The 55,403-nt window shown below is 72.7% G+C and carries 53 protein-coding genes (2 of these 53 running past the window's edge); 29 read left to right on the top strand and 24 right to left on the bottom strand.

Annotation, left to right across the window (positions count from 1 at the left end):
• On the top strand, positions 1-478 hold the 3' portion of the coding sequence (locus tag HUT19_RS03990) for a PaaX family transcriptional regulator C-terminal domain-containing protein (RefSeq protein WP_176179093.1). It extends 263 nt beyond the left edge of the window; only the last 478 of its 741 coding nucleotides appear in the window; its start codon lies beyond the left edge, outside the window; it ends in the stop codon at positions 476-478.
• A gap of 123 nt (positions 479-601) precedes the next feature.
• On the opposite strand, the gene HUT19_RS03985 is transcribed toward HUT19_RS03990, so the two are convergent.
• The 3 genes from HUT19_RS03985 to HUT19_RS03975 form a co-directional block, all read right to left on the bottom strand.
• Positions 602-1,606: a LacI family DNA-binding transcriptional regulator gene (locus HUT19_RS03985; protein WP_176179092.1), complete on the bottom strand. Its 1,005-nt coding sequence runs from the start codon at positions 1,604-1,606 to the stop codon at positions 602-604.
• Between the two features lie 137 nt (positions 1,607-1,743).
• On the bottom strand, positions 1,744-2,760 hold the full coding sequence (locus tag HUT19_RS03980; protein ID WP_176179091.1) for an acyl-CoA dehydrogenase: 1,017 nt from the start codon (positions 2,758-2,760) through the stop codon (positions 1,744-1,746).
• Positions 2,761-2,875: 115 nt separating this feature from the next.
• Positions 2,876-4,105 (bottom strand): acyl-CoA dehydrogenase family protein, encoded by a 1,230-nt coding sequence (locus HUT19_RS03975; RefSeq protein WP_176186451.1) that lies wholly within the window; start codon positions 4,103-4,105, stop codon positions 2,876-2,878.
• Positions 4,106-4,171: 66 nt separating this feature from the next.
• On the opposite strand from HUT19_RS03975, the gene HUT19_RS03970 reads away from it, so the two are divergent.
• From HUT19_RS03970 to HUT19_RS03945, 6 genes are all read left to right on the top strand, one after another.
• Complete coding sequence (locus HUT19_RS03970) at positions 4,172-4,957, top strand: SDR family oxidoreductase (RefSeq protein ID WP_176186449.1); 786 nt, start codon at positions 4,172-4,174, stop codon at positions 4,955-4,957.
• 54 nt (positions 4,958-5,011) lie between these two features.
• Positions 5,012-5,599, top strand: a complete 588-nt coding sequence (locus HUT19_RS03965) for a TetR/AcrR family transcriptional regulator (RefSeq protein WP_176186448.1) — start codon at positions 5,012-5,014, stop codon at positions 5,597-5,599.
• 41 nt (positions 5,600-5,640) lie between these two features.
• Entirely contained in the window at positions 5,641-6,798 is a 1,158-nt protein-coding gene (locus tag HUT19_RS03960) for an acetyl-CoA C-acetyltransferase (RefSeq protein WP_176179090.1), read from the top strand.
• An 80-nt stretch (positions 6,799-6,878) separates the two neighbouring features.
• Complete coding sequence (locus HUT19_RS03955; RefSeq protein WP_176179089.1) at positions 6,879-7,301, top strand: septal ring lytic transglycosylase RlpA family protein; 423 nt, start codon at positions 6,879-6,881, stop codon at positions 7,299-7,301.
• Positions 7,302-7,312: 11 nt separating this feature from the next.
• Entirely contained in the window at positions 7,313-7,963 is a 651-nt protein-coding gene (locus tag HUT19_RS03950) for a cell wall protein (protein ID WP_176179088.1), read from the top strand.
• Positions 7,960-8,823, top strand: a complete 864-nt coding sequence (locus HUT19_RS03945) for a MauE/DoxX family redox-associated membrane protein (RefSeq protein ID WP_254885427.1) — start codon at positions 7,960-7,962, stop codon at positions 8,821-8,823. The genes HUT19_RS03950 and HUT19_RS03945 overlap by 4 nt, the downstream gene beginning before the upstream one ends.
• Positions 8,824-8,865: 42 nt before the next feature.
• Here the strand turns inward: HUT19_RS03945 and HUT19_RS03940 are convergent, their stop codons facing one another.
• A complete protein-coding gene (locus HUT19_RS03940; protein ID WP_254885426.1) occupies positions 8,866-9,837 on the bottom strand; it encodes an antibiotic biosynthesis monooxygenase in 972 nt (323 codons plus the stop codon).
• A 94-nt stretch (positions 9,838-9,931) separates the two neighbouring features.
• Here HUT19_RS03940 and HUT19_RS03935 point away from each other — a divergent pair, with 94 nt between their 5' ends.
• The 4 genes from HUT19_RS03935 to HUT19_RS03920 all read left to right on the top strand — a co-directional run bounded on the left by HUT19_RS03935 (position 9,932) and on the right by HUT19_RS03920 (position 14,482).
• On the top strand, positions 9,932-10,498 hold the full coding sequence (locus HUT19_RS03935) for a nucleoside deaminase (protein WP_176179087.1): 567 nt from the start codon (positions 9,932-9,934) through the stop codon (positions 10,496-10,498).
• Positions 10,499-10,581: 83 nt separating this feature from the next.
• On the top strand, positions 10,582-11,505 hold the full coding sequence (locus HUT19_RS03930; protein ID WP_254885425.1) for a ribonuclease BN: 924 nt from the start codon (positions 10,582-10,584) through the stop codon (positions 11,503-11,505).
• Positions 11,506-11,718: 213 nt separating this feature from the next.
• A complete protein-coding gene (locus tag HUT19_RS03925; RefSeq protein ID WP_176179086.1) occupies positions 11,719-13,356 on the top strand; it encodes an FAD-dependent monooxygenase in 1,638 nt (545 codons plus the stop codon).
• A gap of 49 nt (positions 13,357-13,405) precedes the next feature.
• Positions 13,406-14,482, top strand: a complete 1,077-nt coding sequence (locus HUT19_RS03920; protein ID WP_176179085.1) for an amidohydrolase family protein — start codon at positions 13,406-13,408, stop codon at positions 14,480-14,482.
• Here the strand turns inward: HUT19_RS03920 and HUT19_RS03915 are convergent.
• Positions 14,460-14,732 (bottom strand): DUF3817 domain-containing protein, encoded by a 273-nt coding sequence (locus HUT19_RS03915; RefSeq protein ID WP_176179084.1) that lies wholly within the window; start codon positions 14,730-14,732, stop codon positions 14,460-14,462. The genes HUT19_RS03920 and HUT19_RS03915 overlap by 23 nt on opposite strands.
• A complete protein-coding gene (locus HUT19_RS03910; protein ID WP_176179083.1) occupies positions 14,729-15,238 on the bottom strand; it encodes a protease in 510 nt (169 codons plus the stop codon). The genes HUT19_RS03915 and HUT19_RS03910 overlap by 4 nt, the downstream gene beginning before the upstream one ends.
• Before the next feature lie 213 nt (positions 15,239-15,451).
• On the opposite strand from HUT19_RS03910, the gene HUT19_RS03905 reads away from it, so the two are divergent.
• Genes HUT19_RS03905 through HUT19_RS03890 form a run of 4 tightly spaced genes read left to right on the top strand, consistent with a single transcriptional unit; the run spans position 15,452 to position 19,049 of the window.
• On the top strand, positions 15,452-16,210 hold the full coding sequence (locus tag HUT19_RS03905; RefSeq protein WP_176179082.1) for a Mut7-C RNAse domain-containing protein: 759 nt from the start codon (positions 15,452-15,454) through the stop codon (positions 16,208-16,210).
• Complete coding sequence (locus HUT19_RS03900; protein ID WP_176179081.1) at positions 16,210-16,887, top strand: hypothetical protein; 678 nt, start codon at positions 16,210-16,212, stop codon at positions 16,885-16,887. The genes HUT19_RS03905 and HUT19_RS03900 overlap by 1 nt, the downstream gene beginning before the upstream one ends.
• Positions 16,884-18,203, top strand: coding sequence for a nucleotidyl transferase AbiEii/AbiGii toxin family protein (locus HUT19_RS03895; RefSeq protein WP_254885424.1), 1,320 nt, complete (start codon positions 16,884-16,886; stop codon positions 18,201-18,203). The genes HUT19_RS03900 and HUT19_RS03895 overlap by 4 nt, the downstream gene beginning before the upstream one ends.
• A gap of 57 nt (positions 18,204-18,260) precedes the next feature.
• Complete coding sequence (locus tag HUT19_RS03890) at positions 18,261-19,049, top strand: Fpg/Nei family DNA glycosylase (RefSeq protein WP_176179080.1); 789 nt, start codon at positions 18,261-18,263, stop codon at positions 19,047-19,049.
• A 34-nt stretch (positions 19,050-19,083) separates the two neighbouring features.
• Here the strand turns inward: HUT19_RS03890 and HUT19_RS03885 are convergent, their stop codons facing one another.
• The gene (locus HUT19_RS03885) at positions 19,084-20,070 is read right to left on the bottom strand and encodes a CU044_5270 family protein (RefSeq protein ID WP_176179079.1); all 987 of its coding nucleotides are present in this window, start codon (positions 20,068-20,070) and stop codon (positions 19,084-19,086) included.
• A complete protein-coding gene (locus HUT19_RS03880; protein ID WP_176179078.1) occupies positions 20,067-20,642 on the bottom strand; it encodes an RNA polymerase sigma factor in 576 nt (191 codons plus the stop codon). The genes HUT19_RS03885 and HUT19_RS03880 overlap by 4 nt, the downstream gene beginning before the upstream one ends.
• Before the next feature lie 104 nt (positions 20,643-20,746).
• Here HUT19_RS03880 and ctaD point away from each other — a divergent pair, with 104 nt between their 5' ends.
• Together ctaD and HUT19_RS03870 are read left to right on the top strand one after the other, a co-directional pair.
• On the top strand, positions 20,747-22,411 hold the full coding sequence (gene ctaD / locus HUT19_RS03875) for a cytochrome c oxidase subunit I (RefSeq protein ID WP_176179077.1): 1,665 nt from the start codon (positions 20,747-20,749) through the stop codon (positions 22,409-22,411).
• Complete coding sequence (locus HUT19_RS03870) at positions 22,408-22,758, top strand: hypothetical protein (protein ID WP_176179076.1); 351 nt, start codon at positions 22,408-22,410, stop codon at positions 22,756-22,758. The genes ctaD and HUT19_RS03870 overlap by 4 nt, the downstream gene beginning before the upstream one ends.
• Here HUT19_RS03870 and HUT19_RS03865 read toward each other — a convergent pair.
• From HUT19_RS03865 to HUT19_RS42775, 6 genes are all read right to left on the bottom strand, one after another.
• Entirely contained in the window at positions 22,705-24,642 is a 1,938-nt protein-coding gene (locus HUT19_RS03865) for a transglycosylase domain-containing protein (protein WP_176179075.1), read from the bottom strand. The two genes, HUT19_RS03870 and HUT19_RS03865, sit on opposite strands and share 54 nt — an antisense overlap.
• 139 nt (positions 24,643-24,781) lie before the next feature.
• Positions 24,782-26,056 carry a HAMP domain-containing sensor histidine kinase gene (locus HUT19_RS03860; RefSeq protein WP_176179074.1) on the bottom strand — a complete coding sequence of 425 codons (1,275 nt, stop codon included), beginning with the start codon at positions 26,054-26,056 and terminating at the stop codon, positions 24,782-24,784.
• Positions 26,057-26,058: 2 nt separating this feature from the next.
• The gene (gene cseB / locus HUT19_RS03855; protein WP_176179073.1) at positions 26,059-26,823 is read right to left on the bottom strand and encodes a two-component system response regulator CseB; all 765 of its coding nucleotides are present in this window, start codon (positions 26,821-26,823) and stop codon (positions 26,059-26,061) included.
• Entirely contained in the window at positions 26,820-27,611 is a 792-nt protein-coding gene (locus HUT19_RS03850) for a hypothetical protein (protein ID WP_176179072.1), read from the bottom strand. Before HUT19_RS03850 ends, cseB begins: the two co-directional genes overlap by 4 nt.
• Positions 27,612-27,693: 82 nt before the next feature.
• A complete protein-coding gene (locus tag HUT19_RS03845) occupies positions 27,694-28,266 on the bottom strand; it encodes a LuxR C-terminal-related transcriptional regulator (protein WP_176179071.1) in 573 nt (190 codons plus the stop codon).
• A gap of 290 nt (positions 28,267-28,556) precedes the next feature.
• Complete coding sequence (locus HUT19_RS42775) at positions 28,557-29,216, bottom strand: hypothetical protein (protein ID WP_254885423.1); 660 nt, start codon at positions 29,214-29,216, stop codon at positions 28,557-28,559.
• A 100-nt stretch (positions 29,217-29,316) separates the two neighbouring features.
• Between HUT19_RS42775 and HUT19_RS43900 the strand changes: the two genes are divergently transcribed.
• The gene (locus tag HUT19_RS43900; protein ID WP_176179070.1) at positions 29,317-33,762 is read left to right on the top strand and encodes a cation-transporting P-type ATPase; all 4,446 of its coding nucleotides are present in this window, start codon (positions 29,317-29,319) and stop codon (positions 33,760-33,762) included.
• Between the two features lie 33 nt (positions 33,763-33,795).
• On the opposite strand, the gene HUT19_RS03830 is transcribed toward HUT19_RS43900, so the two are convergent.
• Positions 33,796-35,175, bottom strand: a complete 1,380-nt coding sequence (locus HUT19_RS03830) for an FAD-binding oxidoreductase (protein WP_176179069.1) — start codon at positions 35,173-35,175, stop codon at positions 33,796-33,798.
• Between the two features lie 243 nt (positions 35,176-35,418).
• Here HUT19_RS03830 and HUT19_RS03825 point away from each other — a divergent pair, with 243 nt between their 5' ends.
• Together HUT19_RS03825 and HUT19_RS03820 are read left to right on the top strand one after the other, a co-directional pair.
• The gene (locus tag HUT19_RS03825) at positions 35,419-35,667 is read left to right on the top strand and encodes a DUF6296 family protein (RefSeq protein WP_176179068.1); all 249 of its coding nucleotides are present in this window, start codon (positions 35,419-35,421) and stop codon (positions 35,665-35,667) included.
• 187 nt (positions 35,668-35,854) lie between these two features.
• Positions 35,855-36,844, top strand: a complete 990-nt coding sequence (locus HUT19_RS03820) for a sigma-70 family RNA polymerase sigma factor (protein ID WP_176179067.1) — start codon at positions 35,855-35,857, stop codon at positions 36,842-36,844.
• Here HUT19_RS03820 and HUT19_RS03815 read toward each other — a convergent pair.
• Entirely contained in the window at positions 36,755-37,246 is a 492-nt protein-coding gene (locus tag HUT19_RS03815; RefSeq protein ID WP_176179066.1) for an STAS domain-containing protein, read from the bottom strand. The two genes, HUT19_RS03820 and HUT19_RS03815, sit on opposite strands and share 90 nt — an antisense overlap.
• Positions 37,247-37,297: 51 nt before the next feature.
• Positions 37,298-38,257 carry a LysR family transcriptional regulator gene (locus tag HUT19_RS03810; RefSeq protein ID WP_176179065.1) on the bottom strand — a complete coding sequence of 320 codons (960 nt, stop codon included), beginning with the start codon at positions 38,255-38,257 and terminating at the stop codon, positions 37,298-37,300.
• A 127-nt stretch (positions 38,258-38,384) separates the two neighbouring features.
• On the opposite strand from HUT19_RS03810, the gene HUT19_RS03805 reads away from it, so the two are divergent.
• Positions 38,385-39,875 (top strand): MFS transporter, encoded by a 1,491-nt coding sequence (locus HUT19_RS03805; RefSeq protein ID WP_254885422.1) that lies wholly within the window; start codon positions 38,385-38,387, stop codon positions 39,873-39,875.
• Complete coding sequence (locus tag HUT19_RS03800) at positions 39,872-40,549, top strand: siderophore-interacting protein (RefSeq protein WP_176179064.1); 678 nt, start codon at positions 39,872-39,874, stop codon at positions 40,547-40,549. The genes HUT19_RS03805 and HUT19_RS03800 overlap by 4 nt, the downstream gene beginning before the upstream one ends.
• A 45-nt stretch (positions 40,550-40,594) precedes the next feature.
• Here the strand turns inward: HUT19_RS03800 and HUT19_RS03795 are convergent, their stop codons facing one another.
• Positions 40,595-41,434, bottom strand: coding sequence for a class II fructose-bisphosphate aldolase (locus tag HUT19_RS03795; RefSeq protein WP_176179063.1), 840 nt, complete (start codon positions 41,432-41,434; stop codon positions 40,595-40,597).
• A gap of 84 nt (positions 41,435-41,518) precedes the next feature.
• A complete protein-coding gene (locus HUT19_RS03790; protein ID WP_176179062.1) occupies positions 41,519-42,412 on the bottom strand; it encodes an SIS domain-containing protein in 894 nt (297 codons plus the stop codon).
• A 206-nt stretch (positions 42,413-42,618) separates the two neighbouring features.
• Here HUT19_RS03790 and HUT19_RS03785 point away from each other — a divergent pair, with 206 nt between their 5' ends.
• Positions 42,619-43,404, top strand: coding sequence for a DeoR/GlpR family DNA-binding transcription regulator (locus tag HUT19_RS03785; RefSeq protein ID WP_176179061.1), 786 nt, complete (start codon positions 42,619-42,621; stop codon positions 43,402-43,404).
• Positions 43,405-43,443: 39 nt separating this feature from the next.
• Here HUT19_RS03785 and aroQ read toward each other — a convergent pair whose 3' ends face one another.
• Both aroQ and HUT19_RS03775 read right to left on the bottom strand, forming a co-directional pair.
• On the bottom strand, positions 43,444-43,917 hold the full coding sequence (gene aroQ / locus HUT19_RS03780) for a type II 3-dehydroquinate dehydratase (protein WP_176179060.1): 474 nt from the start codon (positions 43,915-43,917) through the stop codon (positions 43,444-43,446).
• A gap of 147 nt (positions 43,918-44,064) precedes the next feature.
• Positions 44,065-45,501, bottom strand: coding sequence for a Gfo/Idh/MocA family protein (locus HUT19_RS03775; RefSeq protein WP_176179059.1), 1,437 nt, complete (start codon positions 45,499-45,501; stop codon positions 44,065-44,067).
• 269 nt (positions 45,502-45,770) lie between these two features.
• Between HUT19_RS03775 and HUT19_RS03770 the strand changes: the two genes are divergently transcribed.
• A complete protein-coding gene (locus HUT19_RS03770; protein ID WP_176179058.1) occupies positions 45,771-46,298 on the top strand; it encodes an L-rhamnose mutarotase in 528 nt (175 codons plus the stop codon).
• A gap of 131 nt (positions 46,299-46,429) precedes the next feature.
• Positions 46,430-48,001: a S1 family peptidase gene (locus HUT19_RS03765; protein ID WP_254885421.1), complete on the top strand. Its 1,572-nt coding sequence runs from the start codon at positions 46,430-46,432 to the stop codon at positions 47,999-48,001.
• Between the two features lie 105 nt (positions 48,002-48,106).
• Here HUT19_RS03765 and HUT19_RS03760 read toward each other — a convergent pair whose 3' ends face one another.
• Positions 48,107-48,892 (bottom strand): uracil-DNA glycosylase, encoded by a 786-nt coding sequence (locus HUT19_RS03760; protein ID WP_176179056.1) that lies wholly within the window; start codon positions 48,890-48,892, stop codon positions 48,107-48,109.
• 126 nt (positions 48,893-49,018) lie between these two features.
• Between HUT19_RS03760 and HUT19_RS03755 the strand changes: the two genes are divergently transcribed.
• Positions 49,019-49,399, top strand: a complete 381-nt coding sequence (locus HUT19_RS03755; RefSeq protein WP_176179055.1) for a hypothetical protein — start codon at positions 49,019-49,021, stop codon at positions 49,397-49,399.
• A gap of 24 nt (positions 49,400-49,423) precedes the next feature.
• Here the strand turns inward: HUT19_RS03755 and polX are convergent, their stop codons facing one another.
• Positions 49,424-51,166, bottom strand: a complete 1,743-nt coding sequence (polX, locus tag HUT19_RS03750) for a DNA polymerase/3'-5' exonuclease PolX (RefSeq protein WP_176179054.1) — start codon at positions 51,164-51,166, stop codon at positions 49,424-49,426.
• 130 nt (positions 51,167-51,296) lie between these two features.
• On the opposite strand from polX, the gene HUT19_RS03745 reads away from it, so the two are divergent.
• A complete protein-coding gene (locus HUT19_RS03745) occupies positions 51,297-52,445 on the top strand; it encodes a Vms1/Ankzf1 family peptidyl-tRNA hydrolase (protein ID WP_176179053.1) in 1,149 nt (382 codons plus the stop codon).
• Positions 52,446-52,871: 426 nt separating this feature from the next.
• On the opposite strand, the gene HUT19_RS03740 is transcribed toward HUT19_RS03745, so the two are convergent.
• On the bottom strand, positions 52,872-53,687 hold the full coding sequence (locus HUT19_RS03740) for a DMT family transporter (protein ID WP_254886115.1): 816 nt from the start codon (positions 53,685-53,687) through the stop codon (positions 52,872-52,874).
• A 212-nt stretch (positions 53,688-53,899) separates the two neighbouring features.
• Here HUT19_RS03740 and HUT19_RS03735 point away from each other — a divergent pair, with 212 nt between their 5' ends.
• Positions 53,900-54,757 (top strand): LysR family transcriptional regulator, encoded by an 858-nt coding sequence (locus HUT19_RS03735; RefSeq protein ID WP_176179051.1) that lies wholly within the window; start codon positions 53,900-53,902, stop codon positions 54,755-54,757.
• A 134-nt stretch (positions 54,758-54,891) separates the two neighbouring features.
• A protein-coding gene (gene gcl / locus HUT19_RS03730; protein ID WP_176179050.1) for a glyoxylate carboligase crosses the window boundary here: on the top strand, positions 54,892-55,403 show its 5' portion. It continues 1,342 nt past the right edge of the window; only the first 512 of its 1,854 coding nucleotides appear in the window; it begins with the start codon at positions 54,892-54,894; its stop codon lies off the right edge, out of view.

Below are 55,403 nucleotides of genomic sequence, written 5' to 3'. Positions count from 1 at the left end.
CCGCACCCGGCGCTGGGACGGCAGCTGGGAGATCGCCGTCGTCACCTCCGACCGGCGTGCCGCGGCCGAGCGCACCGCGCTGCGCCAGGCGATGGCCACCCTGCGGCTGGCCGAACTCCGCGAGGGCACGTGGCTGCGCCCCGCCAATCTGGTCCGCTCCCGTCCGGCCGTGGCCGCCGGGCAGTGCGGCTGGTTCACCGGCGCACCGGAGGACGATCCGGCCGAGCTCGCGGCGCGGCTGTGGGACCTGGACGGCTGGGCCCGCCAGGCCCGGCTGCTGGGGGACGCGCTGGACCGCGCGGCGAGCCCCGCCGACCGCTTCACCGTCGCCGCCGCCGCGCTGCGGCATCTGCTCGCCGACCCCGTCCTGCCCGCCCGGCTGCTGCCCGAGGACTGGCCGGGCGCGGGGCTGCGGCGCCGCTACGACGCGTTCGAGCGCGAGATCCGGGCCCTGCTCTCGCAGCACACCGGCGGCTGAGCCCGGCCCGGGGTGCGCTGCCCGCCGCGTCGGCCCGGACGGGAATCCCGGTGGTCCGACGCTGCCGTACGGCGGAGTCGACAACACGGCGGGCGCGGCGCTCGCCGTCCGGCTGCCGCCCGGTCACCCCGAGTCGCGGACGACCAGCTCGGTGGGCAGGACGAGCGCGGGCTCGATGCTCTCCCCGGCCGCCAGCCGCAGCAGCTGACCCGCCAGTCTGCGGCCGATCTCGGCGATCGGCTGGCGCACCGTGGTCAGCGGCGGCTCGGTGTAACGGGCGGGCTCGATGTCGTCGAAACCCACCACGGCCACGTCGTCCGGCACCCGCCGCCCGGCCTGCCGCAGCGCCCGCAGCACCCCGATGGCCATCAGGTCCGACGCGGCGAACACCGCGTCCAGCCCCGGCTGCCGCTCCAGCAGCTCCCGCATCGCCACCGCGCCCGACTCCTGGGTGAAGTCGCCGACCGCCACCGACGGCTTCAGGCCCGCCTCCCGCAGCGCCGCGCGACAGCCCGCCAGCCGGTCGATCCCGGCCACCATGTCCTGCGGCCCCGCCACGGTGCCGATCCGGGTGCGTCCGGAAGCGGTCAGATGCCGGACGGCGAGCGCCGCGCCCGCCGCGTTGTCGACCCCGACGTACGGCAGCATCGTCGCGCCCAGCGCCCGTTCGTTGCAGACCACCGGGATCCCCATCCGGGCCAGTGCGGCGGGCAGCGGGTCGGTGCCGTGCATGGACGCCACCATGACCCCGTCGACATGGCGGGACAGCGCGAACCGCTCGATCCGGTCCCGGCTGGCGGGGGACCGGGCCATCATCAGCACCAGCTGCTTGTCGGCCGCCTCCAGCTCCTGGCTCACCCCGCGCACCACTCCCGGGAAGAACTGGTCGTCGGAGAAGATCCGGCCCGGCTCCTCCGGCAGCACCAGCGCGAAGGAGTCCGTGCGCTGGGTGACCAGGCTGCGTGCCGCCTGATTGGGGATGTAGCCGAGCTCCTGGATGGCCCGCAGCACCGCCTCCCGGCTGTCCTCGGCGACCGAGGGGGAGCCGTTGACGACACGGGACACGGTCGCGCGCGAGACACCCGCGTGCCGCGCCACGCTCTCCAGGGTGGGCCGGGGTCGGTGCATCTGTGGCATCCCTCGCTGTTCACTGGGTCCGCTCGCCGGTGGTCGCACCAGCATGGATCAAGAACGTGAGCGGGGAACACTCTTCGGCGCGGTTGGGCTCCATGGGCTGCTGTGCGCCGTGCCGTCCGCCATCTGCTTCAGCCCGCCAGCACGCGGGCGCGGCAGACGGACGGCGTGCCCCAGGCGGAGCGCAGCGCGCCGGCCCTGCGGATCCACAGCGACAGGTCGGACTCGTCCGTGTAGCCGATCGCGCCGTGCAGTTGCAGTGCGGCCCGGGCCGCCGCGTAACCGGCCTCGCCCGCGGCGACCTTGGCGGCGGCCACCTCGGCACGGGCGCCGGGGCCGGCCGACGCGAGCGCCACCGCCGCCCCGTACAGCAGCGGCCGGGCGAACTCCAGCCCGATGAGTACGTCCGCCAGCCGGTGCTTCACCGCCTGGAACGAACCGACCGCCCGGCCGAACTGCCGCCGCCCCTTCACATACGCCACCGTCCGTTCCAGGAGCGCCAGTCCGGTGCCGAGGGACTGCGCGGCCGTCACGAACGCCGCCCAGTCCGCGGCCCGTCCGGCGGCCTCGGCCACCGCCGGGCCCCTGGCCAGCAGCTCCCCACCGGGCAGCGGCCGGGCGAGCCGCCGGGCCGGGTCGATCGAGGGCTGTACGCGCCCGTGTCCCGGCGCGAGCCACAACTCCTCGCCCCCGGCGCCCTCGACGGTGAACACGGCGTCGGCGGCGTCCGCGTCCAGCGCGTACGGCCCGCCGTCGGCCGCCGCCAGGGTGACCAGGGTCCGCCCCGAGGCGATCCGGGGCAGCCAGTGCCGGGCGGCCGGGTCGACCTGGGCGGCGTCACCCCCGGCCAGCGCGGCCAGCAGCACCGCCACCGCGGCGGTCTCGGCCAGCGGACCCGGGACCGCGTGCCGCCCCGACTCCACGGAGGCCACGGCCAGTTCCACCGGCAGCGGCCCGACCCCCTCGTGCGTCTCCGGGACGGCCAGCGCGGTCACCCCGATCCCGCCGAGCCGCTCCCACAGCGTCCGCCCCGGCCCGTGATCTCCGCGCGCCCACGCCCGAACCACCTGCGCGGTATGTGCCCCGCCGAGCATCCGGTCCACGGTACGGCCGAACTCGCCCTGCGCCCGGTCCAGCAGGAATTCCATCCCCGTTCCCCTCTCCGAAAACCCTGGCCGTCCCCTCAGCCGCCGCCCGTGAACCGCTCGGCCACACCGTGCGAACCGGCACCCGGGGCCGCCGGAGGGCGGGGTGGGGGAGGAGTCAGCGCCGTTCCCTCGGCAGACCCAGCAGCCGTTCGGCGATCAGATCGCGCTGGATCTCGTTGGTGCCCGCGTAGATCGGCCCGGCCAGGGCGAAGGTGTAGCCGTCCGCCCAGCCGCCGCCCCCGGCCGCGTCGGTCGCGTCATCGGCCAGTTCGCCGACCGGGCCGAGCAGGTCCAGGGCCGTTTCGTGCAGGGCGATGTCCAGCTCGGACCAGAAGACCTTGTTGAGGCTCGACTCCGCCCCGGTGGCGGCCCCCGCCGCGCTCCCCGCCTCCGGCCGCGACGCACGCGCGTACGCGAACAGCTCGTACGCGCGGGCGCCGATCACCGCGTCGGCGACCCGGTCCCGCAGCCCGTCGGCGGCGCTCGCACCGCGATCGCCCGCCCCGCATGCACCGCCCGGACCGGAATTCCCCGCGCGCTCGCGCCACAGCGCCACCAGCCGCCGCGCCGACGCCGTGAACCGGCCCGGGCTGCGCAGGGTCAGCCCGCGCTCGTCGCCCGCCGTGCTCATCGCCACCCGCCAGCCCTGCCCCGGCTCGCCGATGACGTCCTCGTCGGGTACGAACACCTCGTCGAGGAAGAGCTCGGCGAAGGCGGGCTTGCCGTCGAGGCGGCCGATCGGGCGGACGGTCACGCCCGGTGCGCGAAGCGGGAACATCAGATACGTCAGCCCGCGGTGCGGCGGTGCGCCCTCCTCCCGGTGACCGCGGAAGAGCCCGAACGCGCGGTCGGCGAAGGCCGCCCGGGACGACCAGGTCTTCTGGCCGCTGAGCAGCCAGCCGCCCGCGGTGCGGCGGGCCGTGGAGCGCAGCGAGGCGAGGTCCGAGCCGGACTCGGGCTCGGACCACGCCTGGGCCCAGATCACCTCGCCACGCGCCATCGGCGGCAGGATCCGGGCGCGCTGCGCGGCGGTGCCGTGTGCGAAGAGGGTGGGAGCCAGCAGGCTGATCCCGTTCTGGCTCACCCGGCCCGGTGCGCCCGCCGCGTAGTACTCCTCCTCGAACAGCAGCCACTCCACCAGCGACGCCCCCCGGCCGCCGTACTCCTCGGGCCAGGTCACCGCCGACCAGCGGCCCGCGGCGAGCGTCCGCTCCCAGGCGCGGTGGGCGGTGAAGCCCCCGGCGGTCTCCAGGGAGGGCAGCGGGGCGGCGGGCACATGTGCCGCGAGCCAGCTCCGGGCCCCGGCACGGAACGCCCGCTGCCGTTCGGTGAGTTCGAGGTCCACCCGCGCCGCCTCCGTTCGCGCCACGCGTTCCCTAACAAGTGTTTGGTAGGTTACCGTGGCAGGGTGATGGACAACAAGGCGCCGTATGTCCCCGGCCACGGCCTGCTCACCGGCCGCACGGCCGTCATCACCGCCGCCGCGGGCTCCGGGATCGGCGGGGCCACCGCCCGCCGTTTCCTCGAGGAGGGCGCGCGGATCGTCATCGGCGACGCCCATGCGCGCAGGCTCGAGGAGACGGCCGCCGCGCTCGCCGCCGAGTTCGGCACGGACCGCGTCGCCGGGCTGGTCTGCGACGTGACCGACGAGGACCAGGTGGCGGCGCTCCACGACCTCGCCGAGGAGCGCCACGGACGGCTGGACGCGGCGGTCAACAACGCCGGTCTCGGTGGCACCGCCCTGCTGACCGAGATGACCGACGCCCAGTGGGACCGGGTCATCGACGTCACGCTGAACGGCACCTTCCGCTGCACCCGCGCCGCCCTGCGCCGGATGAAGGCGGACGGACACGGCGGAGTCGTCGTCAACAACGCGTCGGTCGTCGGCTGGCGCGCCCAGGCCGGACAGGCCCACTACGCGGCGGCCAAGGCGGGCGTCATGGCACTCACCCGCTGCGCCGCCGTCGAGGCCGCCGGGTACGGGGTGCGGGTGAACGCGGTCTCGCCGAGTCTGGCCATGCATCCGCACCTGGTGAAGGTGACCACCCCCGAGCTGCTGGCCGAGCTGACCGAGCGGGAGGCGTTCGGCCGGTACGCCGAGCCCTGGGAGGTGGCCAACGTGATCGTCTTCCTGGCCAGCGGCTACTCCTCGTACATGACCGGGGAGACGGTGTCCGTCAGCGGCCAGCACCCGTGAGGCGACAATGACCCCGTGCCGAACTCCAGCAGGAACAGCGAGAAGAAGACGACCGTGAGCCCGTCCCCCGAACGACGCCGCGAACTGCTCACCACGGCGGCGGAGGTGTTCGCCGCCCAGGGGTACAACGCGACCACCGTCCGCCGGATCGCGGACGAGGCGGGAATGCTCGCGGGCAGCCTGTACTACCACTTCGACTCCAAGGAGTCGATGATCGACGAGATCCTCTCCACCTTCCTCGACGAGCTGTGGGCCGGGTACGAGGAGGTGCTCGGCGCCGGGCTCGGCCCGAGGGAGACCGTCGAGGCGCTCGTCACCGAGTCCTTCCGGGAGATCGACCGGCACCACGCCGCCGTGGCGATCTACCAGAAGGAGTCCCGGCACCTGGCCGCCCAGCCCCGCTTCGGCTATCTCGCCGAGTCGCGGCGGAAGTTCGAACGGGCCTGGCTGGGCACCCTGGAGCGCGGGGTGGCCGAGGGGGTCTTCCGCGCCGACGTGGACATCCGGCTGGCGTACCGCTTCCTGCGCGACACCGTGTGGGTCGCCGCGTCGTGGTACCGGCCGGGCGGACACCACAGCCCCGAGGAGATCGCCCGCCAGTATCTGTCGATGGTCCTGGACGGCATCACCCCGCGGGAATGACAACAGCCGATTGACCACCAGCCGAAGGAGCGACACCGGTCATGGCCGAGGCATACATCGTCGAAGCGGTACGCACCCCCGTCGGCCGGCGCGGGGGCGGACTCGCGTCCGTCCACCCGGCCGACCTCGGCGCCCATGTCCTGCGGGCGCTGATGGAGCGCTCGGGCGCCGACCCGGCCGCCGTCGAGGACGTGGTCCTCGGCTGTCTGGACACCGTGGGACCGCAAGCCGGGGACATTGCGCGCACCTGCTGGCTGGCCGCCGGGCTGCCGGAGGAGGTGCCGGGGGTGACGGTCGACCGGCAGTGCGGATCCTCCCAGCAGGCCGTGCACTTCGCCGCGCAGGCGGTGCTCTCCGGCACCCAGGACCTGGTGGTCGCGGGCGGGGTGCAGATCATGTCGCAGGTGCCGATCGCCTACGCCAGCCGCCAGGCGGCCGTGCCGCTCGGGCTGACCGACGGCCCCTTCGCGGGCTCCGAGGGCTGGCGGAAGCGGTACGGCGACCGGCCGGTCAGCCAGTTCCACGGCGCCGAGATGATCGCCGAGAAGTGGGCCATCACCCGCGAGGCCATGGAGGAGTTCGCGCTGCGCTCCCACCGCCGCGCGGTGCGCGCCATCGACGAGGGCCGCTTCGACCGCGAACTGGTCCCCTACGGCGAGGTCACCGTGGACGAGGGGCCGCGCCGGGAGACCAGCCTGGAGAAGATGGCCGCCCTCACCCCGCTGGTCGAGGGCGGGCGGCTGACCGCCGCGCTGTCCTCCCAGGTCTCCGACGGTGCCTCCGCGCTGCTGATCGCCTCCGAACGGGCCGTACGGGAGCACGGGCTGACTCCGCGCGCCCGGATCCACCATCTGTCGGTGCGCGGCGAGGACCCCATCCGGATGCTGTCCGCGCCCATCCCCGCGACCGCGCACGCCCTGAAGAAGACCGGTATGACCATCGCCGGCATCGACCTGGTGGAGATCAACGAGGCCTTCGCGCCCGTGGTGCTCGCCTGGCTGAAGGAGACCGGCGCCGATCCGGAGCGGGTCAATGTCAATGGCGGAGCCATCGCGCTCGGCCACCCCCTCGGCGCCACCGGCACCAAGCTGATGACCACCCTGCTGCACGAACTGGAGCGCACCGGCGGCCGTTACGGCCTCCAGACCATGTGCGAGGGCGGCGGCCAGGCCAACGTCACCATCGTCGAACGCCTCTGACGGCACCCGGCTCCGGGGGCCACCGCCGGATCGGACGCCTCCGCCTGGCGGGTGCCCGCGACCCCGCGCATGATGACCACATGGCGTGCGGATCGACGAGTCTCTGGAACGGCGAGGCCACCTGGTTCTGTTGTGGCAACGCCTGGGGCCCGTGCGCGAGCGCGGGCGGCGGGGCCTGTGGCACCTGCAAGTCCAGCAAGCTCCACGCCGCCTGGCCCAACGCCTCCAAGGCGTGCTGGGACATCACCCGGCCGGATCTGTGCGGGGAGAAGCTGCCCCGGCGCGGCTGCGGCTCCGTGATGAAGGTACGTCACCAGTGCTCCGGCGCCAGTGTGTGCGTCACGGTCAGCGACTGCGGTCCGCGCACCCGCAGCTTCTGCTCCGAGTCCACCTGCTGCGACGGCACCTGCCGCACCAACCGGGTCATCGACCTCACCCCGGCCGCCTTCTCCGCGATCGGCAGTCTGAGCTCCGGCATGCTGCCGGTGGTCATCTTCGAATGAGGCGGACGGACATGAGCGCGTACCCGACCGGCGACCCCCTGGCCCGCCGTCGCTTCCTCACCGCCGCCGCCCTCCGCGGCGCAACCGTCATCGGCACCGGTGTCATCGGGGCGACCGCCCTGGGCGCCGTGGACGCCGACGCCGCCTTCGCCGAACCCCTGCGCGCCCTCGACCCCGCGGCCGCCGACAGCACCTTCGTGGAGGGGCGGATCACCTGGATCGACGGCGGGCTGCTGGAGGTCGCGGGCTCCTGGGGCGAGTACGCCCGGGTCCGGGTCACCGGCGCCACCAGCGTCTGGAAGGTGCGCGCCACCACGGCCGCGGCCATCGAGACCGGGGACGGCCTCTACGCCCGGGGTGTTCCGATGCCCGACGGCACCCTCGCCGCCGACGCGGTGTGGGTCAACATCGTCAACCTCCACACCACCCTCCGCGGGATCGAGAAGGACCGGCTGCACCTCGCCCACGGCTCCCACGAGATCGTCGGCCATGTGCTGGCGGACACCACCAGCGTCTCCTACTCCGGCGCCGCCCCCACCGTCGATCTCTCCCGGCTGCGCATCGGGCAGGACGCCCAGGTGCTCGGCGCCTGGCGGCCGTCCGACGACTCCGTGGAGCTGGTGCGGGTCGCGGTCGGACCGGGCGCGGGACACCGCCGGTGAGCCCCGCCACCCTCGCCGTGGACCTGGCCGCACCGCTGCTCGCCGGGGTGCTGGGGACGGCCGGTGCGGGCAAACTCTTCGGCCGGAGCGCCCCGCGGCCGGCCTCCCGGACCGCGCTGGCCCGGCTGCTGCGCGGCGGCGCCCGGGCGGCCCGCGCCCTGCGCTGGCTCGGCGCCCTCGAACTGCTGCTGTGCGCGGCGCTGCTGGCGCTGCCGCCGTCGGTTTCGGTGGCCGCGGGAGGGGCTGCCGCCGCCCTCGGCGTCGGTTTCCTCGGCTATCTCGGCTACGCCCGGCGCGCCGCGCCCGGGTCCTCCTGCGGGTGCACGGCCGGGGACGACGGACCGGTCGGGGTCCGCGCCTTCGTCCGCGCCGCCGCGGTCCTGGCGGGCGGGGTGGCCGTCACTCTCGCCGAACACCCCTGGTGGACCACGGCCCCGCACCGGCCGGCCGCCACCGCGGGCGCTGTCCTCGTGGCCGTGGCCGGGGCGGTGGTGCTCGCCCCCGACCGCTGGCGGCTGCTGTGGCGCAGACTGCGGCTGCGGCTGACCGGGCATCCGCTCGACGGGACGCGCGCGGTGACACGGGTGCCGGTGACCGCCACGGTCGAACTGCTGGAACACTCGCTGGCCTGGCAGACCGCCTCGGCCCTGGTGCGGTCGGCGCTGCTGGACCACTGGGACGACGGCGGCTGGCGCATCCTCCAGTACGCCGGGGTCCACGGGGGAGGCGGAGCCGCACGGCCGGTGGTGGTGCTCTTCGCCCTCGACGCGGCGGCCAGCCGCGACGCGGTGCGTGAGCCCGCGGTGCGGGTGAGCGTCCTGGACGCCGACACCGGTGAGGCGGTGGCGCTGACCGCGTAGCACCGGTGAGACCGTGGCGGCGCGTGGCCGGCGGGCGGGCCCTCAGGCGGCGAATCCGAAGATGACGATCAGCAGCCCGTAGCACAGGGCGACCAGCGCGGCACCCGCCACATGGACCCGCAGGGTGTGCGCCCGGCTCGGCACCAGCCAGAAGGCGAGCGCCCGGTTCACCAGGGGCATCAGCAGCCAGGTCAGGATGCTGACGCTCAGCACGTTGCCGATGAACAGGCCGGCATGGGCCGGTACCCCCGCGTCGTCCAAGGCGCTGCCCACCGTCAGATTGAGGACCATCACCGTCGGATAGAGCGCCAGCACCACGGACATGGCCTGTTTCCAGTTCGGCGGAACTCCCTCGTCCGCCCCCTCCCCGAAACGGAACCAGCCGCTGAACGGTGAGCTGATCTTCCGTACGTCGTAGTGCGTGAAGTACTTCGCGCCCTCGCTGAGCAGCTTCTCCCGGACGTCGGACTCCAGCCACCCGTCGAGGTGTTCACGGGAATCGAAGCGGAAGACCACGACCCAGTGCTCCTGGATCCCCGGTACCGGCCGGAAGAGCTCCGATCCCATGAAACCGGGGAACTTCTCCTGGGCCTTGAGCGCCTTGTCCTGCCAGCGCAGGAACGGCTGTTCGTATCCGGGGCGCACCTCGTGCGAGATGACCGCCGTGACGACCTCCGGTTCCTCCGCGGGCGTTCCGCCGCTGAGCACCTCCTGGGTGGGCGGTGCCTCGAACAGCGGGCGTCCCTCGTCCAGGAGCTCCTGACGGACACTCGACCGCAGCCAGGTGGTCAGCTGGTCGATCCGGGAGAACCGGAAGACCACCACCCATTCGTTGTCCTGGCCGGGGCCCGGCGGATACAGCTCGGTGCCCTCGAAGCCGTCGAAACCGCGCGCCGCGCGGTTGGTCTTCTCCTGCCAGCGCTGGTAGGCGTCGTCCTGTCCTGGGCGGACCTTCTGGGAGGTCACCACCGTTGCCCCGGCTCCGCTGGAGCCGTGGGTTGCACGGGCATCCATGCCGAGTAGTCTAGATCAAAAGGAATTTATGAGACAAACCGAGCGTTCCGCAGAGGTGCTGACACCGGCACGGAAAGCCGAGCGGAGGTTCGACATGGCGAAGCAGGAGTTCCTGGCCGAAGCGGTGCGGCTGGCCACCGAATCCGTGGAAAACGGCTGGGGCGGGCCGTTCGGCGCCGTGATCAGCCTCAACGGCGACATCATCGCCCGTGGGCAGAACCGTGTGCTCCTGACCGGCGATCCCACCGCCCACGCGGAGATGGAGACGATCAGCAAGGCGATCCAGGTGCTCAACCCCGAAGCCCCCACGATCGACGGGAAGCATGTGAACGAGAGCACGCTCGAACTCGTGCCCCGTCCCGAGGGATCCCCCGACCCGGTGCCGGAACGCGCGCGGATGCTCCAGGGATGCGCGATCTACATCAGCGGCGCACCGTGCCCGATGTGCATGAGCGCCATCTACTGGTCGCGCATCGACGCCGTCTACTTCAGCTGTGACCTGGCCGCCACCGCCAGGATCGGCTTCGACGACGCCTATCAGTACGAGGACTTCCAGAGGCCGATGGACCAGCGCAGGATCCTGATCGAGCAGATCCACCCCGAGCTCGGCGCCGAGGCGTACAAGGTATGGATGGACAAGGCCGACCGACACCCGTACTGAGGGGGGCTCGTGGTGCGCGCGCCATCCGGCGCGCGTTTCCGCGCGCCCGGGTCCGGGACCTCGGCGCGGGTAGTGGAGTGGCGATGTCCGAGAATTCTTCCGGCACCCCGGGGCACGGACACCAGCACGGTCATGAGGGCGGGTCCGGGCAGGAGCCCGGACCCAAGGCCGGTCATGAGCACGGGCACCGGCACGGCACCCGGTTCCAGCGGCTGCACCATGTGTTCCACCGCTCCCCGGTCGGCCGCGGATGGCGGCGGGGCAGCGAGTTCGAGCTGCTGCACAGGGCGTTGGGCTTCGCCGCGCTCGGCTTCCTCACCCTGGTGCCGCTGCTCATCGTGGTCGCCGCCGCCGACCCGGTGAACCGTCATGGCTTCGCCCAGTGGCTGGCCGAGGGACTCGGGGTGTCCACCTCCTCGCGGGACGAGGTGAAGCAGCTGTTCGCCCCGCCGAAGCGGGCACTGGAGACCACCACGGCGTTCGGTCTGGCGACCCTGGCCATCTTCGGGCTGAGCTTCGGCGCGGCGGTGCAGACCGGTTACGAGAAGGTGTGGGAACTGCCCGCCGGGCGCTGGCACAACGTCTGGCGCCATCTGGTGTGGCTGGTGGTGCTCATCGGCTATCTGCTGCTGTCCTCGCATCTGGGCCCCGGGGTCAGCCGGTTGCTCATCGCCGTGGTGGGCACCGTGCTGTTCATCTGGTGGTCGCAGCGGCTGCTGCTGGGCGGGCGGATCAGCTGGGGCGCCCTGCTGCCCGGCGCGCTGGCGACCGGCGTCGGACTGGTCGGGCTGCGGGTCTTCTCCCAGCTGGTGTTCTCCCCGCTGATCGCCTCCAGTGCGGTTTCCTACGGGCCGGTGGGCACCGTGCTGGTCGTCCAGTCCTGGCTGGTGGGCGTCGGCTACGTGGTCTTCGGCGGGGCGCTGCTGGGCCGGGTGCTGCACGAGGAGTATCTGCGGCTGGTCGCCTGGCGCCGCCAGCGGCGACGGAGCGGCACGCCCCCGCAGTGACCCACCACGGGAGAAGACGGTCCGCGACGGGCGACAAGTCCTCCCCGGCCGGAACCGGAGTGAAACCGCGTTCACTCGTTCGCCCCCGTCATACATCCCGAATGACGCGCCGGTGATGCGGCGGTGCGGGCCGTGGTCAGCATGGTGCACAGGGAGACCGCGGACAGGAGTCCGCGGCACCATGCCGTCGACGCAGATGGAGGACGCGGGGAAATGAAAGAGCGAGACAACGACCATGTGCCCGTGCTGATCGTGGGGGGATCGCTCGTCGGCCTGTCTGCATCCGTGTTTCTCGGGCGCCTCGGCGTCGAACACTGCCTGGTCGAGCGCCACGCGGCCACCTCGGCACATCCGCGCGGCCGCGGTAACAACATGCGGACGATGGAGCTGTACCGCACCGCGGGCCTGGAGCCGGACATCCGGAGAGCGGCGGCGGTCCTGTCCAAGAACGACGGGATCCTCCAGGTGGACGTCCTCTCCGGGGGGAAGCGGCGATGGATCTACCCGCGGATCACCGGCAGACCCCCGGAGGCCGAGAAGAGCTCCACCTTCCGGTGCGCGTGCAGCCAGAACGACCTGGAACCGGTCCTCCTGGACCGCGCCCGCGAGCAGGGCGGTGATGTGCGCTTCCGTACCGAGCTGGTGTCCTTCACCCAGGACGACGACGCGGTGCACGCCGTGTTGCGCTCCCGGGATTCCGGTGAGACGTACACGGTCCGTACGGACTACCTGCTGGCCGCCGACGGTCCCCGGAGCCCCGCGCGGGAGCGCCTCGGTATCGGGCACTCCGGCCGCGGGGACCTGTTCCACAACATCAGCGTCACCTTCCGCAGCAAGGCGCTGCGCGATGTGGCGGGTGACCAGCCCTTCGTGGTGTGTTACATCACCGATCCGGCCGGTGAGGGAGTGCTGCTGCCCGTCGACAACAAGGAGCAGTGGGTGTTCCACATGCCCTGGACCCCTGAGAGCGGTGAAACCATCGAGGACTTCACGGAGAGGCGGTGCGTCGAGCACATCCGGGCGGGTACGGGAGTCCCCGACCTGGATGTGGAGGTCACCGGGAAGGCGCCCTGGCACGCTGCGGACCGGGTGGCCGACAGCTACCGCACCGGGCGGGTGTTCCTCATGGGCGACTCCGTGCACGAGATGCCGCCCACCGGCGCGTTCGGCTCCAACACCGGTATCCAGGACGCCCACAACCTCGCCTGGAAGATCGCCGGGGTGCTCCGCGGCTGGGCGGGCCCCGGGCTGCTGGACACCTACGAGGTGGAACGCAGGCCGGTGGCGCAGGCCACCAGCGCCCGGGCCACGCTCCAGGCGTCCCTGGAGCAGCACCCCGGCTACAACGCCGCCCAGTCGGCGACAACCGGCACCGATCTGGTCACCACGGCCCTGTGCTACCGCTACAGCTCCACGGCCGTGGTCGGCGGGGACCCGGACGCCCCCACCGTGCCCGACAGCTTCGAGTTGCGCGGCGACCCCGGCACCCGCGCACCCCATATGTGGCTCACCCGGGACGGCGCCGAGGTCTCCACCATCGATCTGTACGAACGCTCCTTCGTCCTGCTCTGCGGAGAGGGCGGGGCGGACTGGCGGGCCGTCGCTCGCACGGTGGCGGAGAAGCTCGATGTCCCGCTGGACGCCTACCTCGTCGGCTCCTCCGCCGACGCCGACCTCCAGATCCGGGGCGGTGCGGACTGGGCGGACACCCACGGCACCACGCAGGAAGGAGCGGTGCTGGTGCGGCCGGACGGCTTTGTGGCCTGGCGGGCCCAGCGCATGCCGGCCAACGCGGAACAGGAGCTGGCGGACGTGCTCCTGGACGTCCTCGGGCGCGGCGCGGGCCGCTGAACCGCCGTCCGGCACCGCTCCGTTCGCCCCCACCTTCCCGAGGAGTCCGATGACACCGCTCAACACGCCCGACACAGCAGTCGCCGATGACGCCGTCCCGGTGGATCACTCCGCCCCCCCGCCGGGTGACGACGCACGGCGGTCACGGGTGGACGTCCACCACCACTACACCGCACCGGAATGGATCACCTGGGCGGAGAGCAAGGGAGTCGTCCAGCGCGGCAAGCTCCCGTGGTGGACACAGTGGGACCTCGACAGCGCGCTCACCCTGATGGACCGGGCCGGCATCCGGACCAGTGTGCTCACCGTGGCGATGCTGGGACGGCTGCGGGAGCCCCCGCTGCGCAAGGAGAGCGCCCGCGTCGCGCTGCGGTCCGCGGGCGATCTCGTCAGCGCCCACCCCGAGCGCTTCGCCTTCTTCGCTCCGATCTTCCTGGACGACACGGAGCTGTCCCGCTGGTCCGTGACGTACGGCATGGACCAGCTCGGCGCGATCGGGGTGAGCACCCGCACCAGTGTCCGCGGGACCTTCCTCGGCGATCCGTCCCATGACGCGCTGCTGGCGGAACTCAACGAGCGCTCCGCCGTCATCAGCACCCATCCCATGGAGGTGCCCGGCGACGAGGCCGGACTGCCGGGGGTGCCGCCGTTCGTGTGCGACTTCCTGATGGACACCACCCGTGCCGCCATCAGCCTGATCGTGAACGGGACGCTGGACCGCTACCCGAACCTCACCTTCATCCTTCCGCACGGCGGCGGGTTCCTCCCGTACCTCGCAAGCCGCCTGGAGACCTTCGGCGACCAGCTCACGCCCAAGGTCGAGGGGCCCCGGGTCCGTGACTACCTGCATCGCTTCTACTACGACACCGCGGGCCCCATGTCCCCCTCGTCCACTCCCAGTCTGCTGTCCGCCGTGGACGCGTCCCGGATCCTCTACGGAAGCGACTGGCCGCCCACCCCGGCCCGTGTCGTCACCGATGTCACGGCACCCGCCCTGGACAACGACCCGGCGCTCAACGGGACCCAGCGGCGCGGTATCAACAGGGACAACGCCTGCCGGCTGCTGCCCGCGCTGTCACGGGCCGCGGTCGCGCCCAAGACACTCATCCACACGCCGGTGAAGTGAGCTGGCGCAGCACGAGCGGACCGCCGATGCCCGGGACCAGGGCGAGCAGTTTCAGCTGCCCGCTCGTTCCCGGGCGCCGGACGGCGGCGATGATGACGAACAGATAGGCACAGCCGTGGACCGGTCCCGTCGCCGAGGAGACGGCGGGCCAGTGCGCGGTGGCCAGGTTGGCCAACAGGACGATCAGCGAGGCCAGTTCGACGGTGGCGGCGATCCGCAGCGGACGGGTGGACGGCTCCACGGCCGTCACGCCCCGGTGGTGGAGCCGGGGCGGGCGATCATCAGCACGGTGACGACGGCCCACAGCAGATTGAACATCCCGGTGTACATCGCCAGCCGCGCCGTGGTCCGCCGGTCCGTCGCACCGCCTCCGGTGTCCGGCGCCGGGGAGGTGGCGCCGTCGGTGTCCGTGGCGCTGTCCAGCCCGGCGAGCACCGCGCCCTGGCGGGGCAGCACCAGCCCGGCGAGCACGGCCGCGGCGAGCCCGGTGAGCACCATGGAGACGATCAGCCAGGTGTCCCCCAGGACGCCCAGGCTCCTGGCGGTGGCCAGCCCGAAGACGGGCACCACGACCCCCGCGGCGGCGTAGACCCGGCACACCCGGTGCAGTGTCCGCAGTACGGCGGCCGCCCGGACGTCCCCGGGCGCGGACAGGGCGGTGCGGGCGGCGGCGGGGAACATACTGGCCGCCACGGTGACCGGACCGACCGCGATGATCGCGGCCAGCACATGCACGGCGAGCAGGAACGTGGTCACAGCGGTAGCGCTTCCTTCTCCACGGGGACACGGGACGGACAGCCCCCGAACGGGGTGCCGACGCCGACGCTAAGCGTGGTGCGCGATCATGAGCAGTGGCTCGATTGCCATGATGCAACGGATTCTCGCCAGCAGTGGACCTCGCTCGTCGCGCGGTCCGCGCCGGGCGGCAATGTGATCGCGTCGGTGCCCCGCGCCTGGCATGCTGGCGGTGTGAACGGACCGGAGATCCATCTCAGCCTCGCCCCTGAACTGCGGTTTTTCGCCGTGCCGGAACGGCGCCGCGGACGCACGGCCCTCGTCACCGACGGAGCCTCCACCCTCGGGCATGTGGTCGAGTCGGTCGGGGTCCCGCTCACCGAGGTCGGCGCACTGCTCGTGGACGGCCGGGAGACCCCGGTGTCGCATGTGCCGCGCGCGGGGGAGACCGTCGAGGTGCGCCCGGTGGTCCGGCCCCAGCGGGTGCCGGGCGCCCCGCTGCGCTTCCTGCTCGATGTGCACCTGGGCACCCTCGCGCGGCGGCTGCGGCTGCTGGGTGTCGACGCCGCGTACGAGAGCGAGGACATCGGCGACCCGGCGCTCGCCACGCTCTCCGCCGCCCAGCGCCGGGTGATGCTCTCCCGCGACCGGGGGCTACTGCGCAGGCGTGAGCTGTGGGCCGGGGCGTACGTCTACAGCGACCGTCCCGATGAGCAACTGCGCGACGTACTCGGCCGGTTCACCCCGCGCCTCGCCCCGTGGACCCGCTGTACCGCGTGCAACGGGCCGCTGGAGGACGCCGACAAGGAGACGGTCCGGGAACAGCTGGAGCACGGCACCCGGCGCACCTATGACGTCTTCGCCCGCTGCACCGCCTGTGAGCGCGTCTACTGGCGCGGCGCCCACCACACCCGGCTGGAGGCCATCGTCGCGGGGGCGGTCGAGGAGTTCGGCGGCGCGGCTCCCGCGCTCTCCGAGGTCCCCACCCCCTGATGTCCACCGCTTCCGCCGTCCCCGGTCCGATATCCGCGCCTCCCGAGGTGCACGGCGCGCTGGAAACCCATGTCACCGTGGCCTGCCCGCCCCACGCCACCGACCGGCTGGCAGCCTGGGCGGCGGCGCGCGGGTTCGGCTTCACGCACATCGTGCTCGCCCGCGGCCGTACGCCCTCCCAGCCCATGCTGAACCTCCGCGGCGACGGACCGGCCACGGTCTGGCGCGAGAACGCGGCCCGGGTCGCGGCCGAACTGGCGGCGGACGGCTTCCGGCCGGTCCGGATCAAGACCGAGGCCGCCCCCTGGGCGGCGGGTGTCCCCCGGGACGACACGGCCGCCGCCGCCCACGGTCCCGGCCGCTACTTCGAACACCACATCAAACTGCTGCTGCCGGCGGAGCAGGACCGGGCGCCCCTGGAGCGCCTCGCCGTACCGCACGGCGCCCATGTCTCGTGGAACGCCCGCCGGTTCCGTGACGACGGACGGCAGGAGCGGTTCATCACCCAGCGGTGCCACGGCGTCGGCCGTGCCACCGCCGAGCGGCGGCTGTCCGCCCTGCTCGGGACACTGCACACCGCCGCGCTCCAACTTCTCGAGGCGGAACGGGAGTTCGTCCTCCACGACACCAACCTCGGCCTGGACGACGGCTGGATCACCGAGGAGCCCACACCATGACCTCGTCGCGGGAGCCGGAAGCCGCCCGGGAGCCCGAAGCCACCTGGGAGGCGATGCGCCACAGCGACGCTCCCGAGATCCCCCACACCCCGCTGGACGACTCCGTGCGCCACCGGCACGACCTTCCGCGCACCCTGCTGCCGACCCCGGAGGGGATGAACAGTACGGCGGTCTTCGACCCGGCACTGAAACAGCTCGGCCGCGCCTTCCGGGCCGGTGAGCCGCGCTTCGCCGACGAGCCGTCGGCGCGCGCCTGGCACCGGGCCCGGCGCACCGTGCTGGACACCGTGCTCGCCGCGCTCGCCGACGGCCCCTGGGCGGACCATCTGGTGCTGCGCGGCAGTGTGCTGATGGCCACTTGGTTCGGGGACGCCGCCCGCGATCCGGGGGACCTGGACTTCGTTGTCGTCCCGCGGGACTGGGCGATGGCCGACCCCCGCACGGCCGACCTGTTCGACGGGATCGCCCGCGACGCCGAGGCGGCCGCCCGCGCCGGTGGCGCGGTGCGGATCGACGCCGCGGGCCGGGTGACCGAGGACATCTGGACCTACGAGCGGGCCGCTGGCCGCCGGATGCTGCTGCCCTGGACGGCACCGGGCACCCCCGGCGGCACCGTCCAGCTCGACCTCGTCTTCGAGGAGGTGCTTCCCGCACCGCCCGTCCGCACCGCGCTGCCACCCCTCGGCGCCGGTCCCGGCTGCCGCCTCCTCGCGGCCACCCCCGAACTCTCGCTGGCCTGGAAGCTGCTGTGGATCGTCAGCGACGCCTATCCCCAGGGCAAGGACCTCTACGACGCGGTGCTGCTGGCCGAGCACACCACGCTCACCTACGACCTGATGCGGGACACCTGTGTGCTCACCGGTGTCGACGCACTGCGCCCGGCCGGTTCCTGGTGGCTGCCGATGGCGGGAGCGGAAGTGGAGGCCGGCTGGGAGCACTTCACCGCGGAGTACCCCTGGGCGCCGGACGCCCCGGACGGCTATGTGGAGCGGCTCGCCGCGGCGCTGGCACCGTTCCTCGCGGAGGCCGAACCGCCCGGCGAGAGCGGCTACGACCGCTGGGCCCGCTGGCTGCGCCCCCTGGTGGAGTCCACCCGCCGGGACGCCCCGTCCGACCTTCTGTCCGCCCTCGGCCATCTGGCGTCGGGCGGCTGGCACGGGCTGCTGGCCACGGCCGTCATCGTGCGGGAGATCGCGGGCCGCGAGACCCTCGGGACGGAGGAGGCCCTGCGGTCCGTCGTGGAGCGGAGCCGGAACGGACGCCTGTGGCAGGGCCGTACCGAGTGGTGGGCCCGTGCCCTGGACGAGCTGGGCTGACCTGCGTCCCCCGGGCGCGCACATGCGGACGGCGGAGCCCGATCGTAGTCTGGCGCTATGCCCGAGCTGCCCGATGTCGAGGGGTTCCGGCACACGCTGGCCTCCTGCGCACAGGACCGCCGCGTCGAGCGCGTCGACGTGGCCGACCCGGGTGTGCTGCACGACGTCGCCCCGGGGCGGCTGCGGCGCGAGCTGGAGGGCCGCCGCTTCGCCGCGCCCCGGCGGCACGGCAAGTGGCTGATCGCCCCCACCGACGGACCCACGCTGCTGCTGCACTTCGGGATGACCGGACGGCTCGTCTGCGCCGAGGGCGACGCAGCGCCCGGCCGGTTCGAGCGGGTCGCCCTCACCCTCGACGACGGCCACCGCCTCGGCTACGAGGACCAGCGCAAGCTGCGCGGCATCTGGCTCGCAGCGACCGACGCCGACATCGACCGCGTCCTCGGCCCCCAGGGGCCCGACGCCCTCACCCTGGACCGGGCCGGACTCGACGAACGGCTGGCGGACCGGCGCGGCAGCGTCAAGGCCACCCTGATCGACCAGTCCGTCGTCGCCGGACTCGGCAATCTGCTCGGTGACGAGATCCTGTGGCGGGCCCGGATCCACCCCAGACACCGCGCTGCCGCGCTGGACCCGGACGAGCGCCGACGGCTGCACACCGCGATGCGCCAGGTGCTGCGCACCTCCGTACGGGCGGGGCAGGTGCCCGCCCGGTCCGGCTGGCTCACCGGCCACCGCGACGACCCCGATCCGCACTGCCCGCGCTGCGGCCGTCCGCTGCGCCGCGGCCGGATCGCGGGACGCACCAGCGCCTGGTGCCCGCACTGCCAGCCGGACGGCAGCTGACCCCGGCCGCGCCCGGTGCATAGCCGGGTGCGGATCAGCCCCGCCAGGCCGTGTACGACATCACCGAGCCCGCCTTGAGCTGGAAGTCGGGTTCGGCCCGGGTGGCCGTCAGCTCGAGGTCCAGCAGCCGTCCGTCGTCCGGGTCCAGGACGACCAGATACCGGCCGCCGTTGATGCCGGACATCCGGAACCCCTGCCCCTCCCGCCCCAGCCGGTCGGTGACCCGGCCCGCCGGGTGCATCCGCCCCTCCAGCCGCGACAGCAGGGTGGCGATGTCCGCGATCTGGCGCGGGCCCGGTGTCCACACCGTCTGGAACGACTCGATGGCCGAGAGCAGCGACACCGGGTCCTTGTCCGCCCCGGGCAGCCACGCGGCGAGATAGGCGCGCAGCTCGGAAACACCGGCCGGAGGGGCCTCGACGTATTCCTGGTTGGCTCCGTAGGTGCCCTTCGGATAGTGCTCCCGGTTCAGCACCTTGCCGTCGTGGACGGTACGCGGCGGCGGACCGCCGTCGATGACCGGACGGCCCGGGTGGCGCGGATCGGTGGCCACCTGGAGCAGGGTGCCGCTGCCGTCCGCGTTCCACGTGGTCAGCGACTCCACGGGCGTCGTCACCGGCGGCCGCGCGCCCTTGCCCGTCTCCATCCCCATCGACCAGGTCTGCACATGGCTGCCCCGCACACTCCTGCCCGGGGCGGCCTCGGCCGCCGCGCGCGCCCGCCGGGCGATCTCCGCCAGCGGTACGTCGGCACGGGAGGCGTGCGCCACCAGCGGGCGGGGCACGGCCACCGCGGGGGTGGAGCCGCCGCCCGAGACGGTCAGTGCGAGGGCGACGGCGGTGGCCGCCGCCGCGCCCGCGACGGCGAGCACCGTACGCCGGACGGTACGGCGCCGCCGCTCCCGGGCGGGCAGCCGCGTCAGCAGCAGTTCGGCCCGGGCGTCCAGCGGACGGTCCCGCCAGGGCCCGGTCTCCGCGGACACGGGGTCGGCGCCGCGCAGGAGTTCCAGTTCATCGGTCATGGCCGTCCGTCCTTGTCGCTCGCCGTCCTGCCCGCCGTCCCGCCCGCGCACCCCTGTGCGACCGGGTCGCTCCGCCGCAGCCGATCGATCTCTGTCCGCAGCCGCCGCCGCGCCCGGTGCAGCCGCATGGCCGCCGCCGACCGGCCGCACCCCAGCGCGATGCTCAACTCCTCGACGGACAGCTCCTCCCAGGCCGACAGCCGCAGTACCTCCTGGTCGGCCTCGCCGAGCCGGGCCAGCGCCTCCAGCACCCAGGAGCCCGGCCGCTCCGCGTCGGGGCTCGGCACCGTGCGCTGCCCACGGGTCATCTCGTGATGGCCCAGCTTGGCCAGCAGTCTGCGATAACGACCCCGGCCGCGTACGGTGTTGGCCAGAGTGTGCCGGGCCACCCCGTACAGCCACGGCAGGGGGCTTTCGGGCAGTTCACCACGGCGCCGCCAGGCCACCGCGAAGACCTCGGCGACCACCTCCTCGACATCCACCGTCCGGTCGTCGAGACGCCGTGCCACGAAGCGGCTGACCGCCCAGTAGTGCTCGCGATAGGCGGCGTCGAAGGCTTCGTCGGTGCTCATGATCGGTAGGTGTCCGGCACAGCCCCGATCATCACACCCCCGGAAAAGAAGACTTCGGCGGCCCCGACGGTGACGATCCAAGCGGTGCCGGACACCTACCGGACATGAGTCACAGCACTGTTGTCGCGGCGCCGCCGGAGGCCACCCCGGCGCGCCGCGCCCGGCCCGGGGCCACGGTCGTCCGGTGGCTGACCACCACCGACCACAAGACGATCGGCACCCTCTATCTCGTCACCTCGTTCGGCTTCTTCTGCGTGGCCGGGGTCATGGCGCTGTTGATGCGCGCCGAACTGGCCCGTCCCGGTCTGCAACTGATGTCCAACGAGCAGTTCAACCAGGCGTTCACCATGCATGGCACGATCATGCTGCTGATGTTCGCCACCCCGCTGTTCGCGGGCTTCGCCAACTGGATCATGCCGTTGCAGATAGGTGCGCCCGATGTGGCGTTCCCACGGCTGAACATGTTCGCGTACTGGCTGTACTTGTTTGGTTCGCTGATCGCGGTGGGCGGGTTCCTCACCCCGCAGGGCGCGGCCGACTTCGGCTGGTTCGCCTACTCCCCGCTGTCGGACGCGGTCCGCTCGCCAGGTGTGGGCGCGGACATGTGGATCATGGGTCTGGCCTTCTCCGGCTTCGGCACGATCCTCGGTGCCGTCAACTTCATCACCACGATCATCTGCATGCGCGCTCCCGGTATGACGATGTTCCGGATGCCGATCTTCACCTGGAACGTCCTGCTCACCGGCGTGCTGGTACTGCTGGCCTTCCCGGTGCTGGCTGCCGCCCTGTTCGCCCTGGAGGCGGACCGAAAATTCGGGGCGCACATCTTCGACGCGGCCAACGGCGGGGCACTGCTCTGGCAGCACCTCTTCTGGTTCTTCGGCCATCCAGAGGTGTACATCATCGCGTTGCCGTTCTTCGGGATCATTTCCGAGATCATTCCGGTCTTCTCCCGCAAGCCGATGTTCGGTTACATCTCGCTGATCGCCGCGACGATCTCGATCGCCGGTCTGTCGGTGACGGTCTGGGCGCACCACATGTATGTGACGGGCGGGGTACTGCTGCCCTTCTTCTCCTTCATGACCCTTCTGATCGCGGTTCCGACCGGTATCAAGTTCTTCAACTGGATCGGCACCATGTGGAAGGGATCGCTGAGCTTCGAGACGCCCATGCTGTGGGCCATGGGCTTCCTCATCACCTTCGTCTTCGGCGGACTTACCGGTGTCATCCTCGCCTCGGCCCCCTTGGACTTCCACGTCTCCGACACCTATTTTGTGGTCGCCCATTTCCACTACGTCATCTTCGGCACCGTGGTGTTCGCGATGTTCGCCGGATTCCACTTCTGGTGGCCCAAGTTCACCGGCAAGATGCTGGACGAACGCCTCGGCAAAATCACCTTCTGGACGCTCTTCCTCGGCTTCCACGGCACCTTCCTGGTCCAGCACTGGCTGGGCGCGGAAGGAATGCTCCGCAGGATCCCCGACTATCTGGCCGCCGACGGATTCACCACCCTCAACACCCTCTCCACCGTCAGCTCCTTTGTGCTCGGCCTGTCGATCCTGCCGTTCCTCTACAACATCTGGAAAACGGCCAAGCACGGTGAGACGGTCGGGACCGACGACCCGTGGGGCTACGGCCGTTCGCTGGAGTGGGTCACCTCCTGCCCGCCGCCGCGCCACAACTTCACCGTACTGCCCAAGATCCGCTCCGAGTCCCCCGCCTTCGACCTCCACCACCCCGACATCGACCGGACGGAGATCACGGCGTGAGCACGGCCGGAGCCACCGGGCCCGGGGGCGTCACCGCCGGGATCAACCGCATCGAGGGCTATCTGCTGCTCCACCGGGAACGGGACACCGCCCGGGAGCGGGCCCGCCGCTTCACCGGGCGGCTGGACTGGCTGACCTCCGCCCAGCGGGCGGAGGTCGAACGCCTCTACGTCCAGGACCAGCTGACCGTCACCGAGCAGAACCTGCGGCAGGTGGCGCGGCGCTGCGAAGAACTCCGGGCCGAGTACCAGGAGGTCTACCGCGCGCTGCGCCGCCGTCTGCTGCTGGCCTCGCTACTGGGCGGCCTGGTCCTCGCCGTCACCGCCGCCGCCCTCGCCGGGCGGTAGCGTACCGGTGGCCTCCGGCGGGGACGTTGGCACCACCGTCCCCGTCTCGGGGCCGAGGTCGAACCCGGACGACGGGGTCTCGCGCAGGGCCTCCTCGGTGTAGGAGCTCCACAGCGAGGCCACCCGCTCGGTGCCGGGGTCCGCCAGCCTGATCTGCTTTCGTGTGGTGCCGTTCTCGCCGAACAGGGCCATCGAGGTGACCAGTTCGGGGGTGTAGCCGATGAACCAGGACGCTTTCTTGTCGTCGGAGACCCCGGCGCTGCCCGCGACGGGCCGCTTGACGGCGCGCGCCGCGGGCGGCCCGTCGCCATCGGTCAGCGTGCCGGTGACCGCGTCGGCCGTTGCCCGCTCGACGGCCTGGTCGCCCACCGCCCGCGGCAGCTCCGCCCGCTCGTCACCGCGCTGGGCGGACTTCACCAGCGACGGGGTGACCTGCTTGCCGTGGTGGTCGAGCGAGGCGTAGACCCCGGCCATCCGGAGCGGACTGGCCCCCATCAGCCCCAGCCGCAGCGATTGTGGGGACCGGAAGCCCTCGCCCTCGGTGTCCATGCCGAGGTCGCCGGCGGTGCGGCGCACCGTGGCCGGTGATCCGGGGCGGGTATCCGCACGCCGTTCGCCCTCCAGCACCGCGGCGAGGGACACCGGTTCGAAGACCGGGCCCACCTGGTAGTCGCCGCGGGTGGCGTTGTTCATGTAGTGCTTGGTGTAGTCCCGGCCGCCGTAGAGCGCCAGGATCCGGCCGTTCCGGGGGTCCATCGAGACCGCGCCGCCCTGGGTGTTCGCCGCGTTCCCGCGCGGTTCGCCGCTGCTGCCGGGCTTCCCGAGCGCCGGCGCCATGGACTTCTCCAGCGCCCGCTGCTTGGCGCGATCGATGTTGAGCGTGATCGTCCAGCCTCCGGCGGCGAGTTCCTGCTCGCTCACCCCCGACGCGATCAGCTCGTTGCGGGCCGTGTCGACCAGATATCCGGCCTGGCCGCCGAGCCCCGGGGCGGGCTTGGGCGCGACCGGCATGGGGAAGCGCATCCGCTGCCGCTTCGCCCGGTCCAGCCAGCCCGTCCCGACCATGTTGTTGAGCACGTAGTTCCAGCGCTGGACGACCAGCCGCCTGCCCTTCGGGCTCGCCACCGCCCAGTCGTACTGGCTGGGGGCCTGCACCAGAGCCGCCAGATAGGCACCCTCCTCGACCGTGAGGTCACCGACCTCCTTGTCGTAGTATGCGCGGGCCGCGGCCTGGATCCCGTAGGCGACCCGCCCGAAGTAGCTGGTGTTCAGATATCCGGCGAGGATGTCGTCCTTGGCGTTGCGCTGGTCCACCTTGAGCGAGATCACCAGCTCCTTGATCTTGCGGGTGACCGTCTGTTCCTGGCTCAGGTAGTAGTTCTTGACGTACTGCTGGGTGATGGTCGAACCGCCCTGTGTGCCCTTCCCGGCCACCGTGTTGACCAGGCCGCGCAGCACACCCATCGGATCGACGCCCGAGTCCTGGTAGAAGGACTTGTTCTCGGCCGCGACAAAGGCGCGCTGCACCGGCTTGGGCACCTGGCTGAGGGGCACCGTCTCCCGGTTGATCTCGCCCGTGCGGGCCAGGATCGTACCGTCGCTGAACCTGTAGACATTGCTCTGCGCCTTCGCCTGGGCATTGGCCCGGGGGATGTCGATGGCGTAGTAGAGCACCGTGAACGCCGCGATGAGCAGGGCGAGCAGGGAGACGACGTAGGCGAGCACCCTCCGCCAGGTGAAGAAGCGGCGTATCCCGGTCCGCCGCACCGGCCGCTTCCGCCGCGACCGTCTCGGCCGCCCGGCACCCGCCGTCCGCGTCTCCTCGCGCGCCTCCGCCTGGTCCGGCGAGCGCCGTGCGCGTAGAGCCGTCAGCGGACCTGTCATACCGGGAGCACCTCCGTCGATCCCGCCGCACGGGGTGCGCGGCGGGCCGCCGCCATCCTTCCGAGGGAAGATCTTCGGATCCGCACCACGAGTTCTCGGGCCGTGATCGGCCGCCCCTCAACTGCCGCTCGATCGTGTATCAGTCGTGTATCGGCCGGTCGACCGGGCCCTCGGGCAGCCGGAGCGTGGCGACCGCGCCGCCGTTCGGCGCGTTGCCGAACTCCAGCGCCGCGCCGATCACCCGGGCCTGGCCGACCGCGATGGTCAGCCCCAGGCCATGGCCGCGGCCGCGCTCCCGGACCCCGGTACGGAACCGCTGCGGGCCCTTCTCCAGCAGATCGTCCGGGAAGCCGGAGCCGTGGTCCCGTACGGTCACCGTCCTGCCGTCCGCGGCCACCGTCACCTCGACCGGTTCCCGGCCGTGCCGATGGGCGTTGACCACGAGGTTGGCCACGATGCGCTCCAGACGGCGGGGGTCGGTGCACACCGTCGCGCCGCTCCCCGCGTCCGCGGTGCGGTCACCGTCGTCGTCCCCGGGGGTGAGCAGCTGGGCGAACAGCCCCGTACGGGCGATCGCCTCCTCCAGCACGGGCCCGAGGGGGCAGGGCGACAGATCGGCCTCCTCCGCCCCCGCGTCCAGCCGTGAGATCTCGAGCAGATCCTCGACCAGGGTGCTCAGCACCCGCACCCGGTCCCGTACATAACCGGCCGCCTCACCGGGGGGCAGCAGTTCGGCGGCGGTCACCAGGCCCATCAGCGGGGTGCGCAGTTCATGCGCCACATCGGCGGTGAACCGCTGCTCCCCGCGCAGCCGTTCCTGGAGCGCCGCGGCCATCGAGTCCACGGCCCCGGAGATCTCGGCGATCTCGTCATGGGGACGCGGGTCGGCCGAGATCCGGGCGTCCAGGTCACCGGCGGCGATCCGGCGCGCGGTGGCCGCCGCGGTCCGCAGTCTGCGGCTCATCCGCTCGGCGGTCACCACCCCCAGCGGCAGCACCACGGCGGTGGTCACCAGACCGGCCAGGACGATGTTGGTGTCCAGCGCGCCGATGTCCCGCATGGGGGTGTTCATGTCGACGTGCACGGAGAGCACTTGGCCGTCCGGGGCGGGCCGGGCCGCCCACATCGCGGGCCCGCCCGGTCCGCCGGTGAACTGGGTGCCCTGATGGCCCCGTTCGACCAGCCGCCGCAGACCGCCGGGCAGCCCCGGCGCGTCCATGACGGCGCCGGAGCCCTGGACGCCGCCGGTGCGGGCGTAGATGAGCGCGGCCCGGTCGAGGGTGGTCCGGGCGGTGTCGCGCGCCTGGGACAGTTCGCGGTCCCGTGAGGCGTGGTGCACCAGCACCCCGACCGCCGCCGCGACGGCGCAGGTGGCCGCCGCCACCAGCGCGGCGATTCGCCATCGCAGAGCCATGGTCAGCGCCGCAGCTTGTAGCCGAAGCCACGGACCGTTTCGATCCGCTCGGCACCGATCTTGGCCCGCAGCCGCTGCACATGGAGGTCCACCACCCGGGTGTCGCCCCGCCACGCGTGGTCCCAGACCCGGCTGAGCAGTGTCCGGCGCTCCAGGACGACGCCGGGTGAACCCGCGAACTCCAGCAGCATCCGCAGCTCGGTCGGGGTCAGCGCGAGCGGCCGGCCCGCGCGCAGTACCTCCATGCCCCGGGTGTCGATGGTCAGATCGCCGAAGACCAGGGCGCCCGGCTCACCCCCGGGGTCCGTGCCGTCCGCCGGGGCGGCCGCGTCCACCCGGGTGACCGGGGTGAACGAGGCGCGGCGCAGCAGCGAACGGATCCGGGCCACCAGGACCGCGCTCTCGCACGGCTTGACCACGTAGTCGTCGGCACCCGCCTCCAGACCGGAGACGATGTCCAGGGACTCGCCCCGGGCGGACATCATCAGGATGGGGGCGAGGCTGAACTCCCGGACGCGGCGGCACAGTCCGATGCCGTCCAGCTCGGGCAGCATGATGTCCAGCAGCAGCAGATCGGGCCGCACCTCGCGGAAGACCTCCAGCCCGGTGAGGCCGTCGCCCGCGGTGTGCATGGTGAAGCCGTACCGCTCCAGGGCCATCCGCACCGTATTGCGGATGACCTCGTCGTCCTCGACGAGCAGAAGGCGCGCCTCGGTCGCGGACCCGGATGCGGGGGAGGAGCCGGTGGGGGGGAAGGCGGGGGTCATGGCGTCGTCCTCGTATCCGTCCTCGTATCCGTGCTCGTGCCGTTGCCGGTGACGGCGTCCGGGCCCAGTCCGATGTCCGGTCCGGCGATGCCGCCGGGGACCCGGTCCTCCGGCCGGCTGGTGGCGCCATCCGGTGTGACGGCCGCCATCACCTCGCCGTTCCAGCGGAAACGGGTGGTGTAGCGGCCCGCGTCACCGGTCGCGGTGACGAGCAGATCGCGGCCGTAGGTGTCACCGGCGAGCCCCAGCGGCCCCCAGAAGACCAGGATCGGGCGGACCGTCTTCCGCGACGCCCAGTAGACCTGCAACAGCGTCCGGTCGACCTTCGGCAGATCGACCGCCACCACCAGTTCGTCCCGGCCGTCCCCGGTCAGATCGCGGTGCACCGGCGCCCGCATCGGACAGTACGAGCGCGGACACGAGTCGATCGACATCTGGACGAAGGCCGGAACGTTGGGGTCGCGCTCCAGCAGCGTCTTCGCGGACAGCGCGGTCACCCCGCCGCTGGGCACCCGGACCTTCTCGACGGGCAGATAGCGGACGAAGGCGGGGGTGGGCTTCCCGGACTCGGGTGTGGGCGACGGGGTGTAGTCCGGCCACAGCGGGGAGGCGCTGGTGGGCGCGGACAGCGTGGGCGCCGCGCCGCCGTCGTGCGGCTCGGCCGGGGGCGCGCAGTCGGCCACGCCCAGGGCCACGCCGACCGCCACCAGAGCGGAGAGCACACCACGCGCGAGCCGGGCCCGGGGGTGCCGCCGGGCCGCGCGCCACTCGGAGGGGGAGAAGTGCATAGCCGTGCCAGCCTACTGAGCAACCGCCCGGCCGCGGACGCCACATGCCCCGAACGGGCCCGGAACGCCCCTCGGAGCGGCACTACTTCACGAAGTCCGGCAGCACCCTGGCGGGCCAGGTGCCCACGGTCAGCATCCCCGCCGCGAACGCACGCGAGACCAGCGCGGCCCGGTTGGGCGCCTTCAGCTTCCGCAGCATCGATCCCACGTGGTACTCCACGCCCTGCCTGCTCAGATAGAGCTTCCCGGCCATCGCCTGTGCCGAGTCCCCGACGGCCACCCCCTCGAGTATCCGCGCCTCCAGGGGCGACAGCAGGATGCGCCGGACGGGCCGTGCGTCATCAAACCGCGCGTCATCCGGCTTGATCAGCACGACGACGCCCGACAGCCGGTGGGACCGGTTCTGGATCGCGGTGCCCGTCAGTTCGCCCGAGAACACATGGTCCTGTGAGCGGTATCCCACGACGCGCTCGGTGAAGCGGGTACGCCGTCCGTCGTGCAGCCGTGAGAAGTGTTCCCGCAGCACGGCCGGTGCGCTGGGGTGCAGCAGCTCGAACAGATGGCGGCCGCAGAGCTCGGCCGAGGAGCCTCCGAAGTGACGGAAGAAGTCGTCGTCCGCGGCGAGCACCTGGAGGCCGGGAGCGAGGGTGGCCATTCCGGTGGCGTGCCGTGTGGCGGAGCGCACTGCTGATCCGGATGAACCGGAGACGACCCGGACGCTTTGGGGCAGGGCCAAGGGACTCACCGCTTTCCTGGGAGCGTTCGCGTGACGAGTGGGTGATGCGCTTCTCGCTGTATAGCAACGATGTGGGCTCCTCCCGCCGCCCGTTTGCCCGAGAACGGTGCCCGCTTTTGCCCGAACACCCGTCGCCGGACGGCGCGTTGACGCACCGCCCGGCAGGAGGCGGGAGCACCGGTGATACACCGGTGTGCGGGAACGCGGCGCTAGGCCGCGGCCTTGCGGGTCTCGGACGGCGGTGCCATGACGCCACCGCGGCGCAGTACGGCGTAGCCCACGCCGATGCCCACGGCCACCGGCCATTCGAGCACCTCCGTGGCGCCGAGCGCGCCGAGTCCCGCGTACAGGGGCAGTCCGCCCTTGGCGGGCAGCACCCGGCGGGCGACCGTGAAGGGCATCATGGCCGCGTGTGCGGCGCCGCCGGCGGCGCGGGCCGTGGCGTGGCCCACGGTCTTGAGCGTGGGCACGGTGACGGTGACCGTGCGCTGGCCATCGCCGCGCGAGGTGGTCATCGCCTTGGCCGCCTTCGCGGTCTGCGAGCGCTTCGCGGTTTTCTCGGCCTTGCTGCCCTTCGCTGCCCTGGACGTGGTCTTGGTCGCCCTGGAGGCCGTACGGGTACCGGCCGATGTGGTCTTCCTGCCTGTCGACGTGGTCTTCTTGCCCGTTGCTGCCGATGCGGTCTTCTTGGCCTGCCCGCCGCCGGTGGCGGACTTGGCCTTGGCGCCGGTCCTGGTGGCGGTACCGGCCGTCTTCGTCTGCGTCGACGCGGGCGCGGCCCGGGCCTTGGCCGGCGTACTGCCGGAACCCGCCGCTGCCTGCGCCGTCGCCGGGGAACCACCCCGGCGGGAACTGGTGGGAGTGGTCACTGGTCTCACGTCCACACGTGATGAGCGTCGGAATCTTCTTCCCTTTTCAGGGTAATCGTGACGAACCGGGCAGGCTGCCCGGGGAGCGGAGGTCGCGCCGATGTCACCGCTGTCAGGGCTGCATCTGTCCATGTCCTCGCTGCTGGGGCCGATCACGGACCGGATGTCCGCCGGGGCGCGGGCAGCCGCGGCCGTCGGGCGGCTGGTCCGGTCGACCGACCGCGGCGTCTGGTCCTACCCGGGGCGCTACTACATCGAGGTGCACGGGGTGTACGGCATCGGCGGGGAGCAGGTGGCACGCCGGGTGGAACAGGCCCTCGAGGAGCATCCGCGGGTGCTGTGGGCCCGGGTGAACGCGCCCTCCGAGCGGGTCGTCGTGGCGGTGGCCAGCCCGCCCCCGCCCGAGCTGGAGCTGATGGCCCTGGTCGAGCGGGCGGAAGCGCATGTGCCCAGTGCGCCCAGCGAGGAATTCGACGAATGGGCGCCGGAACCACGCCACCCCTCGGGAGGGCCCCGGGACGCCCAGTCCCTGTCCGTACTGGCCGCCGATGTGGTGGGTCTGAGCGTGGCCACCGCACTGCGCCTGGCCCCGTGGCTGAAACTGCCCACCGAGGTGGGCGCGACCGTGTCCGCGATCCAGAACCATCCGCGGCTGCGGCGCCTCGCCCTGGCCGTCACCCGCGGGGAGCCCACCCAGGCCACCCTGCCCGTGCTCAGCGCGCTGACCCAGGGCGTGGCCACCCGGGGCGGCGGACTCGCCCTGGACCTCCTGGAACGCATCGCGCTGTGGCGGGAAGCGAGAGCGGAGGGCGAGGCATGGGCGGCGATCGAGCCGCATCTGGTGCACGGACCGCAGGACGTGGTGGCCGAACCGATCGTGGTGGAACGGCCGGGGCCCACCCCGAGGGACCGGATGGAGGTGTTCGCGGAGCGCTCCATGGCCGCCGGAGCACTGGCCGGAGCGCTCGGCGCGCCCTTCGCCGGACCCCGCCGCGGACTGGCCGTCGCGTTCTCGTCCATACCCAAGGCGCCCGGGGCCGGACGGGAGGGGTTCGCGACCAGCCTGGGCCGGTTCCTGGCGCTGCGCGGGGTGCTGGCCATGGACCGCAGTTCGCTGCGGCGGCTGGGGCAGGTCGACACCGTCGTCCTGGACGAGGCCGCGCTCCGCGGTGACCGCTACGAACCCATCGACCTGGAACTCCTCGGCGGCGCTGACCCCGAGCGCACCACCGAGCGGCTCTTCGACCTCTTCGACCCCGACGCGCCCCTGGAGGTCCGCCGGGACGACGGCTGGGTACTCGGCCCGCTGGACCGGCTCGAGCTGGCCGGACGCAGCGGCCAGAAGGCCGCGGGAAAGCTCCGCCGCAAGGGCAGCGAGCGGGTGCTCGGCCTGGCCAGGGGACGCAGCCTCCAGGCGGTGGCGGGGCTGGCCGCCCAGGCGGTCCCGGGCGCCGAGGCGGTGGCCGCCGCCGCCCGCCGGGCGGGGGCGCGGATCGTGCTGGCCACCGACCGTCCGCGTCCCAGAACCTTCGCCTTCGCGGACGCGGTGACCCCGGCGGGCCGCCGCCTCGTCGCCTCCGTACGCGCCCTCCAGGCCGAGGGTGCGATCGTGCTGCTGCTCTCGGGCAACCGCCGGGCGCTGGGGGCCGCCGACTGCGGCGTCGGGGTGCACCGCGAGGGCGAGCCCCCGGCCTGGGGTGCCCATCTGCTGGTCGGCGCGGACCTGGAGTCGGCCGGACTCATCGTGGACGCCGTGGGCGTGGCCTCGCGGGTCGACCGGGAGAGCGCCCTGCTGTCGGCGGGCGGCAGCGGCATCGGCGCCGTCGCCGCCCTCAAGGCGCCGCCGCACCAGGCGGCGGCCCGCGGTGCGGGCGCGGGCACCGCCGCCGGAACCATGGCCTTCTGCCTGGGCGCCTGGCGTGCCCGGCAGCTGCTCGCCCGCCCCATGGTGCCGCCGGTGACCACCACCCCCTGGCATCTGATGCCCGTGCCCCGGGTGCTGGAGCGCCTGGCCACCGACGGTGAGGGGCTGACCCCGGAGGAGGCCGCCGTCCGCGCCGGGGTCAGCCCGCGCACCGGCGAACCGACCGGCACCAGTCTTCCGTCGGCGTTCATCGAGGAGCTGGCCAACCCGCTGACCCCCGTTCTCGCCGCCGGGGCCGCGCTCGCCGCCGCCGTGGGGTCACGCACCGACGCCGCGCTGGTGGCCGCCATCACCGGCACTTCCGCGCTCGTCGGCGGCTTCCAGCGGGTCAGGACCGAAAAGGCGCTGGCGGAGCTGTTCGCCCGCTCCGCGGTCGGCGCGCGGGTACGCCGCGGCGGTACCGAACGCCTGGTCACGGCCGGTGCCCTGGTCCCCGGCGACATCATCGCGCTGGGCCCGGAGGACGTGGTGCCCGCCGACTGCCGGCTGCTGGAGACCGACGGTCTGGAGGTCGACGAGTCATCGCTGACCGGGGAGTCCCTGCCGGTGGCCAAGGACCCGGCGCCGGTGGTCGCCGCACACCTCACCCGGCGCGCCTCGATGGTCTACGAAGGCACCACCGTCTCGGCCGGGCGGGCCCATGCCGTGGTGGTGGCCACCGGGCCCTCCACCGAGGTCGGCCGGAACCTCGCCACCGCCCGCCAGGCCGCACCCGTGACCGGTGTCGAGGCCCGGCTGACCTCGCTCACCCGGGCCAGCCTGCCCATCGCCGTCGGCTCGGCCGCCGCCGTCTCCGGCGCCGGACTGCTGCACGGGCACCCGCTCACCGAGAACCTCGCCTCGGCGGTCAACCTCGCCGTCGCCTCCGTCCCCGAAGGACTTCCGTTCCTGGTCAACGCCGCCCAGCTGGCCGCCGCCCGGCGACTGGCCGACCTCGGCGCCCTGGTCCGCAACCCCCGCACCATCGAGGCGCTCGGCCGGGCCGAGGTCCTGTGCTTCGACAAGACCGGCACCCTCACCGAAGGCACCCTCCAGCTCGCCGCCGTCAGCGACGGCGGCGGCCCGCTCCCCGCCGACCGGCTCGACTCACCCCGCAAGGCCGTACTCGCCGCCGCCCTGCGCGCCACCCCGCCCGCCCGGCAGTCGGAGCCCATGGCCCACCAGACCGACCGCGCGGTCGTCGCCGGAGCCCGCCGCGCCGGGGTCGCCATGCGCCGGGCCGCGCCCCGCTGGCGGCGCACCGACTCGCTGCCCTTCGAACCCTCCCGCGCCTACCACGCCACCGCCGGAACCACCTCCCGCGGCGCCCTGCTCAGCGTGAAGGGGGCACCGGAAGGGGTGCTCGGCCGCTGTGTCCGGCGGCAGACCCCCGGCGCGCCCACCGCCACCGAACTGGACGCCGCCGCCGTACGCGAGCTGACCGCGGCCGCCGAGGAACTGGCCGGTGCCGGGCGCCGGGTGCTGGCGGTGGCCGAACGCCCCATGCGCGCGGGCGAGGAGCTCACCGACGAATCCGTCACCGACCTGGTCTTCCTCGGGTTCGTCGCACTCGCCGACCCCGTCCGCACCGGTGCCGCCCCCGCCACCGCGCGGCTGCGCGAGGCCGGTGTGCAGACCGTGATGCTCACCGGGGACCACCCGGCCACCGCGGACGCCATCGCCGCCACCGTCATCGACACCCCCGAGCCGAAGGTGTGCACCGGGCCCGAGCTGGACGAGATGGACGACACCGAGCTCGACGCGCTGCTGCCGACGGTGGACGTCATCGCCCGGTGCAGCCCGCACCACAAGGTCCGGATCGTCCAGGCCTACCAGCGGCTCGGCCGGGTCGTGGCGATGACCGGCGACGGCGCCAACGACGCCCCCGCCATCCGGCTCGCGGACGTCGGCATCGCGCTGGGGCGGCGCGGCACCCCCGCCGCGACCGCCGCCGCGGACCTGGTCGTCACCGACGACCGGCTGGAGACCATCGTGTCGGCCCTGATGGAGGGGCGGGCCATGTGGGCGTCGGTGCGGGCCGCGCTCGCCATCCTCATCGGCGGCAACCTCGGCGAGGTCACCTTCAGCGTGGCCGCCTCCGCCCTCACCGGCAGCACCCCCTTGAGCGCCCGGCAGATCATGCTGGTCAACCTGCTGACGGATCTCGCTCCGGCGCTGGCCATCGCGGTCCGCGAACCCACCGGCCACACCGGCGAACGGCTGCTCAAAGAGGGCCCCAGCCGCTCCCTGGGCACCGCCCTGACCAAGGAGATGCTGCTGCGCGGCCTCATCACCGCCGCCGGTGCCGGGGTGGCCTGGACCGGTGCCCGGCTCACCGGACGCAGCCGCCGTGCCCGTACGGTGGCGCTGGCCGCGCTGGTCGGCACCCAGCTCGCGCAGACCCTGGCCACCGGCGGGCTGGACCGGCACGTCCTGATCGCGGGCCTGGGCTCCGCCGCGATCCTCGCCGCCATCATCCAGACACCGGGCGTCAGCCACTTCTTCGGCTGCACCCCGCTCGGCCCGCTGGCCTGGAGCATCACCCTCGGCTCGATCGCGGCGGCCACGCTCTTCGGGTCGGCGCTGACGCCGTTCGTCCGTGAACTGGCCGTCCCGCAGCCCGGATCCGAGGGTGACGAGTGACGGACGCGTGGCGGGCCACGAGGGGCGGACCGCTCAGCGGGGCAGATACGAGGGGAAGACCCCGTCGGGGTCGTAGCGCGCCCGCAGCGCCTCCAGCCGCCGCCAGCCGTCCGGTGTGAAGGACCGCTCGGCCCGGGAGAGCCCGGCGGGCAGGTCGGCCTCGGCGACGTAGTGGCCGGTGCCCAGCGGCTCCAGCACGTTCATCGTCCGCCGCAGCCAGCGCAGTTGGTCCGCGTCCTGGGCCGGGTCGTCCCAGACGGCGTACGGCACCAGGTAGTTGCGGCCCAGCACGGAGAACGCCATGTCGCGCAGCAGCTCCGGATTCCGGGAGGCGGGCGCGATCGGCACCAGCACGAGGGACTTCTCGGACGGGGCCATCGCCATCGCCTCGCCGCACAGCGCCATCAGCGTGCCCAGGTCCTCGTCCGACCACAGGGTGTCCACCGCGTAGCGGTGCTCCCGGGGCCACACCCCGTCGCCGCCCTCGTACAGCGACGCGAAGCAGGTCGGCTCGTCCTCCCGCCGGACCAGGGCGCGTTCGGCGAACGGGCAGTCCCGGAGCGGGGCGAGCGACCGTACGGCCTCCCGCCGCGAGTCCGCGAACGCGGTGGCGGTCACCGACACCACCTTGGGCCGCGGCGACGCGTCGGAGACCTCCGGCCCGGCGGTGGCCAGGGTCATCCCCGCCTCCACACTCGGGTCCAGTCCCTCCGCCACCTCCGCCAGCCGGCGCGCCACGGGTTCGGCCTCCGCCAGCGGAAAGGAGTACGCGGTGGTCGTGATCGCCGACGGCAGGGGGTACAGCCGCAGCCGGAACCGGGTCACCACGGCGAAGAAACCGGGACCGGCGCCGCGTGCCGCCCAGAACAGCTCGGGACGCTCCCCGGCGTCACAGCGGACCACCTCCCCGTCCGCCGTCACCGCCTCGATCCCCAGCACACTGGCGCACGCGGGGCCGAACACCCCCGGGTTCCAGCCGAGTCCACCGCTCAGCAGATAGCCGCCGACGGCCACGGACGGGCAGTGCCCGGAGGGGAAGGCCAGCCCGTACCGGCTCAGCTCCGCGGCGAGTTCCCCTCCGGTGACCCCGGGCTGCACCTCCGCGGTGCGGCTGTCCGGATCCACGGTGCGGCCGCGCAGCCGGGACAGATCCAGCAGCAGACTGCCCTCGCGCAATGGTGAGGCGCACCAGCTGTGCCCGCCCGACCGCACACTGACGTGCAGCGAACGGGACCGGGCCAGCCGGAGGGCGCGGGGGACGTCCCGTTCCGAGGCGGCCGACACGATCACTTCGGGGAACCGCGCCGGTTTGAGCCCGTTCCACACCATGCTCGTCCACAGCCGCTCGTACTCCGGATCGCCGCGCTCGACGAGCGTTCCCTCCAGCCCCGCGGCGTGCGTGTCCGTGCCCATGGCCACCTCCCTGCCGGTGCCCGGAGAGCGGGAGTTGTTCCTTCACACCGTAACGGGCGGGGGACGCGCGGCGCGCGTCGGCGCTCACGGAGAGTATCGGGCGTCATCGTGCCGCACAGTGGCATGTCTGAGGACAGAAGCCGTGCTCAGCGCCGTGCGGTCGTGCGGAGGCGGATGTGTTCGATAGGGTTGAATGTCCCGGTTTGTTAGCCAGGGGGCACCTTGGCGCGGGAGGAGGGCGTCATGGGGCGTCAGGAGAGATATGAGCTGGTTTTCGTCGACCTGGGTGATCTGACCACGAAGGACCCCTCGGGCGAGGACATTGTTGTGGTGCACCGCACGGAGAGCAGCGGCCCCGGCGGACACCCTGTGTACGCGGATGACACCGGGATCGTACGGGCGGAGATCAGCGACCGTGCCGAGGTGCGGATGATCGCCAGCGGCGGGCACCAGGTGCACTCCGCGGCCGTGACCGCCCGCCCGGTGGGCTGAGGCCCGGCGGTGGCGGCGCGGTGCGGAAGGCCATGGCACACACCGCCGCGACCCGCCCGTCATGTCTTGTGTTTCCGCACGTCAGCGGGATTGTCAGAGCTGCCCTATACGGTGCTTCACAGATACCGGAGAACGACGATCGACGGTGCGGCGGGCGGGTGCGTCGCCGCGCGGCAGGGAGCCTTCCATGAGTGATGTCGCCGCGGTGGACAGCACGGCCGGTGCCGCCGAGCTCCAGCTGGAGCCGTTCCGGGTACAGCTGACCGGATACTGCTACCGGATGCTGGGCTCGGCGTTCGAGGCGGAGGACGCCGTCCAGGAGACGATGGTGCGCGCCTGGCGGGGCCTGGACCGCTTCGAGGGCCGTTCGGCACTGCGGTCCTGGCTCTACCGCATCGCGACCAACGTCTGTCTGGACATGCTGAACGGGAGCAAGCGCCGCGCCCGGCCCATGGATCTGACCTCCGCCGCCACCCCGTACCCGAGCACCCTCACCGAGCAGCCGGAGGCCACCTGGGTGGGCCCCGTCCCGGACGGCCAGGTGCTGGCGGACGGGGGAGACCCGGCCGAGGTGGCGGCCCGGCGGGATTCGGTGCGGCTGGCGTTCGTCGCCGCCCTCCAGCACCTGGCGCCTCGCCAGCGCGCGGTGCTGATCCTGCGCGAGGTGCTGGCCTGGAAGGCCGCCGAGGTCGCCGAGCTGCTGGGCACCACCGTCGCCTCGGTCAACAGCGCGTTGCAGCGCGCACGGGCCACCCTCGCCGCGAGCGAGATCAGCGCCACCGACCCGGTCAAGCCGCTGGACGACGAGCAGCGCGCGCTGCTGGCCCGCTATGTGGACGCGTTCGAGCGCTACGACCTGGACTCGCTCACCGCGCTGCTGCACGAGGACGCCACCTTGTCCATGCCGCCGTACGAGCTGTGGCTGCGCGGCCATGAGCACATCCGCCAGTGGCTGGTGGGCCATGGCGCCGGATGCCGGGGCTCCCGGCTGGTCCCCACGGTGGCGAACGGCATGCCCGCGTTCGGTCAGTATCGTCCGGCGCCCGACGGCGGCCATGAGCCGTGGGCGCTTCAGGTGCTGGAGATATCAGACGGGCGGATCACCGGGCTCAACTCCTTCCTGGACACCCGGAGCCTGTTCCCCCTCTTCGGACTGCCCGAGCGGCTCGACGCGTAGTGCTCCGCGGCCGGGTCCGGAGCCCGCATTGGACCCGGTGTCCCGCCCGCTCGTCGGGCCGTCCTCGAGACCGGCCCAGGCGAGCAGTTCCCGCAGGTCGCCACCGGCGTTCCGCAGCCGCATTCCGCGTCCCAGCCGCCGGGCGGTGAGCCGCAGCCGGGCCAGGGCCTCGACCACGGCCAGGTCCGGACGGCCCACCCCGGCCACGTCCACGGTCACCGGTCCCGGACCGCTGCCGCGCGCCAGCTCCCCGAGGCGCTCGCACAGCCGCGGCACCTCGGCCCGCCCGACCGGGCCCTCCAGCACCAGGACGGCCGGGGGCCGGGGCGGGACCGGCGGCCCGCCGGGCGGTTCACAGGCGCCCGCCGGGCGCGTCGGCGTCTTCTCGGGACCGGCCAACATCCACCTCCTGTTGTGGTGTTCATCAGCAAGGACCCGTGGCCGGGGAGAAAGTCATCGGCCCCCGGTCGCCGACCCGAAGGTCGCCGGCCCGACCGCCCCCGGCCCGATCGTCCCCGCGATCTCCCGGATGCAGCCGCGCAGCCAGATATGGGCGGGGTCCGCGTCGTACCGCGGATGCCACGCCTGACCGATCGGCAGCTTCGGCAGCTCCAGCGGAATCTCGAACATGACCAGTCCCAGCCGCTCGACAAGTGGCCGGGCCAGCAACTTCCCGGACCGCGCGACCAGATCGGTGTGCGCCGTCACCAGAAGGGCCGATGCGAAGGTCGGCACCGAGGCCACCACCCGCCGCCGCAGCCCCAGTTCGCTCAACCCCTCGTCGATCGGGCCGTGCAAGCGCCCCCGGCGGGAGGCCGACAGATGGTGGGCCGCGGCATAGCGCTCCGGGGTGACGGGCCCGGAGAGCAGTGGATGACCGCTCCGCACCACCCCGGTGTTGTCATCGGTGACCAGATGCTCCACACGGGTCTCGGGCGCCGGGTCGTGGAACACCCCCAGCTCCAGATCGGCGCGGCCGTCCCGCAGTACGGACGAGTCCCCGGGCCCCTCCGGGATCAGCCGCAGACAGACACCCGGTGCCTCCTGCCGGATCCGCTCCAGCAGCCCCATCCCGATGAGCGTGAGCAGCCCGTCGTCGGCCAGCAGGGTGAAGGTGCGCTCCAGCGTGGCCAGTTCCAGTTCACCGGCGGGCGTGAACACGGCCTGCGCCCGCTCCACGATCTGCCGCACCTCCTCGCGGAGCGCGAGCGCCCGCGGTGTCGGCACCATCCGCCGCCCCGACCGCACCAGCACCGGATCGCCGAGCGCCTTGCGGATCCGGGCGAGCGTACGGCTCATGGCGGGGCTCGACAGATGCAGCCGCTGAGCCGCGCCGCTCACGCTCTCCTCCTCCAGCAGGGCATCGAGGGCGATCACCAGATTGAGGTCCAGCTTTGATTGCGTCACGCGCACTTATTCCTTGCAGAAGTTGCATTTGAAGTTATGTCTCAGGGGCGCCTACGTTACAAGCGACGGTCGGCCGCCGTATCACCCGCTTCACTCTTCGCTCTTGGCCCTTCGAGGTTCGAGGTTCTTCTCCATGACCGTCACCACCGCACGCCCCGCACGGCCGGGCCGGACCGCGCCACGCTCCGGCGGCGTCCTGGCCCTGATGTCCGCCTGCGTGATCCTGACCATCGCGCTCGTCGCCGCCATCAACCTCGCCATCCCTCAACTGAACGACGGCTCCCTGCACCCCAGCTCCACCCAACTGCTGTGGATCGTCGACGCGTACGTCATCGTCTTCGCCTGTCTGCTGATACCGGCCGGGGCGCTCGGCGACCGGTACGGCCGCAAGGGCGCCCTGCTCAGCGGACTCGCCGTGTTCACCGTCGGTTGTCTGGGCTCCGCGCTCGCTCCCGACGCCGCGATCCTCATCGGAGCCCGCGCGGTCACCGGCGCCGGTGCCGCGCTGATCATGCCCGCCACCCTCTCCCTGGCTCTCCAGACCGCCCCGCCCGAACGGCGGCCGCACACCATCGCCGTCTGGACCGCCGCCACCGGCGCCGCCGGTATGGTCGGCAACCTCGGCGGTGGCCTGGCCCTCCAATACCTGCCCTGGCAGGGGCTGTTCTGGTGCGTGGCCCCGATCGCGCTGGCGCTGCTCGCCCTCACCGCCCGCTACGCACCGCGCGGTGAACGCCACTCGGCCGATTCGGACGCGGTGGGCACCGTCCTGCTCGTCCTCGGCTTCGTGGCCCTGCTCTTCGGCGTCATCGAAGGACCCGAACGCGGCTGGACCTCCGCCACCGTCCTCGGAGCGTTCGCCGCCGCCGCGGTCGTCCTCACCGGCTTCGTGGTGTACGCGCTGCGCGCCGCTCACCCGCTGATCGACCCGAGGGTGTTCGCCCTGCCCCGGCTGCGGGCGGGCGTCCTCGGGGTGACCCTCACCTTCTTCGGCCTCTTCGCGCTGTTCTTCGTCAACGCCCAGTACCTCCAGTACGCCAAGGGCTACTCACCCGCCCTCACCGGCCTGGCGATCGGGCCCCTGGCGATCGGCATGCTGGTGGTCTCCCGGCGCAGTATCCCGCTCGGGCAGCGGGTCGGGGCACGCCGCGTCATCACGGTGGGGCTCGTGGTCCTCGCGGCCGGGCTCGCCCTGCTGTCCTTCGCCGACGCCCGCACCCCGTATCCGCTGTACGCCGCGGTGCTGCTGGTCATGGCGACCGGGATGGGGCTGTCGATGCCGATGCTGTCCGCCTCGATCCTGGGCGCGCTCCCGCACAGCAGGGCCGGACTCGGCTCGGGCCTCGGCAGCGCCGCCCGTGAGATCGGCAGCGCGCTCGGAGTGGCCGTCATGGGCACCGTGCTGACCGGCCGTTTCACCGACCGGGTGCCGGACGCCCCGGGCGGACACGCGGGTTCGGCGGGTGAGGCGATGTCGGCCGCGCGGGCCCTGGGCACCGCCGAGCACACCCGCGTCGTCACCGCCTTCACGGACGCCATGGCGGTCGGCTTCCGGGTCATCGCCGCCGTCGTGGCCGTGCTGGCCGTCGTGGTCGTCGTCTGGTTCCGGGAGGAGAGGCGATGAATCTGCTCGAACGATTTCTGGTCCGGGGCACGGTCGCGTACGCCGGGGTGGCCGCCGGGCGGATGCGACGGGTCAGAATCGCCTGCCGCGAGCTGTCGTGGACCCCCGGCCAGCAGGTACGTCTCCATCTCGACGGACTGCGCGGCCCGCGCCGCACCTACTCGGTGTGGGATCTCGACGGCGGAGCCATGGAGCTGCGGATGCTCGACCACGGCGGCGACGGCCCAGGAGCCCGGTGGGCGCGGACCGTGCGGCCCGGTGCGCAGGTGCTGTTCGGGCGGCCCGAGGGCGGATTCGTCACCCGGCCCGCGCCGTACCACCTGTTCGTGGGGGAGGAGACCGCGACGGCCGCGTTCGGGCCCATGATGGCCGCGCTGGCGCCCTCCGAGACGGTGTACGGCCTGGTCGAGGTGGACACCGAGACCGACCGGCTTCCCCTGCCCAGGGAGGTGTCGTGGCGGTTCAGGAACGGTGCGCCGGCCGCCTCGTCACGGTCCCTCGTGGCGGCGGTCCGGGCCCTCGACCTCCCCGAGCGGCCGGGCGTCGCCTATGTCGCGGGCGAGGCCCGCGCGGTCCAGGCGGTCCGCAGACATCTGGTGAACGAGCGCGGCTGGCCCCGCCGTTCGGTGGTCACCAAGCCGTTCTGGACCCCGGGGAGGACGGGCATGGAGTGACGGCGGGTACGCGACCGGGGGCGTGCCCTGGCCGCGTATCCCCGGTCAGGGCGCGGCGCGCACCAGCTTCAGCAGCCGTGCCACTTCGCGCGCCACCGCGTCGCGCGCCGCGGCGACATAGCGGCGCGGGTCCACGGCCTCGGGGTGTTCGGCGAGATGGTCACGGATGGCCCGGGTGTAGGCCACATTGAGGTGGGTGGCGATGTTCACCTTGGTCAGCCCCGCCTCCACCACCCGGGTCAGATCCGCCTCGGGCACTCCGGACGAGCCGTGCAGCACCAGTGGAACGGGCACGGTCGCCCGCAGCGCCGTGACCAGGTCCAGATCGACCACCGCCTCCTTGACCACCATGGCGTGCGAGGTGCCGACCGCGACCGCGAGCGCGTCCACCCCCGTGGCCGTCACATAGGCGGCGGCCTCGGCCGGATCGGTTCTGGCGCCGGGCGCGTGCACTCCGTCCTTGCCGCCCACCTCGCCCAGTTCGGCCTCGACCCACACCCCGCGGGCGTGGCAGTCGGCCACCACCGCGGCGGTGGCCGCCACATTGGCGTCGTACGGCAGGTTCGACGCATCGAACATGACCGAGCCGAAGCCGAGACCGATCGCCTCCCGCACCAACTCGGTCCCGGTGGCGTGGTCCAGATGGACCGCGACCGGCACCCGCGCCGCCCGGGCCACCTCCACCGTCGCCCGGCCGATGGCGGCCAGGGCGCCGTGGTAGCGCACCGCGTTCTCGCTGATCTGCAGGATCACCGGGGCACCGGCGGCCTCCGCCCCGGCCACGATCGCCTGGGCGTGCTCGATCTGGATCACATTGAACGCACCCGCGCCGAGCCCGGTCCGTACGGCCGGCCCGACGATCTCACCGGTGGCCACCAGCGGCATGGCCCGGCTCCCTTCGCCCGCTCATCCGTGGATCCCGGCCCGTCGGTACGCCACCCGGCCACCCGCCCGTCGGCCACGGCCCGCTCACGGGAGGATCACCGAACGCGTGAGATTGCGGGGGCGGTCCGGGTCGAGCCCGCGCGCCGTGGCGATCGCCACCGCGAGCCGCTGCACCACGACCAGTTCGGCCAGCGGGTCGCGGCCGTATCCGGCGAGACGTCCACCGGGCCCGGCGACCTCCTCGTCCGCCAGGCCCGAGGGCCCCTCACCGAGCCACCACACCACGCTTCCCGGCCCGGTGACGCTGATCGGCCCATGGCGGTACTCCATCACCGGATACGCCTCGGTCCACGCCCCCGCGGCCTCCCGCATCTTCAGCGCGGCCTCCAGCGCGACCCCGTACGACCAGCCCCGTCCGAGGAAGGTGAACTGCCCGCCCGCCACGACCTCGTCCGGCAGCGGCTCGGCCAGCGCCGCCTTGCCGTCCGCCTCCAGCCCGTCCAGCGGCTCGCCCAGATGGGCGCGGAGCAGTGCCAGTTCGCTGGTGGCCCAGCGCGTCTGCACCACCGACTCCTCGTCCGCGAAATCCAGGACGACCGCGGCGTCGGCGGCGGCGACCGCGGGGGAGCCGGGCACCGCCGTGATCACCGTGGTGGGCACCGTGCCGCGCAGGTCGCCCAGCAGCTCGAGCACCTCGGTCGTGGTGCCCGACCGGGACAGGGCGACCACCCGGTCGTAGGAGCGGCCCACCGGCATCTCCGAGGCCGCGAAGGCGTCCGTCTCGCCCTGTCCGGCCGACTCGCGCAGCGCCGCGTACGACTGGGCGATGAACCACGAGGTACCGCATCCGGCAACGGCGACCCGCTCACCCGCCCGGGGCAGTGCCTCACGCACCGGGCCCTCCGGGTCCCGGGCCAGGGCGATCGCGCGCCGCCAGCAGTCGGGCTGGCTGGCTATCTCGGCCTCGGTGTAGCTCATGGGGCTCCTCTGCGTGCTCAGAGATGCATGTTCTGAGCCGATAATGCGCAGGATCTTGCAGAGAAGTCCAGTGTGAAGGGTCGAGGGGTAGGGTGAGCTGCGACGATCGCGGGACGTTCGCGCAGAGGGCCTTTAGACGGCATGGACAGCCCGCGCGGGATTCCCCCGTCCGGACGGACACGGGACAGGGCTGAGGAGACGACGGCGTGAAGCGGCCCGAACGCTGGAACGCCCTGCTGGAGCTGCTGGCCAGGGACGGCAGGATCGAGGTCGAGGAGGCGGCCGCCGAGCTGGCGGTCTCCGCCGCGACGATCCGGCGGGACCTGGACGAGCTGGCGCAGCAGCAGATGCTCACCCGCACCCGTGGCGGCGCGGTCGCGCACAACCTCTCGTACGACCTTCCGCTGCGCTACAAGACCGCCCGGCACGCCCCGGAGAAGCAGCGGATCGGCGCGGCCGTCGCCCGTCTGGTCGAACCCGGCTCGATCCTCGGCCTCAACGGCGGGACCACCACCACCGAAGCCGCCCGCGCCATCGCCACCCGCGGTGAGCTGACCGCCTCCGACGGCGGTCCGGGCGTCACGATCGTGACGAACGCGCTGAACATCGCCAGTGAGCTGGCGGTGCGCCCCCAGGTCAAGATCGTGCTCACCGGCGGGGTCGCCCGCCCCCAGTCGTTCGAGCTGATGGGGCCGCTGGCCACCGGGGTGCTCACGGAGGTCTCGCTCGATCTGGCCGTCCTCGGCGTGGACGCCCTGGACGCCGCCCAGGGGGCCACCGCCCACCACGAGGGCGAGGCCAGCATCAACCATCTGATGGCCGCCCGCGCCGCGCGGGTGGCGGTCGTGGCGGACAGCTCCAAACTGGGCCGACGGGCGTTCGCCCGGATCTGCCCACTCGAGGCGATCGATGTGCTGGTCACGGACACCGGCGCCGACGACGAACGGATCGCCCCCTACGCCGAGGCCGGAGTCCGCGTCATCCGGGCCTGATGTGTGATCCGGGGCTGACGCGTCATCAGGGCCGTACGGTCACGCCGTGGCCGCGGCGAGCAGCGCGGCCGCCCGCTCCACCGCGAACGCGTACCCCTGGATACCGCAACCGGCGATCACACCGTCGGCGAGCTCGGAGACATAGGAGTGGTGCCGGAACGCCTCGCGCCGGTGGATGTTGGAGATGTGCACCTCGACGATCGGCATCCCGTCGCAGGTCGCCAGGGCGTCCCGCAGGGCGACCGAGGTGTGGGAGTAGCCGGCGGGGTTGATGATGACGGCCGCGTGCCGCTCACGCGCCTCGTGGACCCAGTCGATCAGCTGGCCCTCGTGGTTGCTCTGGCGGCAGTCCGTGGTCAGACCGTGCGGCGCGGCGGTCTCCGCGACCAGCTTCTCGATGTCGGCCAACGTGTCCGTGCCGTAGATATCGGGCTGGCGGCGCCCGAGGAGATTCAGGTTCGGCCCGTTCAGGACCATGATCGTGGAGCGGTCGCGCACGGGGGTGATGGCCATGGCGTCAGGTCCTTCCTGGGGCGTTCCGGGCTTGCATCGTAGAGCGCCGCACGGGAGTTCCGGCCATGGGACCAGTTCCGGCGGTGCCCCCGGCCCGACCGGCCGGGACGGCACCGCCGTCGGTTGCCCAGCGGGGTCCGGGGCGCGTCAGCCGGCCGGCGGCATCTCCGTGGCGCGCGAGTCCAGACCCGGGCGGTGATTGACCCACTGGCCACGGGTGAAGTCCGGCATCGCCACCGGGCGCCCGCCCGCCGCCAGGGAGGTGACGCTCAGCGGTACGGGCGAGCACCAGGCCGCCGAGTCGTACACGTCGATGTCCGGCACCAGACCCGCGCGCATCTGCTGGACGGTGCGCCACTGAAGGACGTAGTCCATGCCGTCATGGCCGCCGTTGGCGGCGTCGTCGGCCAGCTTCTTCCACAGCCAGTGGTCGAATTCCTTGCGGTAGGACTCGAAGTCGTGCCAGGTGTGACCGCTGTGGTCCGGCTCCAGGTAGACGCGCCCGCCGGTCTTCGAGGTGCCCGTGTAGTCCTCGAAGATGCCGCGGCTGCCCGCGAGGCTGTTGATGCGGCTGTAGGGGCGCGGCGAGCTGACGTCGTGCTCGGCCCGGATGACCCGGCCGCCGGCCGTGTCGATCAGGCAGGTGACCAGGTCACCGTTGATGTACGTCTCCTTCCACGACGGATGCGACCTCGGGACGAACCGCTTGCGGTAGTCCGCCAGCCCCCTGGGCTCGGTGGAGGTGGCCCGCAGCACGGTCATCCGGTCGCCGCGGTTGATGTCCATGGCCGCGGCGACGGGGGCCAGGCCGTGCATCGCGTAGAAGGACGCGGTGCTGCGCGTATGCCACAGCCGCCGCCATGCGTCGGTGTAGTACGTGTCCGAGAACAGCAGCTCGCGCAGGTCGTGCAGATAGCCGCCGTGGCCGTTGGTGACCTCGCCGAACAGGCCCTCGTGCGCCATTTTGAGCATGGCGAGCTCGTTCCGTCCGTAACAGCAGTTCTCGGACAGCATCAGATGCCGGCGGGTGCGCTCGGAGGTGTCCACGAGATCCCACAGCTCGTGCAGCTCGGTGGCGATGGGGAGTTCGACGATGACGTGCTTTCCGGCCAGCAGGGCGGCTCTGCCGTGCTCGTAGTGGAACTCCCACGGAGTGGCGATGTAGACGAGGTCGATGTCGTCGCGCTGCAGCATCGCGGCGTACGACGTGTCGGAGCCGCCGTACTCGGCGGGGCGCGGTGTGCCGAGGGCGGCCAGCCGGTCGGCGGTGCGCTTGGCGCGGTCGGCGCGGATGTCGCAGACGGCGGTGACCGTACAGCCGGGGATGGCGGACCAGCCCTCGGACATCTCGGAGCCGCGGTTGCCGAGCCCGATCACGGCGGTGCGGACCGTCCGGTGCGGCTCATAGGGCACGCCGATCATGGACTTCTGGCCGGGCCGCCGCTTCGGAGCGGCGGATGTCACGGGCGGGGCGGCGGACTGGCCGGAGGCACCCGCCGCCTGCCCCGTGCCCGCCGCCAGCGCACCTGTGGCCAGGGCGCCGCCCAAGAGCAATCGACGTGAGACCGCGGGGATTTGGGGCATCAGGCATCACTCCTGGCTCTCCGTGTCCGGTAGGCAGCGGGGATGACTCTGATGGCGACGACACGGTATGTCAAGAGTTGCTTATTAGCGGGCTCTTCCAATCAAAAACAATCATCTGGGTGATCGAATCCTTTGCAGGGGCCTCCGAGTCGCCCGGACGGGCGGACCCCATCGCCACCCCATCGCGGGCTCGACGGTGGCTCATCGGAGCGGTTTACTCCCGGTGAGCCGAGATGGGCCGAGATGGGCCGAGAGAGGGAGGAGCATCCATGCGCGTGGCGTTGCACTCGGTACTCAAAGAGGGTCAGGAAGCGGGCTACGAGCAGGTGCACGCCACGGTTCCGGCGGATCTGCTGGAGGCGCTGCACCGGGCCGGGATCGGCAACTGGCGGATCTGGCGCAGCGGACGCCATCTGTTCCACCTCGTGGACTGCGAGGACTTCGCCGCCGCGATGGCGGCCCTGGACCGGGACCCGGTCAACCACCGCTGGCAGGAGTTCATCGGCCGCTACGTCGACCACTTCGAGACCACCGACGGCTCCCCGGCCGCGGCGTCGGAACGGATGGCGCTCGGCGAGGTGTGGGAACTGCGGGCCCAGGCGGCGGCCGCCGAGGATGCCGGGGACGCGCGCACCGGGGGGAGCGGCGGGCTGGACCGCCCCGGGCCGGACCGTCCGGGGCGGGGCCGCCCCGGGCCGGACCGTTCGGGGCGGGGCCGTCCGGCGAGCGGAAGCGGCGGAGCCTACTCATACCGATCGCTCCGGCGCAGCCTTTCATCACAGTGTGAGTGGTGGTGAGAACGGAGTAAACGCATCCGCGTACGACGTGGTGGCCCCGCGCGGGGGCGTGGCGGAACGCGGTCAGGCGCTTTCCCCGGACGGTCCTCGCGCTCCCCCTACCGGAGGTCACTGAGTTGAGCCACCGACGTGTGAACAAGCGCAACGTTGCCGTCGCCGGAGCTGCCATCGCCGCGCTCGGTGCGGCAGTCATCCTGCTGCCCAACGCCAACGCGAGCCCGGACAAGTCGTCGGAGGCCAAGACCTTCTCGTCCACCGCGGCGGTGAAACTCGCCCGTTCCCTCGCCTCGGACCTCGGCGACAACGGCGCGGGCTGGTACTACGACAACGGCACCCGCAAGCTCGTCATGAATGTGATGGACGAGAACTCGGCCGATGACGTCCGCGCCAAGGGCGCCGTGGCCAAGATCGTCAAGAACAGCATGGCGGATCTGAAGGGTGCCACCAAGACGCTGAGCAGCGACGCCTCCGTGCCCGGCACGGCGTGGTCGATCGACCCGGTCACCAACCAGGTACAGGTGACCGCGGACCGCACGGTGACCGGCACCAAATGGGCCACCCTGACCAAGGCCACCGACGCGATGGACGGCCTGGTCAGCGTGAAGCGGTCCAAGGGCGAGTTCAAGCGCTTCGACGGCGAGGAACCGGCCCAGCCGGGCGCCGAAGGCGGTGATGCCGGTGATGCCGGTGATGCCGGTGACGCCGGTGCGGGCGGTGAGGCCGGGGCCGGGAACGCCGGGGCGGGTGGCGAAGGCGCCGGCGACGCGGGTGCGGGCGGTGCCGGGGGCGCGGGTGACGCCGGAGCCGGGGCCGCCGGAGGTGCCGGCGGTGACGAGGCCGCGGACGGTCTCGACGGCGGCGATGCCATCTTCGGCGGTGGCGCGCGGTGTTCCCTCGGCTTCAACGTCACCGTCGACGGAGCGCCGGGCTTCCTGACCGCGGGCCACTGCGGCAACGCCTCCCAGACCTGGACCTCGGACGAGGCGGGCGCCAACCAGGTGGGCACCGTGCAGGACTCCAAGTTCCCCGAGAACGACTTCGCGCTCGTCATGTACGACGACGCCAACACCAAGGCGTCCAGCACCGTCGACCTCCAGAACGGCAGCACCCAGGAGATCGGGCGCGCGGTCGAGGCGAGCGTGGGCCTGAAGGTGCAGCGCTCCGGAAGCACCACCGGGCTCAAGGACGGCGAGGTCACCGGTCTCAACGCCACGGTGAACTACGGCAACGGCGACATCGTCAACGGCCTCATCCAGACCGATGTGTGCGCGGAGCCCGGTGACAGCGGCGGTGCGATGTTCGCCGAGGACGCGGCGGTCGGTCTGACCTCGGGCGGCAGCGGCGACTGCACCCAGGGCGGCGAGACCTTCTTCCAGCCGGTGACCGGTGCGCTCGAGGCCACCGGTGCCGTCATCGGCGCCGACGCCGGTGGTGGTGGCGGTGACGCGGGCGACGCCGGTGGAGCCGGTGGCGCGGGTGACGAAGGCGGTGCCGCGGGTGGCGCCGGTGACCAGGGCGGTGCCCAGGCCAACGGCGGTGCCCAGGCCAACGGTGGTGCCCAGGCCAACGGTGGTGCCCAGGCCAACGGCGGTGCCGGTGGTGACGCGGGCGCGGGTGACGCCGGTGCCGGTGACGCGGGCGCGGGTGACGCCGGAGCCGCCGACGCGGGCGACGCCGGTGACGCGGACGCCGGACTCAACTGAGCCAGGCCGTCCCTCAGATCGAGGCTCCGGGCGCCCTCCTGCCCCAGTGCCCGGGGCCTCCCCACCGCGCACAGACCCACGCGGAGACCACGGCGGGCCGTCCGGTCAGTCCGTACCGGACACCGGCAGCCCGGCCGCCTCCGCCGCCCCGCGGAGCACCTCGCACAGCATGTCCGGGGTGAGCCGTCCGGTGAAGGTGTTCTGCTGGCTCACGTGATAGCAGCCGAACAGCCCCAGCGGCGCGCCCCCGTCGGCCGCTCGCAGTTCGGTCCGCGCCCCGTGTGCGAAGACGGGGCGCGGACGGGGCACCTGCCACCCGGCTGCGGCCAGCGCGGGCAGCGCGGCCTGCCAGCCGAACGCGCCGAGCGCCACGACCGAGCGCACCGTCGGCCGCAGCAGGGTGAGTTCCCGGGCCAGCCACGGGCGGCAGGTGTCCCGCTCCCCGGGGGTGGGCCGGTTGGCGGGCGGTGCGCAGTGCACCGGCGCCGTGATCCGTACGCCGTGCAGCTCGAGCCCGTGCCCGCGGTGGGTGGCGGTGGGCTGACTGGCCAGGCCGAGGGCGTACAGCGCCGCGTACAGGAAGTCTCCGGAGCGGTCGCCGGTGAACATCCGGCCCGTCCGGTTGGCGCCGTGTGCGGCCGGGGCGAGACCGACGATGGCCACCGCGGCGTCCGGCGGTCCGAACCCCGGTACCGGCCGGGCCCAGTAGTCCCAGTCGGCGAAGGCCCGGCGCTTGGTGCGGGCGGCCTCCTCCCGCCACTCCACCAGCCGCGGACAGGCCCGGCAGCGGCAGATCCGCGCGTCCAGCTCGGTGAGGGCACGGGCCTTCGGCGCCTGCCGGGCGGGCCAGGTGCCGGAAGCGGAGTCGGGGTCACGATCGGGATGGGCCATACGGGTTCCTGGCTGACGGGGTTGACGGACGGTCGCCGTCCGATGATGCCGTCTCGTGCCACAGGGGGCACAGTGGGCAGGAATGAGCCACGGCGATCACGAACACGGAAGAGGGTGACACGGGCGATGCGGGTTGGCCTGTTGCGGACGGTGGGTGCGGCCACGGCGCTGTACGGAGTGGCGGTGACGGCCTGGCCCGCGCTGCTGGCCAGACCCTCCGGACTGGTGGACGCGCACGGCCGTACGGAATCCGCGACCCGTGTCTCGCTGCGCCCGCTGGGCCTGCGGGACGCGGCGAGCGGGCTCGCCATGGCCGTGGCGCCCCGCGGTCCGGCGCTGACCACGGCCACCGCGCTGCGGATCGCCGCGGACCTCGGCGACGCGGGGCTGCTGGGCCGGACGCTGCCCGGCCGTGAGCGGCGTGCCGCGGCCGTCGCCGTGTCGGTGGGCTGGGCCGCGCTGTCCGTCGTCGGGCTGCTGGCACCCGGGCGTGACACCCGCCGCTGACCGGATCCGTGACCGCGCCCCCGCTCAACGGCCCCCACCGGTGCGTTTCTTGCGCAGAAAACGCCGCAGCCGGGTGAGCGACCAGGTGTTGATGACATCGTCCGTGGTGAGCCAGCCGCGCTGGGCGATGCCCACCCCGTAGCGCATATGGTCCAGATCGCGGGTGGAGTGCGCGTCGCTGTCCAGCGCGAACACCACACCGTGCGACTTCGCCCGCAGGATGTTCTCGTCGGACAGATCCAGCCGGTCCGGATGGGCGTTGATCTCCAGTGCGGTGCCGGTACGGGCGCAGGCGGCGAACACCTCGTCCAAATCGGCGTCCACGCCCGGCCGTTTGCCGATGAGCCGGGTCGTGGGATGGCCGATGATGTTCACATGGGGGTTCTCGCAGGCCCGCACCAGCCGCCGGGTCATGGTGTCCCGGTCCTGGCCGAACTGCGAGTGCACCGAGGCCACGCACACATCGAACTCCTCGAGGAAGTCGCCCGGCCAGTCCACCTCGCCGTCGGCGTCGATGTTGAGCTCCACGCCGTGCAGCAGCCGGGTGTCCCGGTGGCCGCGCCCCCGGTCCAGCCCGCGCAGCCGCGCCCGCTGGGCCAGCATCTTCTCCTCGGTCATCTGCTGCATGTACAGCTTCGGCGCGTGATCGGTGACCGCGTAGTACGCGTAACCGCGCCGCTCGGCCTTGGCGATCATGTCCTCCAGCGGTGCCAGACCGTCGGTCAGATCGGTGTGGGTGTGCAGATCACCGCGCAGATCGGACTCGCGGACCAGCGCGGGCAGGCTGCCGTCGAGGGCGGCCTTGACCTCGCCGCGGTCCTCGCGCAGCGTCGGCGGGATCCATTCCATACCGAGCCGGGCGTAGACGTCCTCCTCGCTGCGCGAGGCGATCTTCTTTCCGCTCTTGGTCTCGAAGAGGCCGTATTCGGAGAGCTTGAGGCCGTGCCGGACGGCGATGGCGCGGACGCGGATGTTGTGGGCCTTGGAGCCGGTGAAGTACAGCATCCCCGCGCCCCAGGAATCCAGCGGCAGCACCCGCAGATCCACCTGGAGCCCCTTGGTGGTGCGGATCGAGGTCTTCTTCAGCCCGTGGGCGATGACCTCGGTGGTGTACGGCAGCCCGGTGAAGGCGTCCATGAACGGGGCGGATTCCTCCGCCGCCACCAGGATGTCGACATCACCGACGGTCTCCTTCATCCGCCGCAGCGAGCCCGCGTAGGCACACCGCCGGCAGCCGGGCACCTCGGAGAGGGCGGCCACGATGTCATCGGCGACCTCCATGGCCTCGTCCAGTGGAATCCGGTTTCCGGTGGCCCGCAGCAGCCCGATGCCATGGAGGATGTTCTCCTCCGACTTCGGCCCGAAGCCCTTCAGATCGCGCAGCTTGTGCTCCTCGATCGCCCCGGCCAGCTGGTCGACCGAGGAGATCCGCAACTCCTCGTACAGCAGCATGGCCTTCTTCGGACCGAGGGCGGGGATGGCGGTCAGTTCCCGGACCCCCGCCGGGATGGCCGCCCGCGCCTCCTCGACCGCGGGCATGGTCCCGGTCCGCAGGAATTCGACGACCTTGTCGGCGATGGACCGGCCGACATTGGGGATCTCCCGCAGCCCCTTGGCGTCCAGCCGCGCGACATCGACGGGATGGCCGGCGATGGCCCGCGCGGCCTTCTCGTAGGCGCGCGCCCGGAACGCGTCTCCGCCCGTGATCAGCAGGAGATCGGCGTACTCGCGCAGGAGGGCTTCGACCTCCTCGTTGGAGCGAGCCATGGCAGCGATTCTAGTCGGCTCTGGCGATCCCGGTGCGGTGGAGGGATCCTGGTGTGCAGGAAAGGGACCGCGATCCGGAGGGCTACGGGTCGAGGGGTCCCGGCCGTGTTTCCCCGGGTTGGGGGAGGTCATGGATGTTGGTTTCCTGAAGCCGTTGTTCGATCGTCCCGGTCCGTGGGCGTGTGTCTACATGGACACCTCGCGGACCACGGAGGACGCGCCCCGGCGGCGCAAGCTGCGGGAGCGGTATGTGGCCGATCAGCTGACCGGCCAGGGCGCCGACCCCGCCACCTGCGAGGCGTTGGTCGGCAGACTCGCCGGGGAGCGGGCGACCAGGCCGTCGGCGGGGCGGGCGCTGTTCGCCGCGGGCGGAGAGGTGGTCCTCGACATGCCGCTCGCCGTGTCACCGGGCGATGTGGCCACCTCGTGGACCTCGCTGCCGCGGGTGGCGCCGCTGGCCGCCCTGCGGGGCGAGTGGCCGTCCTGCATGCTGGCCTACGTCGACCGGTCGGGCGCCGATCTGGAGTTGCGGGACGCCGGTGGCTCCCATCCGCTGTGCCACACCTCGGGCGGAAGTCCACCGGGCCGGGGACACCGGTCCGTACCCGCCGACCGGTACGAGTGGCGCTACCGCAACCGGATGGAGAACAGCTGGGACCACACCGCGGACCAGGTCGCCGAGGAACTGCTCCGCCGCTGGCCGGACAGCCATGCGCAGCTGCTGATCCTCACCGGTGACCCCCGGGAGCGCCGGGCGGTACGCGACCGGCTGCCCGAGCCGCTGCGGGAGCGGGCGGTGGAGGTGCAGCGCGGCAGTCGCGCCGCGGGAAGCTCGCGGGCGCTCCTCGAGGCGGAGATCGACCACGCCCGGGCCGAGCACGCCCGCTCCCACCTGGAGTCCGTCCTCGACGCCTTCCGCGCGGGGCGCGGCCGTCCGGGCGCGCAGAGCGGCCACGACGGCAGCGCGCCGAGCGGCGCGGCGGAGGGTGTGCCCGCGGTGGTGGAGGCGATGCGCAGCCACCAGGCGGCCACCCTGCTGCTGGGGCAGGCGGGCGGCGATATGCGCCATGAGGTGTGGGTCGGCCCCTCGGCCGACCAGGTGGCGGTGCAGCGGGCCCAGGCACGGGCGCTCGGGGTGAGCACACCCGAGCCCGCGCGCGCGGACGACGCGCTGATGCGCTCGGCCGCGGTGGCCGACACCGAGGTGCTGCTGGTGCCGGAGGGGGTGTCCGGCCCGGCCGGTGGCCTGGGCGCGGTGCTGCGCTGGCACGGCGCCTGAGCGCACGGGGCGGGGCCCGGCACCACCGCCGCGGGGTGTGTCCTTGGGGTGTGTCAGGGGGGCGGGGTGCGTCAGGGGGTGGGGCGCGACCTCCCGGCGGTGGCCAAACCCCGCTGACCGTGCCGTTCTGATATTTCGTCGGAATTCTCCTTTCCCGGCGAGTCCGATACATGGGGGAAGTTCACACTTTTGTATGCTTTCTTCAGCGCGTCGTTCCCCCGTTCACGAAAGGGGCCCCACATGCACACGATGGAGGTTCGCCCACCCGTACCCAGTCGTTCCAGCAGCAGATGGCGTCGATACGGCCGGCTCGCCGCGGCGAATTTCGTCCGCGGCGCCTCGTACGCATCCGGCACCGCGGCCATTGGCCTGATGGCGTGGTGGATCCAGACCCACTAGGCACCCGTCCGTCCCCCCGCCGACGCGTCACCCGGCGCGGCGCCCCGATGCCAGGACGCTGACCGCGTTGCTGACCACGACGGCGGCCATGGCCGTCCAGGCGCTCCACGTCAGCGACTCGCCCAGCACGACCAGGCCCACCACGGCGGCCAGCACCGGGTTGACGCTCATGAAGATCCCGAAGAACCGCGCGGGCACCCGCCGCAGGGCCTGCACATCGCTGACGAACGGCACGGCCGAGGACAGCACCCCCGCGACCGCCGCACAGACCAGCGCCGGTCCGGTCGGCGGATGGTGGAGCAGGACCACGGTGCCGACGGGCACGAACAGCAGTCCCGACAGCCCGGCGGCGGCCGCCGAACCCTCGGCTCCCGGCAGCCTGCGCCCGATCGTTCCGTTCAGCAGGATGTAGGACGCCCAGCACACGGCGGCCAGCAGGCCCAGGCCGATGCCCAGGTAGTCGGTGGACGGCTGCGGCCGGGTCAGGGTCACCACCCCGGCCGCGGCGACCAGCGCACACGCCAGGTCCACGGCCCGTCGGGAACCGGCCAGCGCCACCGCCAGCGGGCCGAGGAACTCCAGCGTCACCGCCAGGCCGAGGCCGACCCGGTCGATCGCGCTGTACAGCGACAGGTTCATCGTGGCGAACACCGCCGCCAGCAGCAGCACCGGGCGCCACTGCCGGGCGGTGAACGACCGGAGGCGCGGCCGTCCGACGGACAGCAGCACCACCGCCGCCACCCACTGCCGCACCGCCACCACCCCGGCCGGACCGATCACCGGGAAGGCCAGCGCGCCGATCGCGGCACCGGTCTGGTTGGACAGCCCGCTGCCGCACATCATCGCGATCCCCGCGAGACGGCGGCCCCCGCCGTCCCCGGCGGAACCCGGAGTCCCGCCTCCCTCGATCCCGTTCCCGGCACCGACACCGGCCCCGCCATCGACACCGGCCTGGGCCGTCCGCCGCCCGCGCGTCATCGTCCGCATGCGTCGAGCGTGAGACCATGCCGTCCTTTCACAAAATGCATGGGACGCGTAATCCATACGCTTGAGTTATGAGTCTCGAACTACGGCAGCTGCGCTGCCTCGTCGCGATCGCCGACGCGGGCAGCTTCACCGACGCCGCCATCGACCTGGGCGTCTCCCAGGCGGCCGTCTCCCGTACCCTCGCCTCGCTCGAAGCCGTGCTCGGCGTACGGCTGCTGCGCCGCACCAGCCGGGAGGTGGTGCCCACCGCGGCCGGCACCCAGGTCCTCTCCCGTGCCCGCCGTCTGCTGGCCGAGGCCGACGACCTGGTGCGCGAGGCCGCCACCGGGCACAGCAGGCTGCGGATCGGCCACGCCTGGTCGGCCATGGGCCGCCACACCCTGGAGTTCCAGCGCCGCTGGCCCGCGGCGCGCCCGGACGTGGAACTGCATCTGGTGCGCACCAACTCCGCGACGGGAGGGCTTGCCGAGGGCGCCTGCGACATCGCCGTGGTCCGCACCGAGCCCGAGGACCGGCGGATCGAGAGTGTGGTGGTCGGGCTCGAGCGGCGCTACTGCACGATGGCCGCCGACGACCCGTGGGCGCGCCGCCGTTCCATCCGGCTCGCCGAGACCGGCGACCGCACCCTGGTCATCGACCGGCGCACCGGCACCACCACCGCCGATCTGTGGCCGCCGGACCGCCGTCCGGTCATGGAGTACACCCAGGACGTCGACGACTGGCTCTCCGTCATCGCGACCGGGCGCTGTATCGGGATCACGGCCGAGTCCACCGTGACCCAGTACCCGCGGGCCGGGATCGTCTTCCGGCCGCTGCGGGACGCCGCGCCCATCCCGGTGCGGCTCATCTGGTGGCGGGACGACCCCCATCCGGCCGCACCGGCCGCCGTGGCCCTGCTGACCGACCTCTACCGGCGGGAGGGCTGAACCACCGGTGCGCGCCCCTTGACGGGCTCCCTCCCGCCATGGACCATCTTTTCCGTTCAGCAGAATTGGAATTCCGTGATGCGGAAGAATAATCAGCGCATCCGGAGAACCGGTCCGATCCCAGGAGCAACCTCATGGCGCGCATGACCGCGGCCCGGGCAGCGGTGGAGATCCTGAAGTGTGAAGGCACCACCCACGTCTTCGGGCTCCCCGGTGCGGCGATCAACCCCTTCTACGCCGCGATGCGCGGCGACGGCGGCCTCACCCACATCCTCGCCCGGCATGTCGAGGGCGCCTCGCACATGGCCGAGGGCTACACCCGGGCCAGGGCCGGGAACATCGGGGTGTGCGTGGGCACCAGCGGCCCGGCCGGCACCGACATGATCACCGGGCTGTACTCGGCGGGCGCCGACTCGGTCCCGATCCTGTGCGTCACGGGCCAGGCGCCGGTGGCCGCCCTGCACAAGGAGGACTTCCAGGCGGTCGACATCGCCGCGGTCGCCGGGCCGCTGGCCAAGATGGCCATGACCGTCCTCGAACCCGCCCAGGTGCCGGGCGCGTTCCAGCAGGCGTTCCACCTCATGCGCTCCGGGCGGCCCGGCCCGGTCCTCATCGACCTGCCCGTCGACGTCCAGATGGCCGAGAT

This window comes from Streptomyces sp. NA02950 (genome assembly GCF_013364155.1).
In the GTDB taxonomy this organism is placed as follows: Bacteria; Actinomycetota; Actinomycetes; order Streptomycetales; family Streptomycetaceae; genus Streptomyces.
Note: the sequence above shows the minus strand (reverse complement) of the source record. Positions and strands in the feature narration are given on the sequence as shown.

Coding starts and splice junctions, on each gene's coding strand:
- HUT19_RS03805 (WP_254885422.1), top strand. CDS start 38,385: ATGACCGTCACCACCGCACGCCCCGCACGGCCGGGCCGGACCGCGCCA.
- HUT19_RS03790 (WP_176179062.1), bottom strand. CDS start 42,412: ATGAGCTACACCGAGGCCGAGATAGCCAGCCAGCCCGACTGCTGGCGG.
- HUT19_RS03890 (WP_176179080.1), top strand. CDS start 18,261: ATGCCCGAGCTGCCCGATGTCGAGGGGTTCCGGCACACGCTGGCCTCC.
- HUT19_RS43900 (WP_176179070.1), top strand. CDS start 29,317: ATGTCACCGCTGTCAGGGCTGCATCTGTCCATGTCCTCGCTGCTGGGG.
- HUT19_RS03925 (WP_176179086.1), top strand. CDS start 11,719: ATGAAAGAGCGAGACAACGACCATGTGCCCGTGCTGATCGTGGGGGGA.
- HUT19_RS03755 (WP_176179055.1), top strand. CDS start 49,019: ATGCGGGTTGGCCTGTTGCGGACGGTGGGTGCGGCCACGGCGCTGTAC.
- HUT19_RS03900 (WP_176179081.1), top strand. CDS start 16,210: ATGTCCACCGCTTCCGCCGTCCCCGGTCCGATATCCGCGCCTCCCGAG.
- HUT19_RS03955 (WP_176179089.1), top strand. CDS start 6,879: ATGGCGTGCGGATCGACGAGTCTCTGGAACGGCGAGGCCACCTGGTTC.
- HUT19_RS03985 (WP_176179092.1), bottom strand. CDS start 1,606: ATGCACCGACCCCGGCCCACCCTGGAGAGCGTGGCGCGGCACGCGGGT.
- HUT19_RS03845 (WP_176179071.1), bottom strand. CDS start 28,266: ATGGCCACCCTCGCTCCCGGCCTCCAGGTGCTCGCCGCGGACGACGAC.
- HUT19_RS03960 (WP_176179090.1), top strand. CDS start 5,641: ATGGCCGAGGCATACATCGTCGAAGCGGTACGCACCCCCGTCGGCCGG.
- HUT19_RS03795 (WP_176179063.1), bottom strand. CDS start 41,434: ATGCCGCTGGTGGCCACCGGTGAGATCGTCGGGCCGGCCGTACGGACC.
- HUT19_RS03970 (WP_176186449.1), top strand. CDS start 4,172: ATGGACAACAAGGCGCCGTATGTCCCCGGCCACGGCCTGCTCACCGGC.
- aroQ (WP_176179060.1), bottom strand. CDS start 43,917: ATGGCCATCACCCCCGTGCGCGACCGCTCCACGATCATGGTCCTGAAC.
- HUT19_RS03885 (WP_176179079.1), bottom strand. CDS start 20,070: ATGACCGATGAACTGGAACTCCTGCGCGGCGCCGACCCCGTGTCCGCG.
- HUT19_RS03760 (WP_176179056.1), bottom strand. CDS start 48,892: ATGGCCCATCCCGATCGTGACCCCGACTCCGCTTCCGGCACCTGGCCC.
- HUT19_RS03860 (WP_176179074.1), bottom strand. CDS start 26,056: ATGGCTCTGCGATGGCGAATCGCCGCGCTGGTGGCGGCGGCCACCTGC.
- HUT19_RS03825 (WP_176179068.1), top strand. CDS start 35,419: ATGGGGCGTCAGGAGAGATATGAGCTGGTTTTCGTCGACCTGGGTGAT.
- HUT19_RS03880 (WP_176179078.1), bottom strand. CDS start 20,642: ATGAGCACCGACGAAGCCTTCGACGCCGCCTATCGCGAGCACTACTGG.
- HUT19_RS03950 (WP_176179088.1), top strand. CDS start 7,313: ATGAGCGCGTACCCGACCGGCGACCCCCTGGCCCGCCGTCGCTTCCTC.
- HUT19_RS03740 (WP_254886115.1), bottom strand. CDS start 53,687: ATGATGTGCGGCAGCGGGCTGTCCAACCAGACCGGTGCCGCGATCGGC.
- HUT19_RS03850 (WP_176179072.1), bottom strand. CDS start 27,611: ATGCACTTCTCCCCCTCCGAGTGGCGCGCGGCCCGGCGGCACCCCCGG.
- HUT19_RS03895 (WP_254885424.1), top strand. CDS start 16,884: ATGACCTCGTCGCGGGAGCCGGAAGCCGCCCGGGAGCCCGAAGCCACC.
- HUT19_RS03735 (WP_176179051.1), top strand. CDS start 53,900: ATGAGTCTCGAACTACGGCAGCTGCGCTGCCTCGTCGCGATCGCCGAC.
- cseB (WP_176179073.1), bottom strand. CDS start 26,823: ATGACCCCCGCCTTCCCCCCCACCGGCTCCTCCCCCGCATCCGGGTCC.
- HUT19_RS03820 (WP_176179067.1), top strand. CDS start 35,855: ATGAGTGATGTCGCCGCGGTGGACAGCACGGCCGGTGCCGCCGAGCTC.
- HUT19_RS03830 (WP_176179069.1), bottom strand. CDS start 35,175: ATGGGCACGGACACGCACGCCGCGGGGCTGGAGGGAACGCTCGTCGAG.
- HUT19_RS03935 (WP_176179087.1), top strand. CDS start 9,932: ATGGCGAAGCAGGAGTTCCTGGCCGAAGCGGTGCGGCTGGCCACCGAA.
- polX (WP_176179054.1), bottom strand. CDS start 51,166: ATGGCTCGCTCCAACGAGGAGGTCGAAGCCCTCCTGCGCGAGTACGCC.
- ctaD (WP_176179077.1), top strand. CDS start 20,747: ATGAGTCACAGCACTGTTGTCGCGGCGCCGCCGGAGGCCACCCCGGCG.
- HUT19_RS03815 (WP_176179066.1), bottom strand. CDS start 37,246: ATGTTGGCCGGTCCCGAGAAGACGCCGACGCGCCCGGCGGGCGCCTGT.
- HUT19_RS03980 (WP_176179091.1), bottom strand. CDS start 2,760: ATGGAATTCCTGCTGGACCGGGCGCAGGGCGAGTTCGGCCGTACCGTG.
- HUT19_RS03745 (WP_176179053.1), top strand. CDS start 51,297: ATGGATGTTGGTTTCCTGAAGCCGTTGTTCGATCGTCCCGGTCCGTGG.
- HUT19_RS03865 (WP_176179075.1), bottom strand. CDS start 24,642: ATGACAGGTCCGCTGACGGCTCTACGCGCACGGCGCTCGCCGGACCAG.
- HUT19_RS03940 (WP_254885426.1), bottom strand. CDS start 9,837: ATGGATGCCCGTGCAACCCACGGCTCCAGCGGAGCCGGGGCAACGGTG.
- HUT19_RS03920 (WP_176179085.1), top strand. CDS start 13,406: ATGACACCGCTCAACACGCCCGACACAGCAGTCGCCGATGACGCCGTC.
- HUT19_RS03930 (WP_254885425.1), top strand. CDS start 10,582: ATGTCCGAGAATTCTTCCGGCACCCCGGGGCACGGACACCAGCACGGT.
- HUT19_RS03770 (WP_176179058.1), top strand. CDS start 45,771: ATGCGCGTGGCGTTGCACTCGGTACTCAAAGAGGGTCAGGAAGCGGGC.
- HUT19_RS03775 (WP_176179059.1), bottom strand. CDS start 45,501: ATGCCCCAAATCCCCGCGGTCTCACGTCGATTGCTCTTGGGCGGCGCC.
- HUT19_RS03800 (WP_176179064.1), top strand. CDS start 39,872: ATGAATCTGCTCGAACGATTTCTGGTCCGGGGCACGGTCGCGTACGCC.